The sequence below is a fragment of the Mycoplasmopsis pulmonis genome (genome assembly GCF_900660575.1).
GTDB lineage: Bacteria > Bacillota_I > Bacilli_A > Mycoplasmatales > Metamycoplasmataceae > Mycoplasmopsis_B > Mycoplasmopsis_B pulmonis.
Window position 1 is genome coordinate 57,672 of record NZ_LR215008.1, and the last position, 57,671, is coordinate 115,342.

The 57,671-nt window shown below is 25.8% G+C and carries 48 protein-coding genes, 1 tRNA gene and 1 pseudogene (2 of these 50 cut by a window edge); 28 read left to right on the plus strand and 22 right to left on the minus strand.

Going from position 1 to position 57,671, the window contains the following annotated elements:
* Positions 1-1,942, minus strand: partial view of a bifunctional metallophosphatase/5'-nucleotidase gene (locus EXC36_RS00265; protein WP_129689964.1) — the 5' portion only. Its footprint begins 185 nt before the window's first position; 1,942 of the gene's 2,127 nt are visible here — the first part of the coding sequence; it begins with the start codon at positions 1,940-1,942; its stop codon lies off the left edge, out of view.
* Between the two features lie 198 nt (positions 1,943-2,140).
* On the opposite strand from EXC36_RS00265, the gene EXC36_RS00270 reads away from it, so the two are divergent.
* From EXC36_RS00270 to EXC36_RS00280, 3 genes are all read left to right on the plus strand, one after another.
* A complete protein-coding gene (locus EXC36_RS00270) occupies positions 2,141-3,325 on the plus strand; it encodes a hypothetical protein (protein WP_010924861.1) in 1,185 nt (394 codons plus the stop codon).
* A 790-nt stretch (positions 3,326-4,115) separates the two neighbouring features.
* Positions 4,116-5,309 carry a hypothetical protein gene (locus EXC36_RS00275; protein ID WP_041363892.1) on the plus strand — a complete coding sequence of 398 codons (1,194 nt, stop codon included), beginning with the start codon at positions 4,116-4,118 and terminating at the stop codon, positions 5,307-5,309.
* Positions 5,310-5,566: 257 nt separating this feature from the next.
* Positions 5,567-6,466, plus strand: coding sequence for a hypothetical protein (locus EXC36_RS00280; RefSeq protein ID WP_010924863.1), 900 nt, complete (start codon positions 5,567-5,569; stop codon positions 6,464-6,466).
* Between the two features lie 239 nt (positions 6,467-6,705).
* Here EXC36_RS00280 and EXC36_RS00285 read toward each other — a convergent pair whose 3' ends face one another.
* Positions 6,706-7,908, minus strand: a complete 1,203-nt coding sequence (locus EXC36_RS00285) for an IS3-like element IS1138B family transposase (protein WP_041363864.1) — start codon at positions 7,906-7,908, stop codon at positions 6,706-6,708.
* Between the two features lie 1,923 nt (positions 7,909-9,831).
* On the opposite strand from EXC36_RS00285, the gene EXC36_RS04005 reads away from it, so the two are divergent.
* From EXC36_RS04005 to EXC36_RS04115, 3 genes and pseudogenes are all read left to right on the plus strand, one after another.
* The gene (locus EXC36_RS04005; RefSeq protein ID WP_010924876.1) at positions 9,832-9,999 is read left to right on the plus strand and encodes a hypothetical protein; all 168 of its coding nucleotides are present in this window, start codon (positions 9,832-9,834) and stop codon (positions 9,997-9,999) included.
* 214 nt (positions 10,000-10,213) lie between these two features.
* Positions 10,214-11,416, plus strand: a complete 1,203-nt coding sequence (locus EXC36_RS00290; RefSeq protein ID WP_041363864.1) for an IS3-like element IS1138B family transposase — start codon at positions 10,214-10,216, stop codon at positions 11,414-11,416.
* Positions 11,417-11,453: 37 nt separating this feature from the next.
* Positions 11,454-11,636: pseudogene (locus EXC36_RS04115) on the plus strand (Holliday junction resolvase RecU); the annotation flags it as partial.
* On the opposite strand, the gene EXC36_RS00300 reads toward EXC36_RS04115, so the two are convergent.
* From EXC36_RS00300 to EXC36_RS00315, 4 genes are read right to left on the minus strand one after another with little or no spacing between them, the layout of a single operon-like run.
* Complete coding sequence (locus EXC36_RS00300; RefSeq protein WP_010924891.1) at positions 11,626-12,006, minus strand: HU family DNA-binding protein; 381 nt, start codon at positions 12,004-12,006, stop codon at positions 11,626-11,628. The pseudogene EXC36_RS04115 and the gene EXC36_RS00300 sit on opposite strands and share 11 nt — an antisense overlap.
* The gene (der, locus tag EXC36_RS00305) at positions 11,970-13,277 is read right to left on the minus strand and encodes a ribosome biogenesis GTPase Der (protein ID WP_010924892.1); all 1,308 of its coding nucleotides are present in this window, start codon (positions 13,275-13,277) and stop codon (positions 11,970-11,972) included. Before der ends, EXC36_RS00300 begins: the two co-directional genes overlap by 37 nt.
* A complete protein-coding gene (cmk, locus tag EXC36_RS00310; protein ID WP_041363906.1) occupies positions 13,255-13,920 on the minus strand; it encodes a (d)CMP kinase in 666 nt (221 codons plus the stop codon). The genes der and cmk overlap by 23 nt, the downstream gene beginning before the upstream one ends.
* Positions 13,921-13,932: 12 nt before the next feature.
* A complete protein-coding gene (locus EXC36_RS00315; RefSeq protein WP_010924894.1) occupies positions 13,933-14,364 on the minus strand; it encodes a hypothetical protein in 432 nt (143 codons plus the stop codon).
* A gap of 264 nt (positions 14,365-14,628) precedes the next feature.
* Between EXC36_RS00315 and EXC36_RS00320 the strand changes: the two genes are divergently transcribed.
* Positions 14,629-16,443, plus strand: coding sequence for a hypothetical protein (locus EXC36_RS00320; RefSeq protein WP_129689966.1), 1,815 nt, complete (start codon positions 14,629-14,631; stop codon positions 16,441-16,443).
* A gap of 168 nt (positions 16,444-16,611) precedes the next feature.
* Here the strand turns inward: EXC36_RS00320 and leuS are convergent, their stop codons facing one another.
* Positions 16,612-19,035, minus strand: coding sequence for a leucine--tRNA ligase (leuS, locus tag EXC36_RS00325; RefSeq protein WP_010924897.1), 2,424 nt, complete (start codon positions 19,033-19,035; stop codon positions 16,612-16,614).
* Between the two features lie 208 nt (positions 19,036-19,243).
* On the opposite strand from leuS, the gene EXC36_RS00330 reads away from it, so the two are divergent.
* Together EXC36_RS00330 and EXC36_RS03995 are read left to right on the plus strand one after the other, a co-directional pair.
* Positions 19,244-20,329: a S66 family peptidase gene (locus tag EXC36_RS00330; RefSeq protein WP_129689968.1), complete on the plus strand. Its 1,086-nt coding sequence runs from the start codon at positions 19,244-19,246 to the stop codon at positions 20,327-20,329.
* Between the two features lie 10 nt (positions 20,330-20,339).
* Positions 20,340-21,476 (plus strand): methylated-DNA--[protein]-cysteine S-methyltransferase, encoded by a 1,137-nt coding sequence (locus EXC36_RS03995; protein ID WP_010924899.1) that lies wholly within the window; start codon positions 20,340-20,342, stop codon positions 21,474-21,476.
* On the opposite strand, the gene uvrB is transcribed toward EXC36_RS03995, so the two are convergent.
* Positions 21,471-23,444, minus strand: a complete 1,974-nt coding sequence (gene uvrB / locus EXC36_RS00340; RefSeq protein ID WP_010924900.1) for an excinuclease ABC subunit UvrB — start codon at positions 23,442-23,444, stop codon at positions 21,471-21,473. The genes EXC36_RS03995 and uvrB overlap by 6 nt on opposite strands.
* A 56-nt stretch (positions 23,445-23,500) precedes the next feature.
* Here uvrB and coaD point away from each other — a divergent pair, with 56 nt between their 5' ends.
* Positions 23,501-23,950 carry a pantetheine-phosphate adenylyltransferase gene (gene coaD, locus EXC36_RS00345; protein WP_010924901.1) on the plus strand — a complete coding sequence of 150 codons (450 nt, stop codon included), beginning with the start codon at positions 23,501-23,503 and terminating at the stop codon, positions 23,948-23,950.
* Positions 23,951-23,966: 16 nt separating this feature from the next.
* On the opposite strand, the gene EXC36_RS00350 is transcribed toward coaD, so the two are convergent.
* The 5 genes from EXC36_RS00350 to EXC36_RS00370 form a co-directional block, all read right to left on the minus strand.
* A complete protein-coding gene (locus EXC36_RS00350; RefSeq protein WP_129689970.1) occupies positions 23,967-25,421 on the minus strand; it encodes an ABC transporter substrate-binding protein in 1,455 nt (484 codons plus the stop codon).
* A gap of 1 nt (position 25,422) precedes the next feature.
* Positions 25,423-27,162, minus strand: coding sequence for an ABC transporter ATP-binding protein (locus tag EXC36_RS00355; RefSeq protein ID WP_197722591.1), 1,740 nt, complete (start codon positions 27,160-27,162; stop codon positions 25,423-25,425).
* Positions 27,163-27,912, minus strand: coding sequence for a carbohydrate ABC transporter permease (locus tag EXC36_RS00360; RefSeq protein ID WP_223212137.1), 750 nt, complete (start codon positions 27,910-27,912; stop codon positions 27,163-27,165). It abuts the gene before it with no gap.
* Between the two features lie 116 nt (positions 27,913-28,028).
* Positions 28,029-28,880 (minus strand): carbohydrate ABC transporter permease, encoded by an 852-nt coding sequence (locus EXC36_RS00365; protein WP_010924905.1) that lies wholly within the window; start codon positions 28,878-28,880, stop codon positions 28,029-28,031.
* Position 28,881: 1 nt separating this feature from the next.
* Entirely contained in the window at positions 28,882-30,516 is a 1,635-nt protein-coding gene (locus EXC36_RS00370) for a glycoside hydrolase family 13 protein (protein WP_010924907.1), read from the minus strand.
* 520 nt (positions 30,517-31,036) lie between these two features.
* Between EXC36_RS00370 and EXC36_RS00375 the strand changes: the two genes are divergently transcribed.
* Positions 31,037-31,120: transfer RNA gene (locus tag EXC36_RS00375), tRNA-Leu, on the plus strand.
* A 91-nt stretch (positions 31,121-31,211) separates the two neighbouring features.
* On the opposite strand, the gene secA is transcribed toward EXC36_RS00375, so the two are convergent.
* Positions 31,212-33,815: a preprotein translocase subunit SecA gene (gene secA, locus EXC36_RS00380; RefSeq protein ID WP_129689974.1), complete on the minus strand. Its 2,604-nt coding sequence runs from the start codon at positions 33,813-33,815 to the stop codon at positions 31,212-31,214.
* Positions 33,816-33,965: 150 nt separating this feature from the next.
* On the opposite strand from secA, the gene prfA reads away from it, so the two are divergent.
* From prfA to EXC36_RS00405, 5 genes are all read left to right on the plus strand, one after another.
* The gene (gene prfA, locus EXC36_RS00385; protein ID WP_129689976.1) at positions 33,966-35,045 is read left to right on the plus strand and encodes a peptide chain release factor 1; all 1,080 of its coding nucleotides are present in this window, start codon (positions 33,966-33,968) and stop codon (positions 35,043-35,045) included.
* Entirely contained in the window at positions 35,045-35,737 is a 693-nt protein-coding gene (gene prmC, locus EXC36_RS00390; RefSeq protein ID WP_010924910.1) for a peptide chain release factor N(5)-glutamine methyltransferase, read from the plus strand. Before prfA ends, prmC begins: the two co-directional genes overlap by 1 nt.
* A gap of 81 nt (positions 35,738-35,818) precedes the next feature.
* A complete protein-coding gene (locus tag EXC36_RS00395) occupies positions 35,819-36,469 on the plus strand; it encodes an ATP-binding cassette domain-containing protein (protein ID WP_129689978.1) in 651 nt (216 codons plus the stop codon).
* A gap of 2 nt (positions 36,470-36,471) precedes the next feature.
* Positions 36,472-38,178 (plus strand): ABC transporter permease, encoded by a 1,707-nt coding sequence (locus EXC36_RS00400; protein ID WP_010924912.1) that lies wholly within the window; start codon positions 36,472-36,474, stop codon positions 38,176-38,178.
* A gap of 36 nt (positions 38,179-38,214) precedes the next feature.
* The gene (locus EXC36_RS00405; RefSeq protein ID WP_129689980.1) at positions 38,215-39,315 is read left to right on the plus strand and encodes a YitT family protein; all 1,101 of its coding nucleotides are present in this window, start codon (positions 38,215-38,217) and stop codon (positions 39,313-39,315) included.
* Positions 39,316-39,508: 193 nt separating this feature from the next.
* On the opposite strand, the gene fba is transcribed toward EXC36_RS00405, so the two are convergent.
* On the minus strand, positions 39,509-40,372 hold the full coding sequence (fba, locus tag EXC36_RS00410) for a class II fructose-1,6-bisphosphate aldolase (RefSeq protein ID WP_041363916.1): 864 nt from the start codon (positions 40,370-40,372) through the stop codon (positions 39,509-39,511).
* 101 nt (positions 40,373-40,473) lie between these two features.
* On the opposite strand from fba, the gene EXC36_RS00415 reads away from it, so the two are divergent.
* The 6 genes from EXC36_RS00415 to EXC36_RS00440 all read left to right on the plus strand — a co-directional run bounded on the left by EXC36_RS00415 (position 40,474) and on the right by EXC36_RS00440 (position 45,428).
* Positions 40,474-42,114 (plus strand): P68 family surface lipoprotein, encoded by a 1,641-nt coding sequence (locus EXC36_RS00415; protein WP_129689982.1) that lies wholly within the window; start codon positions 40,474-40,476, stop codon positions 42,112-42,114.
* A gap of 69 nt (positions 42,115-42,183) precedes the next feature.
* Positions 42,184-42,498 carry a holo-ACP synthase gene (locus tag EXC36_RS00420; RefSeq protein WP_041363920.1) on the plus strand — a complete coding sequence of 105 codons (315 nt, stop codon included), beginning with the start codon at positions 42,184-42,186 and terminating at the stop codon, positions 42,496-42,498.
* Positions 42,483-43,250 (plus strand): lysophospholipid acyltransferase family protein, encoded by a 768-nt coding sequence (locus tag EXC36_RS00425; RefSeq protein WP_010924918.1) that lies wholly within the window; start codon positions 42,483-42,485, stop codon positions 43,248-43,250. The genes EXC36_RS00420 and EXC36_RS00425 overlap by 16 nt, the downstream gene beginning before the upstream one ends.
* Entirely contained in the window at positions 43,250-43,999 is a 750-nt protein-coding gene (locus EXC36_RS00430; protein WP_010924919.1) for a segregation/condensation protein A, read from the plus strand. The genes EXC36_RS00425 and EXC36_RS00430 overlap by 1 nt, the downstream gene beginning before the upstream one ends.
* Positions 43,989-44,579: an SMC-Scp complex subunit ScpB gene (gene scpB, locus EXC36_RS00435; protein ID WP_041363922.1), complete on the plus strand. Its 591-nt coding sequence runs from the start codon at positions 43,989-43,991 to the stop codon at positions 44,577-44,579. Before EXC36_RS00430 ends, scpB begins: the two co-directional genes overlap by 11 nt.
* Positions 44,580-45,428 carry an RluA family pseudouridine synthase gene (locus tag EXC36_RS00440; protein WP_010924921.1) on the plus strand — a complete coding sequence of 283 codons (849 nt, stop codon included), beginning with the start codon at positions 44,580-44,582 and terminating at the stop codon, positions 45,426-45,428.
* A gap of 4 nt (positions 45,429-45,432) precedes the next feature.
* On the opposite strand, the gene tsaD is transcribed toward EXC36_RS00440, so the two are convergent.
* From tsaD to tsaE, 3 genes are read right to left on the minus strand one after another with little or no spacing between them, the layout of a single operon-like run.
* Complete coding sequence (tsaD, locus tag EXC36_RS00445; RefSeq protein ID WP_010924922.1) at positions 45,433-46,341, minus strand: tRNA (adenosine(37)-N6)-threonylcarbamoyltransferase complex transferase subunit TsaD; 909 nt, start codon at positions 46,339-46,341, stop codon at positions 45,433-45,435.
* Positions 46,335-46,871 (minus strand): tRNA (adenosine(37)-N6)-threonylcarbamoyltransferase complex dimerization subunit type 1 TsaB, encoded by a 537-nt coding sequence (gene tsaB, locus EXC36_RS00450; protein WP_041363925.1) that lies wholly within the window; start codon positions 46,869-46,871, stop codon positions 46,335-46,337. Before tsaB ends, tsaD begins: the two co-directional genes overlap by 7 nt.
* Positions 46,871-47,263, minus strand: coding sequence for a tRNA (adenosine(37)-N6)-threonylcarbamoyltransferase complex ATPase subunit type 1 TsaE (gene tsaE / locus EXC36_RS00455; protein WP_010924924.1), 393 nt, complete (start codon positions 47,261-47,263; stop codon positions 46,871-46,873). Before tsaE ends, tsaB begins: the two co-directional genes overlap by 1 nt.
* Positions 47,264-47,345: 82 nt before the next feature.
* Here tsaE and EXC36_RS00460 point away from each other — a divergent pair, with 82 nt between their 5' ends.
* Positions 47,346-48,083 carry a hypothetical protein gene (locus EXC36_RS00460; RefSeq protein ID WP_010924925.1) on the plus strand — a complete coding sequence of 246 codons (738 nt, stop codon included), beginning with the start codon at positions 47,346-47,348 and terminating at the stop codon, positions 48,081-48,083.
* Here EXC36_RS00460 and EXC36_RS00465 read toward each other — a convergent pair.
* The 4 genes from EXC36_RS00465 to EXC36_RS00480 all read right to left on the minus strand — a co-directional run bounded on the left by EXC36_RS00465 (position 48,072) and on the right by EXC36_RS00480 (position 54,221).
* Positions 48,072-51,155 (minus strand): AAA domain-containing protein, encoded by a 3,084-nt coding sequence (locus EXC36_RS00465; protein ID WP_010924926.1) that lies wholly within the window; start codon positions 51,153-51,155, stop codon positions 48,072-48,074. The two genes, EXC36_RS00460 and EXC36_RS00465, sit on opposite strands and share 12 nt — an antisense overlap.
* 2 nt (positions 51,156-51,157) lie before the next feature.
* Positions 51,158-51,520: a hypothetical protein gene (locus EXC36_RS00470; protein ID WP_041363927.1), complete on the minus strand. Its 363-nt coding sequence runs from the start codon at positions 51,518-51,520 to the stop codon at positions 51,158-51,160.
* A 76-nt stretch (positions 51,521-51,596) separates the two neighbouring features.
* Complete coding sequence (locus EXC36_RS00475) at positions 51,597-52,568, minus strand: NAD(P)H-dependent glycerol-3-phosphate dehydrogenase (RefSeq protein ID WP_010924928.1); 972 nt, start codon at positions 52,566-52,568, stop codon at positions 51,597-51,599.
* A gap of 9 nt (positions 52,569-52,577) precedes the next feature.
* Positions 52,578-54,221 (minus strand): hypothetical protein, encoded by a 1,644-nt coding sequence (locus EXC36_RS00480; protein WP_010924929.1) that lies wholly within the window; start codon positions 54,219-54,221, stop codon positions 52,578-52,580.
* A 112-nt stretch (positions 54,222-54,333) separates the two neighbouring features.
* Between EXC36_RS00480 and EXC36_RS00485 the strand changes: the two genes are divergently transcribed.
* The 5 genes from EXC36_RS00485 to rsmG all read left to right on the plus strand — a co-directional run.
* Positions 54,334-54,534 (plus strand): hypothetical protein, encoded by a 201-nt coding sequence (locus EXC36_RS00485; RefSeq protein ID WP_129689984.1) that lies wholly within the window; start codon positions 54,334-54,336, stop codon positions 54,532-54,534.
* Between the two features lie 56 nt (positions 54,535-54,590).
* Positions 54,591-55,793: an IS3-like element IS1138B family transposase gene (locus tag EXC36_RS00490; RefSeq protein ID WP_041363864.1), complete on the plus strand. Its 1,203-nt coding sequence runs from the start codon at positions 54,591-54,593 to the stop codon at positions 55,791-55,793.
* Positions 55,794-55,837: 44 nt separating this feature from the next.
* The gene (locus EXC36_RS00495) at positions 55,838-56,263 is read left to right on the plus strand and encodes a hypothetical protein (RefSeq protein WP_129689986.1); all 426 of its coding nucleotides are present in this window, start codon (positions 55,838-55,840) and stop codon (positions 56,261-56,263) included.
* Positions 56,264-56,356: 93 nt separating this feature from the next.
* Positions 56,357-57,322 (plus strand): ribose-phosphate pyrophosphokinase, encoded by a 966-nt coding sequence (locus tag EXC36_RS00500; protein WP_010924931.1) that lies wholly within the window; start codon positions 56,357-56,359, stop codon positions 57,320-57,322.
* An 8-nt stretch (positions 57,323-57,330) separates the two neighbouring features.
* Positions 57,331-57,671: the 5' end (the start) of a 16S rRNA (guanine(527)-N(7))-methyltransferase RsmG gene (gene rsmG, locus EXC36_RS00505; RefSeq protein WP_129689988.1), read on the plus strand. Its footprint extends 343 nt past the window's final position; the window shows 341 of its 684 coding nt (coding positions 1-341); its start codon is at positions 57,331-57,333; its stop codon lies beyond the right edge, outside the window.

Genomic DNA, 57,671 nt, shown 5'->3' on the forward strand with positions numbered 1-57,671 from the left:
CTGGATCATCAAGATTTAGCATTGTATAACCATCTCCACCAATAGAAATAAAGTCATTAGTTGTAATGTAATAGATTTGATTTTCATCTATGTCTTTTCCATTAATTTGAATTTTCTTAACTTTGTATTGGTATTTTTTGCTTCCTTGTACTAGAGTTTTTTCAACTATAGCTTCATAACTCACATTTGAAGAAAGCTGAGAAAATCCTCCTGTTTGTCCCTTTTGAAGTCCATGAGTAATGGCTTGTTTTAGAACTGTTCCATTAACTTTTAAAGTAACAGAGTTATTACCAAAAGGAGCAATGGCAACTAGATCACCTTTTTTAATTTTTCCAGTTTTTAAATCAACTCTTAATCCACCACCATTTACTAAGGCAATGTGATTGTCTAAAGTTGCAGCAGCTAAATTTTCATTAGTTGAATTTGCCTCTCAGAACTTAGCTAAAGTAGCTGCATGAGCTAAGGAATTAGCTCATAAAACTCCTAAAGGAGTAGCTTTTGTTCTTCCTGAAATATAAGTATTTCCACCAATGACTACATCTTCGGTGTGTCTAAAACTTTGCTCAGTTGTAAATAATTCAATATTGTTTTCAACGTTATATAAATCCTCTAGTAACCTAATTACTTCAGAGGTATAGTTTGCATTTGCAACTAAAACTTCATTGACATTTCTTAGAGACTGTTCAACTCTTGAAATTGTTTTAGTTTTAGTATCAAAAACAATATCAATTTCACCAATATATTTACTATAAGCTTCAGTTTGAGTTAAATATCTTTTATCATAAACATACTTTTGATTTTTAATTGGAATATAAGTATGAGAGTGGCCATCTATTAATAAGTCAATATCTTTAACTTTTGATATTAAAGTTGAAGAGTCTCACTCGACTCTATCTCTTCCAATTCCTAGGTGAGTTGTGGCAATAATTAAATCAACATTTTCTTTTTGCTTAATTTCAGCTATAACTTTTTTAGCTTCAGTTACTGGATCTCTAAATTCTACTAAAACTGAATTTTTTGGGCTTGAAGTATAAGCTGTATCTGGAGTTGTTATTGCAATAATTGCTACTTTTAAACCATTTTCCAAATTTTTAATTAAATATGGTTTAAAAACTCTTTGGCCTACTTTTGATTGATCATAATTTGCTGGAGCAACTTTACCTTCATAGTCTTTATAATAAATATTTGCAGAAAGAAAAGGACTAGCTTTTCCATTATCTAATTTAGAGTTATATTCATTTAATTTTTTAATATGTTCTAAACCAAAATCAAATTCATGATTTCCAATTGTTAGTGAATCATATTTCAAATGTTTAGCAATTTTTGAAATTGTTTCACCCTTGTCAAAATCTGACAATGGAAGTCCTTGTATTAAATCACCAGCTGAGATTAGTAAATCACGATTTTTATCACTTAAAAATTCTGAAATTGCTTCAAAACCTACATAATTACTAAATCTTCCAGTATCTGTTTTTAATCTTCCATGTTCATCATTTGTATGAAAAATTTTCACTGATTTTAAGTGAGATTTTTTTTCACTATCTCTAATTTGTTTATTAAGTGAATTTAAATTTTGCACTAAGGGCTTAAGATTGTTTTGGTATTCAGCATAAATTGAAAACAATAAATCTTTTTGTGCACTTAAAGCTGATCTATATTCAAGAGATTTTTTATCATGCTTTTTGTCTAATCCATTAATTTCCTTATAAATGTCTTGATGTTTTTTAGCTAAAGAGGACAATTTTTCATTGTAATTTTTTAAAATTTTGAAATATTCTTCTCTTAATTCTGTGTCAGTTTTAGTTTTATTAACTTGAGTGGTTTTTTCTTCGGTTTTTGGTTTTTCTATCTTACTAACATTGCAACTAGTTGCTACTGTAAAAATTGTTGGAATGGCTAAAAAAGAAGACATTACCAAGAATAATTTTTTTCTTAATTTCATAAAATTTAACTCCTTTTTTTTGTAAAAATGTAATCAATAAAATTTAATTATACAATTGAGTTTTTTAAAATTTCACTTAATTTAAAAAAGTCTAAAAAAATAGTGAAATTCTAAGAATAATTGCTAGAGCCCATTTATAATTTAACTACCTTAAAAATTATAATTTTTAAGTTTGTCCAAAAATAGAAAAGGAAACAAATGCATAAAAAATTTTTATTAACTTTTGGCTTGCCTTTTTTGATTGGTGTGCCAGCCTTAGCTACAATCGCTTGTAAAATCAATGACAATGGAAAAAATCAAATCCAAAGACAAGTTCTATCTTTTATTTCAAAAGACAAACAAACTGATCACGAAAAGTATTTATCAGCTAAAGCAGTTTTTGATTTTAGTACTGAAAATGTAACAACAAGAGCAGGACTTCCTGTTAGAAAAAGTGTGATGATTTTAGGAATTTACAAAAACTTAGGAATCAAAGCAAATAATTCCCTTTCAAGTCAAAGTAAATTTGTAGAGCATGTTAATAATCTATTAGATTCAAAAGATCAGCTAAAAATAAAATCTGAAGATATTGACAAAGTTTATATTTCAACAAATGTTGATACAAATAAAAATATTGACAATGACTTTGTAAAAAGTACATACAAAAATCCAATAGTCACTGAAAATTTAAAATTTGTAATTATTAAAAAAGATAAAAATGTTATTGAAATCAGTGGTGAATTAAAAATCAAATTAGATGATTATCGAAAAGTTGATTCAAGCACACTTCAAGCAACAACAAAAAATCCAGTCATTGATTTAACTAAATTAACAGTTAGCAATGATTCAATTGTAAATAATAAAATTGAAGCTTCAAAAGTAATAAATTATTTAAATCAATATTTTAAAGTTGCTCAACATGGTCACCAAAGTCCAAACTGGCCTTTAAAAGGCAACATCGATGAAAATGAAAAATTCATTTTTAAAAATGTTTCTGGTGAAAATCAAAAAATTGAATTAACTGATACTGAAAAAAATGATCCTAAAATCATTGGAATTAAATATACACTTCCTGAATCAAAAATTCATCAGTTAATAAAACTTTATGAAACAAATGCAAAATTAAATGATGCCTCTAAAACTCACGGTGATTTTCCAAAAGCTAGAGTTGGTAGAGCTGTTGAAGAATTAAAATTTGAATTAACTGATAAAACCAAAGAAAAAGAGAGCTTAACACTAAATGATCAAGGTGAAGTTGAAATTGAAGCTGATTTAACTATTTCATTTATTAGTCACTGAGGTTGAATTAAAAAACCAGAAGATAGAACAAAATACTTAGACAGAATTAGAGAGTGAAAACTTACAAATATTAAATTCAAAGTAAAATTTAATAAAACAAGCTAAGTTTTAAAATAGAAAAAAATATGAATGATACTCTTAAATTTTTTTAAGAGTGTTTTTATTGTTTTTGATGATGTTTTTATTTTAGAAACATATTATTTCAATCCATTATTAAAATCCAATTTTAATTATCAATATTAAACATTTAAACAAATTAAAAAAGAATAAAATAATCTCCTTTAATATAGGGGTGATTCTCAAGTAACTAAATATAAGAGCAAGAAAGAAATGATTTCATTTTTTAAGACATTTTATGATGCAAAACTAAGATAAAAAAATGCATGTTTTAGTACAAAATTAAATTCTTTAAAAAACAAAAAAAATCTTTAATTTTACAAACCAAAAAATTTCTTATCATAAAGAAAAAAATAATACTCAAGATCAAAAAAATAAAAAATCATTTCATAAAAACAAAAACATATTTAGTTTAAAAATTTGAAATGTATATTCATTAATAGAATAATGAAAAATTGTGATCGATACTGGAATGAAAAATAAGTCAAAAAGTTGAGATGTTATAAGTATTTTAAATATTATTTTTTTGTTTTAATTTATAAACTTCTTTAATTACATTTAAGTTCTTTTTGTGTTAATGAAATAATGAATTTTTAGAATAACAAAACAACTAATCATTTTATAAATTCAAAAGCATTTTTTAATTATTAATTAAACCATAATTAAAACTAAAAATTTTGATTTAATAAAGGTTAAAAATTAATATGTAATTTTTTATATAAAATTTTTATATAACTTCAATATTAAAATTGATAATTAAGTTTTGCAAAGGATTGGGATGGTTAGTGAAAATGTTATTAAAAATTTATTAGAATATTTAGACTTACAAGATTTCAATTTTAAATTGGTAATTCAAGGTAGTTTTGTTTTAAAGAAAGAAAAAGTGATTTCAAGAAATCCAAATGATTTAGATTTGATATTGATCTCAGATGAAATTGATTCAATTACAAAAAATAAAAATTGAAATATTTTAAAAAGCAAGTTAAAGATAATTTCTACTTATGTTGATAATCCAATTTTCAAAAAGGTATTGATAGAATTTGATAATAAAAAAATCTTTCTAGAAATTCACCTTATGAAAAAACTAGATGAAAAGTTTTATTATAAATTACTTAATAAAAATATTTATGCAGTTACTATTGAATTTGCAAAAATAGCTAAGATATTTCAAATTTATGATTTGAAAGATACAAAAAATTGAAAATTTGTTAATAAAGAGAAAAAAATAAAACAAACAATAGAAGATCTAGGAAACATTTTCATTTCCGAAAATGAAGTAGATAAATTAATAAAAAATGAAAATAATATTACCTATTTAACAATTCTTAGCAATAGCTCAATATTATTTTTTCTTAGAAATTGAAATTATTGCACATTTTTTAGTGAAGACTTTACATTAATTAAATCTATAGATAAGGTATTTGCTGATCGAAGATTGATAAAATGGATGACAAAGTTTTTTTATAGTCTAGATTTTCAAAAGATAAAAATAATAAATAAAATTGTAGATATTTTTATAAGAAACAAAATTGTTTTTTTGGATATTTTGTTTGAAAAAAATAATTTTAAAAATTTTGAATTAAAAGAACAAAAGCAAAATTTTGTTTCAAAAAATAAATCCAATTTCTTTTATGGAAATGTTATTTTTTTAAATAATTTTGAATTAATAGTTGATGCAATAAAATTTTTCCTATTCAAGATATTTATAAATGAAACAAAAGTTAATTTTATTGATGAAATTCAAATTCTTTTCAGAGATTCAAAATTATGAAACCATGAAAACATCCTAATTTCAAAAAAGTTTAAGTATAAAAATATATTAGAAAAATGAAATATTAAATATATTTATAGCAATGATATTGATGAAAATCAAATATTTTTACCAATTCAAAATCAAAAGATATTATTAGAAAACATAATCATTCTTTATGTTTTTTTAAATGGTTTAATTTTGGAAAAACAACTTGATTAAAAATAATCTGATAAATGATCAAATTTTAAAAATTTTCATTTTTCATTTTGCTTAATTTTATATAGACATTTTTTAAAATTAATAGACATTGATTTAACAAATAAATAAAATTTTTTCATGGTAAAAATTTTTATCTATAAAAACTTATAAAATGAAAATTTTTTATTGAATTAAGTATATTTTTCATGTATTTTTTTATAATTTTTTTATATGTAGAATCTCTACATATAAATTAAATATAAACCGAGGTAACAACAATGAAAAGTATTCTATTTTTAAATTTATTAGGCTTAGTATCACCTGTTAGCCCAATACAAGAAAGCTCACAAGTAGCCATTCATGAAAATAATGTGAATTCTCCTCAACTAAACCAAGAAGTAAGAGAAGAATTTGCAAAAAATTTAAATGAAAAAAATTATCTTTTTGAATTGATAAATTATTTAACTATTGAAGAGCAAAAAAAATTCAAAATTGATTATGTTATCAATTCTCAAAAATTAAAAAATTTTTCTTTTGATGATTTTAATTCATTTTTTGAAACTAAAATTTTTGAAAATGAAGAAGAAAAAAATATTTATTTTGATGAATATTTAAAAAATGATTTTATTTATCAAAAATTTTATAATGAAGTAAAAGATCAACTACCAAAGAAAAGAGGTAGAAGAGCTATTTTATCTTCAAGACAAAGAGAAACTCTAAGTGATTGAATAAAAACCTTGATTGAAAAACTTGAGTCGTATAAAACATCACTAGATAATGCAACTTTTGGAACACAAATTGCAAAAAATGTTGGAACAGTGGTATCAACTATTTCTGAATTTACTTCAGTGCCAATTTGAAGTTTGGTTTTTTTGGCAATTGGTTCTTTAACTGAATTTATTTCAACTATTGTTCATATAGGATATGAATCCTATTATAGTGAATCCATTGAAGAATTACCATCAATAATTAATGAATTATCAAATTATTTTAGAACTATCTCTTCAATAGATGATGACTCTTATGAAGATTTTTATTTATCAAAAATAAAAGAATTGATTACTAAAGCGAATAAACTTGTAGGTGGAATTTTAAAAATTGAGGAAATTGATAAAAACAGATTAGATATAGAAGAAAAAGGACAAAGATATTTTTCAAGATATTGATATGGTTATTAAAAAAACAAAATTTATTCATGATGTTTAAAAAAAATCATTTTATCAACAACAATATTCAATACATATATAAAAAAACATTTAATAAATGACTTTTTGCCTTTTATTATCTTTCATTAATCACTTTTTTAATTTTAATTTGTATTTTAGGAATAATAATTACAGTATCTTTTCCATTTGATAAGTTTAAATTTTATATATATGGCCTTATAATTGTAAACTAGGACAAAAAAAGTGACTATTTAAAAAACACTTAGAACATCTCAGCTTTGTTGAGGTGTTTTTCATTCTAAGATTGATTGTAATCTTTCATTATTGTATCAGTCAATATAATTTTGAATAATTTCTTGCAATTCTTTGAATGATAATTTTGAAATTTTTAGATCATTTAAGCACTCACTTTTGATATTTGAAAAGAAATATTCTGCTTCTCGATTATCAAGTGAATTTGCGATTCTACTCATTGAAATTATCCCATTGTTTTCTTTAATAATTTCACTATACTGATTTGATGAATATTGACTTCCATGATCTGAGTGAATTATTCACTCTTTATCAAATTTGATTTTAGAAATATGATCTAAAACTAACTTAACATCATTTCTTTTACTTAGATTTCAATTAATTATTTTCTTGCTTTGATGATGAATTGCAATCGATAAATAAACATGATTGTTAATTGCATCTTTGGGGCTTGGAATATAAGTTACATCAGTGGCAACTATGTTGTTAAATTTGCCATTGTAGTCTCTTTGAATTAGATTTTGATATTTAGTATTAAGATTTTTAATTTCATTTTTTCTTTTTGCTCTTCTAATTTTGCAAAAAAGATTTAATTTAAGCAAAATTCTACCTATTTTTCGATAGTTTATATACCTTTTATATTTATTTTGAATATAAATTTCTAATCTTTTTCTACCAAATATACCTTTGTTTTCATGAAATGATTTTCTAATAATTTCTTCAATTTCTTGATCTTTTTTCGGCTCTGCAAGTTTAGGTTTTTTTCAAGAATAATATGTTGATTTTGAAAAGAGAAATTCTTTTCATGAAATTTTAGTTAATATTTTTTCTTTATCTTTATGTTCTTTAATTTTTTTTCGAATTTCTTTTTCACTAATGTCATCAAAAATTATTCTATAAATTTTAACAATCTCTTCTAATTCTTCTCTTGTATATTCATTAACTTCTTTTCTTTTTGGTGGTCTACCGTTATTTTTTTTGTTAGCTGTAGATTTGCCAGTTTGTGAAATTAAAGATTGTTCATCTTTTTGAAAAGCAGAATATTTTTTGAAAAATCAAGATTTTACATATGTATTTTTTCAATCTTTACCAATATTTTTGTTTACTAAAAATATATATTTTTTTATATTAATTTTTCCATCATAAAATTCTTCATATAATGAAAATCATTTCTTTCATTGTTCTGGTTTTAGTTGTTTCATAAACACTCCTATTTAAAGTATATTTTAAAAAGTGTTTTTTATTTTTTTGTCCCAGTTTAAAATTAAATTCATAAATGTGTACAAAAAAAACCATATTACTAGTGATATGAATTTATGGAAAACTTGTATGCATTAATACATCAAAAATGCATTTTGTCAACAAAATATAAAAAAAATATATTAGCTTTAGACAAAGTGATAATTTAAGTTGTTGTATCTATTAAATTGAAGTAATTTAACAATGGTTTTTAGTTTAAAAATTTTGAATTTTTGTCTAATTATTGACTTCAAATTATGACTAACTCAACTTTCAGCATTGCCTCTAATATAACCTTTTTCTTTGTCATAATTTTCATCAATTACATTATTTTTTTAAGTATTTTTTAAGTTGAAAAATTTCTTTAATTTTGGATCTTGAAATTTCCTTTTTAAAGCTTTGAATTAGCTAATCTAGAAACTTGTAAATTTTTTTAAAATGAAAAATCTTTATTAAATCGCAAAATATTCGATAGAGCCTTGCACTATTTTTTCTTTTCAAAAAAACAAAAATTTTAGTATTTGTGAAGATCAATTTTTTTGTTGTAGCTCAAAATTTTTCATAGCTTTTGTTTAATGTGAAAAAGGTCTAAATTATATTTTTCACCAAATTCTTTAGCAAGAGTTTTTACTCATTTTGCATCATCTCATGCAATCCTTATTTCTAAGTGCTCGCCATAATTTTCGCTAATCTGTTTATTAATTTCATTGGCTAATTAACTAGCTTTTAAAAGACTTTTGTTTCCTTTGTTTATATTGAAAATTGTTGTTTTTCCAATTATTTTTAGTCTTTTTTTATTATCTTTATAATCTTCTTTGCCAAGATGTAAAGTTATCATTCTAAAGCATATTTTGATAGTTTTTTTCTTATCATTTTTAATCTTTAAATAAGCATCATCTGCATCAATATAAAGGTATTTTTTACTCTTGGCTATATCCTTAAAATCCTAATTATTTACCTTATCCCTATATTTTTGAATTCAATTAAAAATAGAACTTTTAGAGAATCTATTTTATATCTCATGAGCAATTCTTGCGAAGACATAGTTTTCAAAAACAAAATAACACAAAGTTTTTTTATATTGATCATCAATTCTTTGGTTTTTTTCTAAAAATTTATTAGTAAAATGCTTAGTAATTTGCTTTTTTGTTGTACTGTAGAATTTGGAATAACTTAGTTACTTTTGGTTATAAAAAACCATTTATGAGTTATATCTTTCTAATAAAATTTTTGAATGAATATGTCAATCCTTTGCCTTTTTTCCAAGAGAGTTTTTATATATTAAATTATTTCTTTCTTAAGATCATTTAATGATTTTATTGAGTTTATTATGTATGAAATCACCATTATAAAAAATAACAAAAAACATTCATAAAAAAGAAATTTAATTATGGAAAAACTCTAGATAAAATAAAACCTATTTTCACAAAAGATAAACAAAGTATAGATTTTAATAATTTAAAAGTTGATTTATATCATTTCTTAATAATCATTTTATGATGAATATGATGAAGAATATTATTATGTAAAAGACAAAATCTGCATATGTAAATGAAAAAGATAACTTGATAAAAAAACCATCTTTTAGAGGTGAAGAAAAAGTGTTTTACTCAAAAAAAGCTTCATATATTAATATAACTAAAATTTATTATATTAAAGAAGGGGAGTTGGAAAAGTATGTAGATTTTGATAATGTTCATTACACGCATTACTTAGATTCATATTTAGTTATGATTATCTTGAAAATATAGCAAAAAATGTAAAAGAGATACCACTATATCTTTCTGCAATGAAAATTTTTATAATGAAATTAAAAATGAATTTCAATCACATGCAGAATATACAAATGGAGAACTAATAATATAGAAATAGAATAGAAAACAAGTATGAAAAAATATAAAAAATGAAATATTAACAAAAAGAAATTAAAAAAACATGGACTAAACAAACCATTTAAAAATAATATGAATGGTGAATCATATTATCTTTATCAAGAAAATTGAAATTTATTCAACCAAAAAGATAAAAAAAGTTGAAAATCAAGATGATGATAAAAAAAGAATCTGAAGAAGAGCCTTTTAGTATGGGGATTAAAAATTCTACAACTCAAAGTTTTTATTGTATAGAATTTAAATTTTCTAAATAAACATTATTTTTTTAAATTTCTAAATAGCCTTTTATTTAATTTAAAAATTAAAAAAGCAACCTTTAAACTGGGACAAAAAAATAAAAAACACTTTTTAAAATATACTTTAAATAGGAGTGTTTATGAAACAACTAAAACCAGAACAATGAAAGAAATGATTTTCATTATATGAAGAATTTTATGATGGAAAAATTAATATAAAAAAATATATATTTTTAGTAAACAAAAATATTGGTAAAGATTGAAAAAATACATATGTAAAATCTTGATTTTTCAAAAAATATTCTGCTTTTCAAAAAGATGAACAATCTTTAATTTCACAAACTGGCAAATCTACAGCTAACAAAAAAAATAACGGTAGACCACCAAAAAGAAAAGAAGTTAATGAATATACAAGAGAAGAATTAGAAGAGATTGTTAAAATTTATAGAATAATTTTTGATGACATTAGTGAAAAAGAAATTCGAAAAAAAATTAAAGAACATAAAGATAAAGAAAAAATATTAACTAAAATTTCATGAAAAGAATTTCTCTTTTCAAAATCAACATATTATTCTTGAAAAAAACCTAAACTTGCAGAGCCGAAAAAAGATCAAGAAATTGAAGAAATTATTAGAAAATCATTTCATGAAAACAAAGGTATATTTGGTAGAAAAAGATTAGAAATTTATATTCAAAATAAATATAAAAGGTATATAAACTATCGAAAAATAGGTAGAATTTTGCTTAAATTAAATCTTTTTTGCAAAATTAGAAGAGCAAAAAGAAAAAATGAAATTAAAAATCTTAATACTAAATATCAAAATCTAATTCAAAGAGACTACAATGGCAAATTTAACAACATAGTTGCCACTGATGTAACTTATATTCCAAGCCCCAAAGATGCAATTAACAATCATGTTTATTTATCGATTGCAATTCATCATCAAAGCAAGAAAATAATTAATTGAAATCTAAGTAAAAGAAATGATGTTAAGTTAGTTTTAGATCATATTTCTAAAATCAAATTTGATAAAGAGTGAATAATTCACTCAGATCATGGAAGTCAATATTCATCAAATCAGTATAGTGAAATTATTAAAGAAAACAATGGGATAATTTCAATGAGTAGAATCGCAAATTCACTTGATAATCGAGAAGCAGAATATTTCTTTTCAAATATCAAAAGTGAGTGCTTAAATGATCTAAAAATTTCAAAATTATCATTCAAAGAATTGCAAGAAATTATTCAAAATTATATCGACTGATACAATAATGAAAGATTACAATCAATCTTAGAATGAAAAACACCTCAACAAAGCTGAGATGTTCTAAGTGTTTTTTAAATAGTCACTTTTTTTGTCCTAGTTTAAAGGCCTTGGCTTTTATTTTTTCTTTCATGAAGATGAAGAAAAGTTTTATTTAATGGAATCTAAAAAATTAAACAATCTCACAAAAAAATCTATATCTATTGAGCAAATTAAAAAAAATGCATTGCAAATAGAGCTAAGCTTTCCTGGAATAGTTGATTTTTTACCTTGAGTAAAATCGCTTATTAATAATTAACAACTTCTTTTATGTATTTAGTAGGTTTAAATTTAACAACTCTTTTTTCTGGAATTAGGATTTTTTCTCCAGTTGTGAATTTAATTCCTTCTCTAGCTGCTTTAATTTTAGTTTCAAAAGTTCCTAGCATTGGAATAGTAACTTTTTCCTCTGAGATTAGAGATTCTTTGATTACAAAGACCATAGAGTTTATAATAGCTTCAACATCACGTTGTGAAATGAAGCTATGTTCTGAAATTTTTTGCATAAATTCTTTTTTAGTCATTGTCTTAACCTTTCGATTTTGAATAATTCTAATTTTAGTATTTATATATTTTAATAGATAAACAAACATTATTTGTTTTTCTTTAAAACCAAATTTATTGGACATCCAGTAAAATCAAAATAGTCTCTAATTTGGTTTTCAATATACCTTAAATAGCTAAAGTGAACAATATTTGGATTGTTTACAAAAAGCAAAAATGTCGGCACTGGATCATTTGTTTTTTTGATGTGTTTTATCTCTAGTTTTTTACCTTTAAAAGTTAAAGGATTCATAGTTTGCATATCAACTAGTAAATCATTTAATAAGTTTTGCTTAATTTCTCTAGAGAGATTGTTTTTAACTTGAATAATAACTTTCTCTAGTTTATTTAATCTTTGCGATTTTAAAGCTGAGATAAAAACAATTGGCATTCATGAAATAAAGGGCATTTTTTCCCTTAATTTTTTTTCATATTCAATCATTGTGTTAGTTTCTTTTTTAATTAAATCTCATTTATTAATTACAATGATTGTTGGTTTTTTCTTATCACTTGCATAGCCAATTATTCTAGCATTAAAATGAGAAAGTTCCTCAGTTGCATCGATTATAATAATGGACAAATCAGATTCATCAAGAGAACCCATCGCTCTCATTAGAGCATAGTGATCAACTGATTCAACTAGCTTAGATTTTCTATTTATTCCAGCTGTGTCAATTATGAAAAATTTTTGATCTTCAATTTCAATTGTTGATTTAATTGAATCACGAGTTGTACCAGCAATTTCTGAGACTATTGATCTTTCTTGCTTGGTTAAGGCATTTAAAAGTGATGATTTTCCAGCATTGGGTTTACCCAAAATAGCAATTTTAAAAAGATCTTCATCTTGATCATTTTCAAAATTCATTAAGTTAATAACTTTGTCAAGAACTTCACCAATTCCTTCTCCATGAACTGAAGAAATTTTATAGTAATCTTCAAAGCCTAGTGAATAAATTGAATAATCCTCATTTTTGTTGTTATCTAGCTTGTTGGCAAGGACTAAAACTTTCTTTTTAGAATTTCTCAAAATTGAGGCTATGTATAAATCATCAGAGGTAATTTCCTCAGAGCCATCTATTACAAAAAGAATTATTTCTGACTCTTCAATTGCAATTTGAGCTTGAATTCGAATTTGTTCAACAAAAGGCTGATCAGAAACAACAATTCCACCTGTGTCAATTATTCTAAAGTTTTTACCAGATCAGTTTATATTTTCATAAATTCTATCTCTAGTTACTCCAGGCTGATCATAGACAATAGAGACTCTCTTTCCAACCAGACGGTTGAAAAGAGTTGATTTTCCAACATTGGGTTTTCCAACTATTGCTACTAAATTATTTTTTGTCAATGGCTTCATTTACTAGTCCTAAAATTTTTTCAAAAGTTTCTTCAATATTCATATGATCATTTACAATGGCAATAACCCCTTGAGCTACATGTAAAGGATCAACTTCTCGATTTCTATCACTATAGTCTCTTTTGTTGATGTTATCAAGAATTTTCTCATAGTTTGATTCAGTATTTAACTGTGAATTTTGTAAAACTCTTCGTCTTGCCCTTATAGGAGAGCTTGCATCTAAGAAAATTCTCACCTCAGCATCGGGGGCTAATTTAAAGGTGGTATCTCTTCCTTCAATTACATAACCTTTTTTAACTTTCATGGTGTCAATAATTATTTGGTTAATAAAATTTCTAATATCTAAAATAGTAGAAATTTCACTAGCTTGTTCAGAGATTTTTTCATCTCTTAAATAAGGAGCAATATCTTGGTTATTTAAGAATATTTGATCTTCATTTACATAATTGATTTTGATGTTTTTAAGTTCTTTTACAAGCAAGTCTTGAGTTAAATTAAATTTATCTTTATAAAAAGCAATGGCACGATAAAAAAGACCAGTATTGATAAAAACATAGTTAAGATGATCTGCTAGTTTTTTTGCAATTGTACTTTTACCTACTCCACTAGGACCATCTATTGCAATATTGATATTTTTAGTCATGTTCATTTCCTTTTATTTTATAGTTGAAAATTTCTTTTTAGTTATTTTTTTATGTGTTTGTAAATCTGGCTCATTTAAGATTTCTGAAAAAGCAGGTGATTCAAAAAATTCATCATCAAAGATATCTTCAACTTTGACATCAGCTCTTTTATATGAAAGAGAATCATAACTTTTTTTTAAATCATATAAAAGATTTTTATTGAATTTTTCATAAGACAACTTTTTTAAATCATTTTTTTCTTCATAGTAATTATTGATGTTAGTTTTTTTAACATCAAAAAGATAAATATCTAAGTTTGGAATAAAACTTTTTGCTTTTACATAAATAGATTTTAAATTTGGATTTGATTGATAAAAACTAATTCTCATCTCTTTTTCATTAAAAAGATTTTTTCTTAAATCTTTGAAATTATCCATTCTTTTAGCTATTTTTTCATCACTCATAAGCTATTTACCTTTCATAATAATTTAATCTTTATACATAAGATTTAAAAAAATAATGTTCTAATTTTAGCAATTTAATGAAAAAGTCCTTTGAAATTAATGTGACTTTGACTAGTGACCAAGACAAAAAGCGACAATGATGAGCTTTTTCCATTATAATTTATATGTGCAACATTTTTTCTTTTAATGTACAAAAAGTATTATTTTTAATTTTTTTGCACTCAATTTATAAATTCATAAAGATTTTTTATACGAAAGGAAATTATGAAAACTAAAAAAATTGTAAGTTTAATAGCCTTATCAGGATTAATTTTAACTCCAACTGTTTTTGTCTCATGTAGTGCTCAATCTATAGAAAAAAGAAATCAAAATTCTAATCCAAGTGATCAAACAATCCAAGCACTCCAGATTAATCAAAATAATCAACAAGAAAGTCCAAAACCTCCAGCAAAACCTGAAGGTGATAACAAGCAACCAGAAACTCCTAAAACCCCTGAATCTGAAAAACCTCCTGCAAAACCTGAAGGAGATAGCAAACAGCCAGAAGAACCTAAAACTCCTGAAAAACAAGATATGGATAAAAATCCTGAGCAACCAAAAGAACCTGAAGTTCCAAAAGCTCCAGAACCTGAAAAACCTAAGCCAAATTGGTGAGAAGTTGAAGGTGAAGCTCAAGTTGAACTTCTAAGTCTAAGTTCTGATGGTATAAGTCTATCTTTAAAATTTAAAGATGATCTTCCAGAAAATTCAAATTCAAAATTAACTCTTAAAAAAGAGGGCAGTGGTCCAAGTGAAGAAAAAACATTTGAATTTAAAACTACAAAATCTAAAGATTACAAAATTAACTTAGGTGATTTAAAATCAGCTAAATGATCAGTTTCAAAAATTCAATTTGGTCCTTCAACATACACACCAAAATCAACTAAGAGTTTTGATCATAAATCAGATCTTGAAGAATACAACAAAATAAAAGAAATCTTGTCAAAACTTAACTTTAATATTAAAGAAGACAAGAAAAATACTGTAAACTTTTTTGGACTAGAATCAAGTGATTTTAATTTAGGACTTGTAACTAAGGATAGAAGTGACATTTTTGGTTTTTCTGAAGAAACACTAAAAAACAATGGAATTAGCAATGTTGATATGAAAATTACTTTTTCACCAACAACTGATAAAGGTGTTGAAAGAAAAAGATTAGGAACATTTTCAATTCAATTTTTAAATAAATCTTCTGTATTTAAAAATATTGAAAAATCTATAGAATGAAGTTACAAAAACAGCCAAGACATTCTTGGAGAGTTTGTAAAAGATAATCCACGTTACAAAGAATTTGAAGATTATGTTTTAAATAATTACTTTAAAAATAAAAAAGATCTTCATCCATTTATGCTGCAAGAATTAACTGTTTTAGAAAATAATAAAGAAGTTAAAATAGCAGATAAAAAAATAAATCTAAAAGAAGGTGTTGTAGTAAGCCTTAAAAAATTCAAAAATCTAGATGACTACAAAGGAGAAGCTAGTTTAGTCTTTGAAGTTAATAGAGATGGTAATAAAAAAGAGTTAGAAATAACTGTTAAAGACTTAGCTAAAGTTAATTTCCACGAGCAAGACTATGGTGGAAGTAGAAGAGCTCAAGACTTTGATGTAAAAGCTAGTTCAAGTTGATCAAGTGGATATCCTCCTGTAAGAGTTTGATCACCTTATACTTGAAAAAATTATTACTGATCAGCTGGTAAAGGTGATAAAAATCCTTGATTTGAATTTAGTTGAAAAAATGGTAAAAGAGGAACTATTTATGGATTTGAGCTTCTTTTCTGAAAAGGAGACCATAGATACTATATAAAAGATGCCTACAGAGTTGAATATAGAGAAACAAAAGATGGACCATGAAAGAATGTAAACATCTATCCTAAAAAAGCTCAAAATGTATTTTTTGTTCCATCAAAAAGCTACCATTACTACAGAGATGTAGTTGAAATTAAAAAAGCAAATATTCACTCAGTTAGAATTGTCTTTGAAAATAGACTAAAACCACTTTGACCTTCTATTTTTGCTCTAATGCCAATTACTAAAGTTTAATAAAAAATTAATAACCAAAAAATTTAAAAAAGTTTTGTCTTTAAATAAGGCAAAACTTTTTTGTATAAAAAAACTACCATGACTAAGTGAGCATAAACCATGGTAGTTATAATTAAGTAAAACTAAAATATTAAGTTTGTTAGATTATTAATTAACTTTTATAAAAAACTATTTAACAATTAAGTTTAAAACTTTGTTAGCTACAAAAATAACTTTTATAATATTTTTGTTTTCTAATAAAGTTTTTATTTTCTCAATTTGCATTGCTTTTGCTAAAACTTCCTCTTGAGTTTTGTCTAGTTCAAAATCAACTATAGCTCTAACTTTTCCGTTAATTTGAATTACATATTTTGTGAGATTGCTTTCTAAATAAGTTGGATCATAAGTAGGTCATATTTGATCTTTAACTTGCTTTTGATTCATTTTTTCTAAAAGCTCTTCTGCAATATGAGGGGCAAAAAGAGACAAAATAAGGGCAAAGTTTTTTAAAATTTCTCAAGAAGGAATTTTTTCTACTTTATAAAGCAAGTTAACAAAAACCATTAATTTTGAAATGGCTGTATTAAATTTTAAAAGTTCAACTTCGTTTTCTATTTCTTTAATCAACTTATTGTATTGACTTAAAATTAAATGATCCTCGTTTGATTTTTCAATAGTTTTTTGTCCATCAAAAAACATTTCAAAGAGTCTATAAACTCTTTCAAGTCATTTTCTTATTCCTTTAATAGACTCAACTTGTCAATCTTTGTCATCTGTTAGTGGACCCATAAACATTTCATAGACTCTAAGAGTGTCAGCTCCTAATTCATCAACTATTTCACTTGGGTTAATAATGTTACCTCTAGATTTTGACATTTTTTGGCCGTCAGTTCCTAAAATCATTCCTTGATTTACAACTTTTTGAAAAGGTTCTTTAGTAGGAACTACTCCTATGTCATATAAAAATCGATGTCAAAATCTTGAATATAAAAGATGTAAAACAGCATGTTCTTGGCCACCTATATATAAATCAACTGGAAGCCATTTTTTAAATCTCTTTTTTGCCTCTTCTGAGTCAAGTTTTTCATATGAGCCATCAGCATTTTTTAAAATATAAGCTAGGTAATATCAATTTGAACCAGCTCATTGAGGCATGGTGTTTGTCTCACGAGTTAGTTTTTTCCCATCTTTTTCAAAATAAAGCCATTTTTTATTATTAAAAAGAGGAGACTGACCATTTTTTGAAGGCTTAATGTTTTCCATAAAAGGAAGCTCAACTAAGCCATCAATTAAATAAACATTATTTTCATCATCAAAGGCAACTGGAAAAGGCTCTCCTCAATATCTTTGTCTTGAAAAAATTCAATCTCTTAATTTGTAAAAAGTCTCAACTTGTCCAAGATTGTTTTTCTCAACATATTGATTTAATTTTTCAATGGCCTCTTTTGAGCTAAGACCATTAAACTCAGAGGAATTAATTAAATGACCGCTTTCAAGATAAGGCAGCTCTACATTTTCTTTTGAAACAATAACTTGTTTAATTTCTAAGCCATATTTATTTGCAAATTCATAATCTCTTTTATCATGAGCTGGAACTGACATAATAGCTCCAGTTCCATAAGAAAGTAGTACAAAATCACCAATTCAAATTGGGATTTTTTTTTGGTTAAAAGGATTAATGGCATAAGAACCTGTGAAGATTCCATTTTTTTCATTTTTATCAGCTTTTTGTCTATCATCAAGTTTTTCAAATTCTTTTATAAAGTCTTTAACTTTTTCTTTATTTTCGCTAGTAACAATTTTTTCTACAAGAGGATGTTCAGGAGAAATAGTTAAAAAAGTAGCTCCAAAAATTGTTTCAATTCTTGTTGTAAAAACTTCAATACTTTCATCAAGAAGCTCTAGAGCAAATTTGACTTTAGTTCCAGTTGATTTTCCTATTCAATTTTTTTGAAGAAGCTTTAGAGAATTTTCTCAATCTAAATCTTCAAGACCTTCTAAAAGTTTATCTGCATAATTAGTTATTTTTAAAACTCACTGTCTCATCTTTTTTTTGACAACGGGGAAAGAGCCTCTTTCAGAGACTTTGTTTCCATCTTTGTCAATTAAAACTTCTTCATTTGCAAGAACAGTACCAAGCTCTTCACACCAGTTTACATCTATGTCTGCTAAAACTGCCAATCCTTTTTTATAAAGCTCTTTAAAAATTCATTGGGTTTGTTCATAAAACTTTGGATCAGTAGTATTAACTTCTTTGTCAAAGTCATATGAAAGTCCAAGTGATTTAATTTGCTTTTTAAAAGTTGCAATATTTTTTTGAGTAAACTCATTGGGATTGTTTCCTGTGCTAATGGCATATTGTTCAGCTGGAAGACCAAAGGCATCTCAACCCATTGGATGTAAAACATCAAAGCCTTTTAATCTTTTAAATCTAGCGATAATATCAGTTGCTGTGTATCCTTCAGGATGACCCACGTGAAGCCCTGATCCTGAAGGATAAGGGAACATATCTAAAACATAATATTTTTTATCGCTTTTATTTCCTGTTTTAAAAGCTTTGCTTTGATCTCAAATTTTTTGTCACTTTTTTTCTATTTCTTTATGGTTATACATATTTTTTTATTTTAAATTAAAAAAACAAAATTAGCCTTAATAATTTACTAATCTCACTTTTAAATCTTATAAAAACAAAGCTAAAAACTTATTTGCATTTTTGCTTTTAAAATAAAGATTTTTAATTATTTTAAAAACTTTAAATTTGGCTCTAGAGACTTATAATTTTTATAAGTTTAAAAATTTTAAAAAAGAGAAAAGAGGAAATATGATTAAACCTAAGAAATTAAATGCTGGAGACAAAATTGCTATTGTAAGTTTGTCAAGTGGTGTACTTGGAGAGGCTTTTTGTAAACATCAATTAGACCTTGGTATTGAGAGACTAAAAAAATTTGGATTAGAAGCTGTTTTTATGGAAAATTCTTTAAAAGGACTTGAATTTATCAAGAACAATCCACAAGCAAGGGCAAACGATTTAAAAAGTGCATTTTATAACCCTGAAATAAAAGCAATTCTTTGTGCAATAGGTGGCCTTGATACACATAGAATTTTTGAGTATTTATTTAATGATGAAGAATTCATGAGCTATGTAAAAAATAATCCCAAAATTTTTATTGGCTATTCTGATTCAACAAACAATCATTTATTTTTTAATAAACTAAATGTTGTTAGTTATTATGGAATGAATTTTTTAAGTGACTTTGCAGAGTTAGACAAAAATATGCTCTCTTACACAGAGCAAAATTTTAAAATGTTTTTTGAAAATAAGCCTAGCAGACAAATTCTTTTATCACCAGAGTGATATGAAGAAAGAAAAGATTTTTCTCAATCACAATTAGGAACTGCTAGAGTAAAACATGATGAAAAAAGAGGCTTTCAAGTTATTAGAGGAAAAGGCAAAATTAAAGGAGAGCTTTTTGGTGGATCACTTGAAGTTTTTTATAATGGTTTAAACAAAGATCAACAAGGAAAAAGCACTTTTAAAACTTTTGATTTAATACCATCAAAAGACGTCTTGAAAAAAACTATTTTATTTTTAGAAACAAGTGAGTATAAACCAGAGCCAAAATTATTTGAAAAAATGATTGACTTGTTAATAGAAAATGAAATTTTACAAAACGTAAAAGCTCTAATTTTTGGAAAACCTCAAGATGAAGTTTTCTTTGATGAATACAAAAAAATTTTAAAAGATAAAAGCGAAAAATTTGATTTACCTATTTTTTATAACATCAATTTTGGACATGCTCTTCCTCACAACATAATTCCATATGGAATTGAATTAGAAATAGATTTTGATCATAAAACTTTAACACTAACAGAGCCTTTATTTGATGAAAAAATAAAGAGAATTTAAGTAGGTAAAATTGTATTTTGAATATAGTGAAAATGAAGTCAACTATCTAAAAAGAAAAGATAAAAAATTAGCAAAAGCAATTGAAAAAATTGGCTTTATAAAAAGAGAGATAAAGCCTAATTTATTTGTTGCAATTGTGCATAGCATTATAGGTCAACAAATATCAACTAAAGCACACAAAACTTTGTGAAAAAGATTTGAAGAAAAAGTCAAAAACATTGATGCTAAAACCTTAGCATCTTTTGATCTTTTTGATTTTGATGGAATAGGAATTGCAAATAGAAAACTCACTTACATTTTAGACTTTGCTAAAAAAGTTTATAACAAAGAATTTGATATAGATGCTCTTTATTCAATGTCTGATAATGAGGCTATAAAATCACTAAGTTCTTTAAAAGGAATAGGTCAATGAACAGCTGAGATGGCAATGATTTTTTCAATGCAAAGAAAAAACATCTTAAGCTATAAAGATCTTGCAATTATTAGAGCAATAAAGATGCTTTATGGATATAAAGATGTTGATAAAATTACTTTTGAAAAACTTGAAAAAAGATATTCACCTTTTGCTAGTATAGCTAGTTTATATTTATGAGAAATAGCCTCTGGAAAATGGGATTTTTCTAATGATAAAAACACTAAAAAACAAAGCTTAAATTCAAATCATCTTTACAGTAAAAATGATGAAAAATTTGCTGTTTATAAATTTGATTTTGGATATATAAAAATAGCCCATGAAGATGAAAAAATAAAACTAATAAAAAGAGTTTTTGATCCATTAGATTTTGGAACAAAAACTGATCTTACAAACTTGGTTTATTTTCAACTTTTAGACTACTTTGATGGTAAAAAAATTGAATTTAATTTTCCTTATTTTTTGAAGGGAACTAACTTTCAAAAAAGAGTTTGAAATGAACTTTTAAAAATTCCTTATGGCAAGACAAAAACATATAAAGAAATTGCTATAGCAATAGGAGATCCAAGAGCATCAAGAGCTGTTGGAATGGCAAATAATAAAAATCCAATTTCTATATTTGTCCCTTGCCATAGAGTCGTTGGTTCAAATGGAAAATTAGTAGGTTATGCCACTGGAGTTGACATGAAAGAAATGCTTTTAAAAATTGAAAAAAAAGCTAATGAAAAATTATAATTTTTCTCCAAGTTCAATAAGCAAATCTCGAAGATGAATGGCTCTTTCATAATTCATTTTTTGAGATGCTTCAAGCATTTGTTTTTTTAGATCTAAAATCAGCTTTTCTTTTTCTTTTAATTGAGCTTTTGATTTTTTTTCATTTGATAAAAAATACTCAATTGAATGTTCAAATCCATGGCCTTCAATTGGCTCTGGAATATCTTTAATTATGGTTTGAGGAACAATTCCGTGTTCTTTGTTATATTGGATTTGAATTTGTCTTTTTTCAAAGTTATCTTCAATTGTTTCTCTCATACTTTTTGAAACAAAATCAGCATAAAAAATAACCTTACCAGAGCTATTTCTTGAAGCTCTTCCAACTATCTGAATTAAGCTTTTTGTATTTCTTAAAAATGATTCTTTGTCAGCGTCTAAAATGATAACCAAAGAAACTTCAGGAAGGTCAATACCTTCTCTAAGTAAATTAATACCAATTACTAAATCATAAACACCTTTTCTAAGCTTTCTTAGAATTTCATTACGTTCAAAAGTTTTATGATCTGAGTGAATGTATGCAACTTTTTCACCTTTTTCTTGGAAGTATCTAGTTAGCTCTTCACTAAATCTTTTTGTAGTTGTAAGAATTAGAGTTCTTTCATTTTTAGCTTTTTGTTTTTGTAATTCATCATAGATATCTTCAACTTGATTTGTCTTAGATCTTGTTTCAATAATAGGATCTAAAAGTCCAGTTGGTCTAATTATCATCTTTGTTATTTTTTGATCAGCTTTTTCAATTTCATATTCAGAAGGAGTAGCTGAGATATAGATTTTTGGGAATTTGTACTCTTCAAATTCACTAAATGTTAAAGGTCTATTATCAAGAGCCGAAGGAAGACGAAAGCCATAGTCAACAAGGTTTTGTTTTCTTGAGCGATCTCCATTAAACATAGCATTTAATTGTGGTACCATCATGTGAGATTCATCAATGAAAACAAGTGCTTCTTCAGGAAGATAATCTAAAAGAGTATAAGGCTTTTCTCCTTGCTCTCTTCCATCAATATAACGAGCGTAATTTTCAATTCCGCTACATATACCAAATTCTTCTAAAGAGTCCATATCTGATTTAACTCTTTGCTCTAAACGTTGCATTTCAAGAAGCTTATTATTTTTTTCAAAATAATCTAGTCGATCAATTAACTCTTCTTTTACTTGAAGAACAACTCTAGAGACTATATCTTTATTTGTTGAGTATGCATTAGCTGGAAAAATTAAATAGTTTTTGTGTCTTTTTTTAAGAGTTTTATTTAAAGGATCTATTGTAGCAATTGCTTCAATTTCATCTCCAAAAAATTCTACTCTAATGGCAAAATCACTAGTTCAAGCAGGGGCTATTTCAACTACATCTCCTTTTGCACTAAAACTTCCAGGAACTAGATTTACATCATTTCTTTTATAGTGTCTTTTGACAAGATCAAGAAAAAAATCTTTTCTTTTTAACTCTTGACCTACTTCTATTGAAAAAAAGTTTTTTTGATACTCTTGAGGATTAAAAGCCCCATAAATAGCAGCCACTGATGAAACAACTATTGTGTCTTTTCTAGTTAAAAGTGCATTTAAACTTGACATTCGCATAGCATCTAATTCATTATTAGTTTTGCTAGTTTTATCAATGTAAGTATCAGTTGAAGGAAGATAAGCCTCTGGACGATAAAAATCAAAATATGAAACAAAATACTCAACTCTATTTTCAGGAAAAAATTCTTTTAATTCTGAATAGAGTTGAGAAGCTAAAGTTTTGTTGTGAGAAAGCACTAAAGTTGTACGATTAAACTTTGCAATTAAATTAGCAATGGTAAAAGTTTTACCACTTCCAGTTACTCCTTGAAGAACAAGATGTTTTTTGTTTTTTTCAATATCTTCAGCTAGCTCTTGAATGGCTCTTGGTTGATCTCCTGAAGGAGAATAATTTGAATGGAGTTTAAACATAATTCAATTTATAATTTTACATTCAAAATGTTTTTAAAATTAGTAAAATTATCTTTATGTCTATGAATAAAAAAATTGCTATATTTCCAGGTTCTTTTGATCCATTTCACAACGGTCACAAACATATTTTAAACAAAGCACTTGCTCTTTTTGATTTAGTCTATTTAGTCATTACAATTAATCCAGATAAAATTACAAAAACAAGTTTTGATCAAAGGAAAACTTTGCTTGAAAACGAGATCTTAGATTTTGATAAATCTCGTGTTCAAGTTTTAGTAAATAAAGATAGCCTGACAGCTGAAATAGCCAAAAAACTAGGAGCAAAATTTATTATTCGTAGTGCTAGAAATGACATTGACTATCAATATGAATTAGTGCTAGCTGCTGGAAACAAAAAAATTAATAATGAAGTTGAAACAATTTTGATCTTTCCTGATTATGACAAAATTGAAATTAACTCAACTTTAATTCGTCATCAAAAATTTATTGAAAATCTTAAAAAATAATTTTTTAGCTTAAAAGTTATTTTTTAGTTTTTAAATCACTTCATGCTTTTTGAACTCTTTCAAGAGCATCACTTTGAGTGTAGCCTTTGTTTGCCATTTCTTTTAAAACTGCATTATCAGTGTTAAAACCTTCAGGGAAATTATCGTGGACTCAATGTCCTACATTAGTGGCTCCTTGATAGTTAGTAGCTGATTTTAAAAGTCCTTTAGGATCAAGAGCTTGTTCAACTCCGTCAGGGGCTCCATATGGGCTAATAAATTGAAACTCTTTTGAAAAGAAGTTATAACCACTTTTTGTTTTGTACAAAAATTGTAAAAACATTTTTGCAGTTTTTAACTTAGCTGGATCATTTGCAAGTGTTGTAATTGCTCATTTTTGAGCAGCTCCACGATAGACCATGGCTGTTCCATCAACTTTGTTGAAAATAGGTAAAGGAAAAATTCCTATTTCAGTAGTTGGATTAACTCTTTTAATATCGGGCTCTGTAAAAGTTCCTCCTTGTATTAGAGCACTTTGATTAGCTGCTAAAGAAGCATTACCACTATTGACATTGTTGGTTTGACTTCCATCATTTTCTGGAGTGTATCCCATTATTTCTAAGGCATTTTTCATTGCTTTAATTACCTCATCAGTAATAACTTTTGTTGAGTCATTTCAATCCTCTTTGCTAGGATTTGATAAAGTTGAAACAGCAGCTGCCATTAAGTGTGTTGAGATTGGTCAAAGTGTTCCACTATCACCTTTGGCAAAAGAATAAAAAGGCTTTGCAACTCCTTTGTCTTTAAGAAGCTGAACTACTTTTCTATAACCCGTTTCTTTAAGATCACTTGTGTAAACATGAGTTTTACCATCTTTTTCAACTAGCCCATCATAGTTAGCTGGTTTTGTAGCACTAGCATCAATTGATTTACCTTCATGGACAATAATGTCTTTTTGATTAAAAAGACTTTTATTGTAAATTACTCCATAGTATTCATAGACTTGTGGCATAAAACTTTTGTCTTTTACGCTTATTGTTCCAGGAACTTCTCCTTCATGTTCTATGATGTTTTTAGCAGAGGTGTCAATTAAACTATTGTATCTTGACTCAAAAGCTTCTCTAGGTTCACTATTAAACATTAGTAAATTTCCAACTCCTCCAGCTGCGTTAAATTTACTTGAAAGAATAGTTCCGGGATTGACACTTCCTCCATATTGTTTAAAACTTAGATTTGTTCCAAAATATTCATTAAAAGCTTTAATCAATTTATCAGATTGAAGATCAACTTCAACTTTTGTTCCAATGATTTCCATCGAATCTTTAGAGTAGCCTTCAAATTTAGTTTTTAAATTACTAAGGCTTTGATCTTGTTTAAACTCTTCTACAAGCTTTTTAACTTGTTCATCTTCTTTTGCACATGAAACAAAAGTTATAACAGGGGCTATGGTAAGTAAAGATAGAGATAAAAATCTAAAAATTTTTCTTTTCATTTTATTTTCCTTTTTGGTTTTTTTGTATTTGTTTTTTAATAGCTAAATAAGCTGTTTTAATTAGTGATTTTTTAGTATTTTTATTTTTTGATTTTTCTAATATAAGCCTTCTTAGAAAAATTTTTGAACTTGAATTTAATCAGTTTTCTAAAGCTTCAATTGTTTCGATGTTGAGCTTTGAAGTTAGAGCAATACTTGAAAAAGTATCAAAAATATGAATCCTAGATAAAATCATGAAAATTTCAATTTCTTGGTCAACTTGAAAATCATCATAAGATGATGTAATAAAACTTATTTGTTCATTACTTGGAACAATTGATGCTTTATATTGAATTTCATTACCAAGCAATTCTTTGGAAGTAATTTTGACTTTTTGTTTATTTTGATAACTATGAAAAACATTTTCATCAGTTGAAAAATCAGTTGGTCTAATACCGATTGTAATTTTTTGATTTTCTTCAAGATGATTACATTTATATTTGGGCAAATTTATCTCAAGTCCATTTTGTGAGATAAATTTTTGATTTTTGTAAATTCCTTCAATTAAGTTCATAGCAGGACTGCCAACAAATTTAGCAACAAACAAACAAGAAGGATTTGTAAAAACTTCTTTTGGTGAGCCAATTTGAAGTATAAAACCATCATTCATAACTGCTAATTTATCACTCATAGTCATAGCCTCAACTTGATCATGAGTTACATAAATTGTTCCTGAATTAATTCTTTCATGAAGCTTTCTAATTTCTTGGCGCATAGTAGCTCTTAGCTGAGCATCTAGATTTGAAAGAGGCTCATCCATTAAAAACAAGATGGGACTATTTACTATCGATCTTCCAAGGGCAACTCTTTGTCTTTGACCTCCTGAAAGCTCTGATGGTTTGTGATTTAGATAAAATTCAAGACCTAATAAATTAGCTGCTTGTTCAACTTTTTTGTTGATGATTTTTTTGATTTGATTTTTATTAAGTTTTTCTTTATCTTGTTTGAATTTTTTGATATTTGATTTAATTAATTTTCTTTTTTGTTTTAGTGACTCAACAAGATCTTTTAGTGATTCAAAATTTTTGATGATATCTTTTTTAAATTCAATTTTTGATTCTAAAAATGTGATTTTAGCAAGCAAATTATTTAGCTTATCTTTTGAGTTTTCTTGCTTTGAAATTTCTTTATATTTTTGAATTAATTTTTCTCTTTTAAGCTTATTTTTTTCAAGTTCTTTTTTATGTTTGTCAATTAAATTTGTGTTGGTGATTTTTCAATTTATTTCATTTATTTCATTTTTCAAAAAATTAAGTTTTTGTCAATATTGACCATCTTGAATTACTTTATTTTTGTCTGCATCAAGACCATAAGAAATATTTTTTCTTACACTTAAATGAGGAAAAAGTGCATAGTTTTGAAAAACCATTGTTAAGTTTCTTAAAGCAGGCTCTGAATAAGTTACATTTAGATCATTGATAAAGACTTCACCTTGATTTGGACTTTCAAGTCCTGCTATGATTCTTAGTGTTGTGCTTTTACCACATCCTGAAGGACCAAGCAATGATAAAAATTCACCTTTTTTAACTTTTAGGTTTGTTTTAAAAATAGCTTGAAATCCATTTGGATAAATTTTATTTACATTTTTCAATTCCAAAATATAGCTTTGATTTTCTTGTTGATTTTGCTCATTTACAATGTCATTTTTCATTGAAGATAAAAAGCTAGGAATAATAGTTTTTTGTTTATTTAATTGTTTCATTTATTTAATTGCTCCGTTAGTAATTCCTGAAATAATATTTTTTTGCATAACTATAAAAAAGATGACAATTGGGATTATTAAAATTGTAAGTCCTGCCATAATAGCTGTAAAGTCTGTTCCATAGGTTCCTACAAGTCCTCCTTGAAGACGAATAATAGTAGTTGTAGGTGAGTGTGAATTTGAAAGATAAACTAAATATGGAAGTAAAAAATCATTTCAAATTCAAATTGTATTAATAATTGCAACTGTTGCAATTATTGGCTTTAATAGAGGCAAAATTATTTTAAAATAAACTCTTATTGGCCTATATCCTTCAACTTTAGAAACTTCCTCTAAAGAAAGTGGGATGTTACTTAAAAATCCATGCATCATGAAAATTGAAATTGGCATTCCAAAACCTGTATACATAAAAATTAAACCAAATAAATTAAGAAATCTCATTTTTCCCATTAGATAAATTAAAGGAAGCATTATTGCTTGAAATGGAACTATCATTGTGATTAAAAACATGTAAAAAATAATTTTTGAAATTAACCTTTTTGATCGAGCTAGTTGTCATGCTGTAATTGAAGAAAAAAAGATAATTGAAATATTTGAAACTATAGTAACTAAAAGTGAAACACTAAAAGATTCAGCAAAGTTTAAAGCTTGAAAAGCTCTTTGATAGTTTGGACCTTCATATTTTGAAGGAAGAGCAAAAATGTTTTTGGTAATTAACTCTGTGATATTTTTAAATGAAGTGTTGGTCATTAAAAAATATGGAAAAAGCCACATTATACTAATCAAGGTTAAAAGTAAAATTAAACTTATTTTTAAAGCTTTTTTCTTTGAGAAATAAAACTTTATATTACTTATCATTTTTGACATTAAACTTGTACCTCGAATTTCTTAGTTATATAAACTTGAGTTACTGAAATAGCAGCTACTATAACTACAAAAATAAAGCTTTTAGCCTGAGCTATTCCAAAGCTCTCTTGATAGGCACTTACAAAAGCAGAGGCATAAATGTTATAGGCAATTAAGCCAGTTTGTCCATCACCTTTTGTAAGGGCTAAGTTTTGATCAAACATTTGAAAAGACCTTGAAACAAGTAAAAACAAAACAATTGTAATAGCTGGCATTATTGAAGGTAAAATAACACTAAAAAAATGTTTAAAAACTCCACATCCTTCAATCTTTGCACTTTCAGATAAACTCTTATTAACATTTTGTAAAGCAGCTATGTAAATAACCATAATGTATCCTGCCATTTGTCAAGTGTAGACCATGGACATTGCTAGCATTGCTTCTCATTTATTACCAAATCTTAATGAATGAGAAAAAATAGAACTAAGGGCATTGTCAAAGATTAATTGTCATAGATAACCTAGAATTAATCCACCAATCATATTAGGTAAAAAAAACACTCCTCTAAAGATGTTTGTACCAGCGATTTTTTTACTTAAAGCATAGGCAAAACCAAAGCCAAAACTATTGGTCAAAATTAAACTCAAAAGTGTAAAAACACTTGTATATCAAATTGAGTGAATAAATCTAGGATCGGTAATTGCAATTTTGTAATTATTGAAACCAATTCATTTTCCCTCGAAAATTAATTGCTCTTTAAACCAATCAGTAAAAGAGAGTAAAAATCCTAAAATAATTGGAATTATCAAAACAATAGAAAAAATTATTATTGCTGGTAAAACCATTACTCAAAAAGTTTTTCTGCTATACATACTAGCTCTTTCTTATTAAAATCAAAGCTTGTCATGGAAGTAATTTTGAACTTTGATAAGTTGGATAATTATTTAAAAATACTTCATAATTTTTTAAATTTAAATTATTGTCAATTAACTTTTGAGATCAGTTAATTACAAAGACAAGTTCCTGAAAATCATCTTTTCTTTTGTATGCAAAAATGTTAGGATCTTCATCGGCAATTAATTCAAAATCACCTTGAATAATTGTTGATCTTATTTTTGGATTATTTCTAAGATCAATAACTTTTTTATATCAACTTAAAACTGAATTTTCTTGATCAATTTGATCTTCAACATTTATTGTTTTAAAGCTTTTGTTATATGGAAGTCAAGACTTGCCTGAGTCATTAAAGCCTCCTTTTGAATTTCAAGGAATTGGAGTTCTTGCATTGTCTCTTGAAAAGATGGAACTAAGCTTCATAAAATCATTATGAGTCATTATTTTTTGCTTAAGAACATGATACTCATAAGTTCTAAGATCATTGACATCATTGATTTTAGAAATGTCATTTGTATGATCTGAATTATCCATTCCTATTTCTTCACCTTGATAGATAAAAGGAGTGCCTTTTAGTCCATGTAATGTAAGGGCAAAAGCTTTGGCTTTTTGATCAAGAAAATCAACTTGATCATGTAAAAATCTTGAAATAGCTCTTGGTTGATCATGGTTATTAAAATAAAGACTATTTCAACCATTGCTTACATCTTTTTGTCATTGTGCGATGATTTTTTTGAACTTAATAAAATCAAAGCCTTTTCATGTTTTTTTACCATCGACATATTCAAATTCACTAATCATATGATCAAAATTAAAAGTTAAACTATAAGCTTTGTTTTCTAAGTTTGTATTTTCATTTACATCTTTGGAATTCATCGCCCATGATTCAGAAACACTCATAATTTCATTATCATCTTTTCATGTTTTTTGACGAAGCTCTTTAAACTTTTCTATAACAAATTTTTTGTCATGTTCATAGAAGTTTTCTCTTGTAAAAAGATCAGTGGGCTTACCTATTTCATCAAAGGCATCAAAACGAAAACCATCTACTCCTTTATCTAATCAAAAGTTAATTATTTCAACAAATTCATCAACTACATCTTGATTAAATCAATTTAGACATGGTTGCTCTTTTGCAAAAACATGAGCATAGTAATAACCATTTGAAGTCTTTGTTCAAAAAGATCCACCAAAAACAGAATCTCTATTTAATTTGTATGTTTTTGTAAAATAATAATATTTTAAATATTTTGGATTTCCTTTAAGAGCTTGTTTAAATCAAGGGTGTTCACTTGATGTGTGATTTAATGGAAAATCTCAAATTATTTTGATATTTTTACTATGAGCTTTTTCAATTAAATTTTCAAAATCACTCATAGTCCCAAACAAAGGATCAATGTCTTTGTAATCTGAGACATCATAGCCATTGTCTACCATTGGTGATTTTGCTATTGGGTTAATTCATATTGCTTTTATACCTAATCAATGAAGATAATCTAGCTTAGAAATTAATCCATTAATGTCACCATTTCCATCATTGTTTGAATCTTTAAATGAACGCACATAAACTTGATAAATCGAGCCTGTTCTTCATCATAATTCTTTATTTTTCAATTCTCACCTACTTTCTTTTTTTTGATAACTTTATTAAATTACTAAAATGATTTTAATAAGCTTTTAAAGTGCTTGAAATTTAGGTTTTAATTTAATAAAATTACCATATAAAAAATTATAAAACGGAAGATTAAAGGGCTTTTAAAGTGAAAATAAACATGAAAAAAAGAGCTTATTTTTGATTATGTATGTTTTTTTTTTTTTTTTTTTTTTTTTTTTTTTGATAGAATTATTTCTAAGCAAGAAAAATGAGATAAATTTTTATTTAATTTAATTGGATGCATCAATCAATGGATTGATGCATTTTTATTAACTTTTATTTACATAAAATTTATGTTTTAGAAAGATTAAAAAAATCTAGTAAAATTTTTGACAAATCTTAAAAAAGACATTAAAAAAATCTAGTAATTTTTTGCATATGATAAAGCCATGCTTTTTTAAAAAAGTTAGTGATTTTTTAAAATAAAATAAAAACAAAAAAGATTTAAAAAAAATTATTTGTTTTATAATTGAAAGAGTTGCCCGAGTGGTGAAATGGCAGACACAGTTGACTCAAAATCAACCGCTTCACGGCGTGCTGGTTCAAGTCCAGTCTCGGGCACCATATCAATAAAATTGACCATTAAAAAAAGCCGACTAATTTTTTCAAGTTATGAAATTTAGTTGGCTTTTTATTTTTCTAAAATTAGCTAATTTTATTTAGCTTCATCAGAGGAGTTATTTAAATTTTGATCAGGTAAAATGTCGATTGTTATAGATTGTAGATCTTGACTTTGATCATTTGATTCAACCATAGCAATGCTTTGTTCAAGTTGAATTAAATTTTTAACTATTTTAGACTTTAAATCTTGAGGAAGAGTTTTGAAATATTCTCTTTCACTTTCAGGAATTTTATCAATGAATTCTTGAGTGTAGCCTTCAATCATAACTTCTTCCATTTGATCTTGTCTATAAGCACTTGGATTATTAAAGAGTTGCACACTTGATTGAAGAGCTATTTCCACTATTAATCTTTCAAATTTTTTAGATCCTTTTTGAGTATAAACTTGATAAGGATTTTTTTGTGCATATTGAACCATATTTGAATTTGATCTTAGTTTGTCCATTGAGTTAATGTGGTTTTGTCAGTAACTATCAATTGTAGAAATTAAAATTGATCTTTCATGGTATAAAATTGAATCTTCACCAAAGCTATCTATTAATCTTTGTCTTACAATCATGTATTGTTCCATCAAGTTTTGGAAAATATATTCAGCTAGATCTTTTTCATGCAAGTGACTAAGCTTTGACTCTTCAAATTTAAAATCAAAAGGTTTAAGTCATTGATCATTAATATACTCAGTTAGTTTTGTATAATCAAAACCACCATTTTTTAAAAGAAACATACTATTTTTTAAAACATCATCAACGCTTCTAAAAACCATTCTTTCAATTACAAAAAATAGATCTTCACTAACTAAAATAAGATCTCTTTGAGAATACATTAATTCTCTTTGTTGTCTAATAACATCATCATAGTTTAAAACGGTTTTTCTACTATCATAGTTAAAACCTTCAATCTTTTTCTGAGCATTACTAAAGTGTCTTTTTAATTGTTTAGAATTAAGTGCTTCTTCACTTTTTGGAAAGATCTCTTTTAATTTATCAGCTCCTGCAAATCTTAAAATAAGTTGATCATCAAGAGAGAGGAAAAATTTAGAATAACCAATGTCACCTTGACGTCCTGAACGACCTCGAAGTTGATTGTCAATTCTTCTACTTTCGGATTTGTCAGTTCCTAAAACATATAAACCACCAACTGCAAGGGCTTCTTTTGAAGGTTTAATATCAGTTCCACGTCCTGCCATGTTTGTTGCTATGGTAATAGCATTTAGTTGACCAGCTTGAGAGATAATGTTTGCTTCTTGTTCATTTTGTTTTGCATTAAGAACAGTATGGACAATTCCATTTTGATCAAAAAGCTGGTGAAGTTGTTCAGATTGCTCAATTTGGCTTGTTCCAATTAGAATTGGTTGACCTGTTTTTGAAACTTGTTTTACTTCTTTTAAGATAGCATTTAATTTTTGACGAGTACCTCAATAAATTGAATCTTCATCATCAACTCTAATGTTTGGTAAGTTGGTTGGAATGGGATTAACTCTCATGTTATAAATGTCAATAAATTCTTGCTCTTCAGTTTTGGCAGTTCCGGTCATACCTGAGAGTTTTTTGAACATCCTAAAAAAGTTTTGGTAAGTAATTGTTGCAAGTGTTTTAGTTTCACTTTCAATTTCTAAAAACTCTTTTGCTTGAATAGCTTGCTGAAGACCCTCTGAATAAGCTCTTCCTTCCATGATTCTTCCGGTAAAAGCATCAATTAATTCAATCTTTTCATCTTTGACAATATATTCAACATCTTTTTTCATGATGAAATTAGCTCTAAGAGCATTTTGGATTCTATGAACTAATTCAGAGTTTTTAATGTCATAGAGATTTGAAAGAGTAAAAAATTTATTGGCTTTGTCAATTCCAGAGTCAACTAGCTTTATGGTTTTAGACTCTTCATCAATTTCATAGTCACCTGGCTGAAGAGTTCTTGCAAATTGATTGGCAACTTCATACATATATGAAGAAGAACTCTCTCCTCCAGAGATAATTAAAGGAGTTCTAGCCTCATCAATTAAAATTGAATCAACCTCATCAAGCAAAATGTAATTTAGACCTCTTTGAACTTTATCATTAATGTTTGTAACCATATTATCTCTAAGATAGTCAAAACCTAGCTCCGAGTGAATTGAATAGGTGATATCACACTGATAAATTTGTTTTTTTTCCTCAGGGCTCATTGAAGGTTTATTAACACCTACTGTCATTTTCAAAAAACTAAAAACCTCACCCATCTCCGCTGCATCACGCTCTGCTAAATACTCATTAACAGTAGAGACAATTACTCCCTTTTTTTCCAAAGCATTTAAATAAACTGGAGCTATTGAAGTAATGGTTTTTCCCTCTCCAGTTCTCATCTCTGCAACTGAACCTAAATCCAAAATAATTCCACCAAGCATTTGAACATCATAAGGACGCTTTTTCAAAACCCTTTTTGTAGCCTCTCGAGAAACTGCAAAAACTTCAGGACGAATGTGTTCAAGAGTTTCTCCCTCTTGAATTCTTCTTACAAATTCATCAGTTTTGTTTTGAAGCTCTTCATCAGTTAAATTTACTACAGAAGGCTCAAGGTCATTAATTTGTTGGAGAGTTTTTTCAGCAATTTTCATTTCAGTTGATTTAAAAAATGGTATTTCTTTTAGTTTTTTGATCATATCTTTTACTATTTTACAAAATATCCCATAAAAAGGCCTTAAATAATTAAGGCAAAACTAGCTTTAAAACTTAAAAACAACTATTTTTTAGAATATAGAAAAACTTTTAATTTCATATTTTAAAAAATAAATATAATGTAAAAGATAACTATGGAAAAATCAATGTATAACTCGCTAAAAAGTATTTTAGATAAATATCAAGAGTTAAATCAAGAACTTTTAAAACCAGAGGTTCTTTCAGATATAAAACTATATAAAAAGTTTTCTAGAGAATTAAACTCAATAAAATCAATTTCAGAAGAGTTTAGTAAATATTTGAATTATGAAAAAACTATTGAAAGTTCAAAAATAATTTTAGCCCAAGAAAAAGACGAAGAATTAATATCACTTGCCAAAAAAGAAATCTTAGAGTGTGAGGAAAAAATGAGCTCATTAGTTGAGGAGCTTAAAATTTTACTTTTACCAAAAGATAAAAATGATGAACTTGATGTAATCATGGAAATTAGAGGAGCAGCTGGAGGAGATGAGGCCAATATTTTTGCTGGTGATCTTTTCGAGATGTATTCAAAATGAGCTAATAATAACAACATGAAAGTTAGTGTTTTAGATAGAAACTATGCAACTACTGGAGGATTTACATTAATAGTTTTTACAATTAGTGGTGAAAAAGCTTATTCAAAATTGAAATTTGAATCAGGTGTTCATAGAGTTCAAAGAATACCAGTAACTGAATCTAAAGGAAGAGTTCACACCTCAACAGCAACTGTTACAGCTATGCCAGAAATTGATGATGACATTGAAGTAGAAATTAATCCAAGTGATCTCAAAATTGATACTTTTAGATCATCAGGAGCAGGTGGTCAATCAGTTAATACAACAGATTCAGCTGTTAGAATTACTCACATACCAACTGGAATCATTTCATCATCTCAAGAAGGAAGAAGTCAAATTTCAAATAGAGAACTTGCTCTAAAAATTTTAAAAGCAAAACTTTATGATCATGAAAATCAAAAAAAACTTGAAAAAGTTGGTCAGTATCGTAAATTAGCTGGCTCAGGAGCTAGAAGCGAAAAAATCAGAACTTATAACTATCCTCAAGATCGAGTAACTGATCATCGAATTAATTTTTCGTCTTCATTAAAACAAATCATGGAAGGAAAACTTCAAATCATAATTGACTCACTTTTAGCAGAAGAGCAAGCTGAGAAAATAAAAGAAGTTGGAATTTAATGGCTAGCATTGATGATTTGATTTTAGAAAAAAGACGCTACAACTTAAATAATAAAATTAGTCAAAAAGAAAAAAGACTTTTAAAGAAAAATATGCCAGTTCAAAAAATCATTGGTTACATTGAAATGGCTAATGTAAAAATTGATATTTGCCACAAGGTTTTAATACCAAGATATGAAACAGAAGAGCTCATTTTTTTGGTAAAAGATTTTTTAAAAGATGACATGAAAGTTTTGGATCTTTGTGCGGGTTCAGGCTTTATTGGAATAGCCCTTTCTAAGATGAAAAAAATTGATCTAACTTTAAGTGATATTTCACTTGAGGCAATTAAACAAATTGAAAAAAATGTAAAAATAAATAATGTAAAAAATTACAAAATAATTCAAAGTGATTTATTTGAAAATATCCAAGGAGATTTTGACATAATTGTCTCAAATCCTCCTTATCTTTCTTATGAGCAAAAAATAGATAAATCAGTAAAATTTTTTGAACCTTTAAAGGCTTTATATGCTCCAAAAAATGGTTGATATTTTTACGAAAAAATCATAGAAAAAGCATCATCATTTTTAAAAAAAGATGGAATGCTTTTTTTTGAAATAAATCCTTTGCACAAAGAGCTTTTTTTAGAAAAAAATTTTAAAGTTATAAAAGACATTAATGGAAAAAATCGCTTTGCATTTAAAAAATTTTAATTTATTGGTAAAATAATAATCATTATTATTGAATTTAAAAATGTACACTTAAAATACAAAGATGCTGTTCAGAATATTTTGATGGGAATTAACTTAGTTATCCCTGATAAATCACATATTGCAATTGTTGGTGATGAATTTTCTGGAAAAACAGCAATTTTAAAATCCTTAGCTTTCGCCCTTGATATTACTTATGGCGAAATTTTGTTTAATGGCAAAGACATTATGAAAATGAACAAAAAAGAGAAAAAAAATTATCTCTTGCAAATGGGTTTTATAAGTACTTATCCTGCTTTAATTCAAGATATTAGTCCTTATGAAAATTTAAAAAATTATTTAAGAGGATATAAAAGTAAATTCCATAGTTTTTTTGGACTTTTATCCAAAAAACAAGAGCAACAAATCATTGATGCTTTTACTGAATTGGATATTTTAAAATACAGTTTTGCCAAAACAGAAACTCTCTCTCCTACATCACAAAAAAGAGTTGAAATTGCTAAGTTTTTGGTATCAGATATTAAGATTATTTTAGCTGATGATCCAACAAATTATTTGGATAATAGATACTCAGAGAAAATAGTTGAAATTATTATTAAAGAAGCCAAAAAACAAGGGGCAACTTTACTTTTTGTCTCTCATGATATGAAGCTTGTTAAAAAGTATTTTAAAAATGTTTACAAAATTGATCAACAAAGTAAAACTGTTGAATTAAAAATAAAACCTAAGACCTAAATATGAAAAAAAGAAACTTACTATTTTTCTGATATGAAAAAGATAATCAAATAAGTATTAAAAAAATTTTGCCTTTTTGAAAATATACATTTTTGTTAATCTTATTTGTTTTTTTAGCTTATGCAATTTGATATAACGCTTTATTTGTTGAAGAGGTAAATGTTTTTAACTTTTTTTCTAATTTAACGAAGCTATTTTTATTACAAAATACTAACTCAAAATCTAATTCACTTTTTGTTGATAGTTTTAGAAATTTGAGCATTGTTTTTATATATTGTATTAGCGGAACAACTATTGGTTTTTTCCTTGGTTTTTGAAGTGCTTTTTTTACAACAAATAGTTGAAATAAAAAATGACTTTCAAAAATAATGAATATTTTTTTTATCATTTTGAGATCACTTCCTTTTATCTTTTTTGCTCATTTTTTTACAATCAACTTTGATGGTTTTTTAGCAACACTAATTTTTGTAACTTGAGTTAGTTTTATTCAGTTTCATAAAACTTTAGCTTATGAGTTTGATTCAATGAATTTGACTATTTATAACAACTTTAAAAAGAATAATGAATCAAAAATTTTTCTTTTAAGAAAAGGAGTAATTCCTTTATTAAGAACTAGCTTTTTTAAAATATTTTTACAAAGACTTGATTCAAATATTAGATTTACAGGTTTTCTAGCTAGCTTTTCAATTATTCATATTACAACTTTAATTTCACAAGATATAAAACTTAATAAATTTGAATCAATTGGAATACCCTTTTTTATCTTTTTAATTTCAATGATTTTATTTGATCGTTTAATAGTTAATTTAATTAGAAAAATGAGATATGACTCAAAGGGAGTAACTTGAGAAAATATCAATAAAACTTTACTTAAAATTAAGCTTATTCAAAAATCAATTATGCTAGTTTCACTTTTAATTACTTTTATATCTTTGATTTATGTTTTTAGTGATTTAAATTCCACATTTATAGGTAGCGATGAAAAAATTTTTAATATCTTTAAAACTGAAACAGATAAGTTTTTTCTTAACTTTAATTTTGTAACTTTGTTTCAAATTTTTTCACAAATTTACATTATTTTATTTTTCTCCATTTTTCTTGGATTAATTTTTGGTATTTTACAAAACAGAACAATTTTTAAACAAAGAAAATTTGTTTTTATTACCAAGACTTTAATATATTTTGTCAAAATCATGCCAACAATTTTGATGTTTTATTTATGACTGGCAGCATTTCCAAAAAATCCAATTGCAGCTACAACAGTTGCTATGATTTTGATTTCAACTTCAACAATTGCAGCTTTTGTAAATTCATCAATTTATAAAATCAAAAAAAATCTTTGAGAAGAAATTGACTTAAAAGTTTCATATAATTTATTTTTAAAAATAAGCAAAATTATTGTTCCTCATATTTGAAAAGATTTAAAAGTTTCTATTACATGACTTGTTGAAGATATTGCTCAAGCAATTATCATTTTAGGTTTTTTTAGATATGTAAGTTTAACAGAACTAAGTGCTCCTGGAAATGTTTACTTAGACGTAAAAAATGGAGATTCAATTTTTATTTTAGTTATTCCTTTTTGAATATTTAATTTTGTTTTATTTAGCTTTGCACATTTAATTAGAATTAAACAAAACAGTCTAAGATCTAAAAGTATTTTTGATAAAATGTGACTTAAAATAGTTACTGTAAATAAAGTAAAAAAATAAATAAAAAAAATTACAAAAGGAATAAAATAAATAAACATGAATGAAAACGAAAAAAGCAGTCGGTTTTTTTGAAGAAAAAAAAATACATTTATTTCTGGTGAGCAATTTCTAAACTGAAAAATTGAAAAACTTCCTTGATATCAAATTCTCTTTCTATATAAAAAGAAAAGCATACTTCAAATTTTTATTGGAGCACTTATTTTTAACTTTGCGATTGTGCTCTTTTTATCAAGAGCAGCTACTATTCCTTCAGGAGTAACCGGTATACCTACAACACTAATGTTGATTTATCCATTTTTAGCAAAGTATTTTTCACTTTTTTATTTTGGTCTAAATTTACCTTTAATCATTTTTTATTTTAAAAAAGTCAAAAAATCCTTTATGTTATTAACCATAGTGTTTATGTTATTTAACTTTGTCATAAACTCTATAATCAACATTGATTTAATAAATAACTTTTTGAAAAAATATATTGACTTAGCAGATGGTTGAACTATTGAAAAATTAACAAATGAAAAAACATCAACAGTCATTAATAACGCTGAAGTTCAATTCACTAAATCATATGCTACTTGACCAATTATTATCTACTCAATCATAGGTTCAATTTTTATGGGTGTTTCAAATGCCTTTATTTGAAGAGCAGGTGGTTCAAGTGGCGGAACTGATATTGTTGTTTATTATGTTTCAATCAAAAAGAAAAAAAGCATAGGAAATATAACTTTAATATTTGCAATAGCAACGTCATCTATTTATACAATAATTTACATACCTCTTGTTAAACCAAAGTATTATGTAATGCAAATGATTGGAAGCTTTTCTTACATTGTAATTGTTTCATTAGTTGTTAATATTTTGTATCCTAAATATAAAAAAGTTAAACTTTCAATATCAACTACAAACCTTGCAAAAATACAAGAGTACTTCAAAGAAGTTAAATACTGACATCCTTACAAAATAATTGTTGGAATAAGTGGTTATACAGGTAGAAAGATTTACAAAATAGAAACTGTTGTTTTATTTATAGAATCAAAAATTCTGGTTAATGATATTAAACACTACGAGCCTCATGCGTGAATAGAACAAGTTGGACCAGTTAATGTATTTGGACGATTTAACACCAATATGGTTGACTAAAAAAAGAGCACTAGTAAAGTTGCTCTTTTTTTAATATTGCTTAATTTTTGTTTTGACTTTAGAGTGCTTGTTTTAGAAATTTGCAACACAAAAAACAATCATTTGATTTTTTAAAAACATATTAAAAAATCAAATAAAAAACAAAAGAGCTTTTGTAATGTGTGCTCTTTTGTTTGAATGTTTTTAATTATGATTAAGCTTTGTTTGTAGAACCAAATTCATCCATTTTGTTTGCAACAGTTTGCATCATGGCTTTAGTTCCATTTGCATAAAGTTTTCTTGGATCAAAGTTTTTACCTTTTTTAACTTCTCCAGAAAGAACAAACTCACAAATTGCATCTGAATTAGCTATTTGTAATTCAGTGTTTACATTAATTTTGGATATTCCCAAAGATATTGCTTTTTTAACTTGTTCACTTGGAATTCCACTTCCACCATGAAGAACAATTCCTATTCCTGTAGCTTGAGCTATTTCATTTAGCTTATCAAAATTTAGAGATTTTCATGAACTTGGATATGGACCATGAATATTTCCAATTCCAGCTGCTAGAAAATCTATTCCAAGAGCTGTAATTTTTTTAGCCTCTTCTACATTTGCAAGCTCTCCATCACCTACAACTCCATCTTCTTCTCCACCAAGGGTTCCAACTTCAGCTTCCACTGAAACATTATGTTTTTTGGCAGCTTCAATAACTTTTTTTGTGTTTTCATAATTTTGCTTAAATGGAACATGTGAGCCATCATACATTACTGAAGTATAACCAAGCTCAATAGCTTTTAAAGCCCCTTCAAATGAACCATGATCAAGATGAAGAGCCACTGGCACTGTAATATTTAAATCTTTAACTAAAGCTTTTACTAAAGAAACAACAGTTAACATTCCTCCCATGTATTTTATTGCCCCTTCACTTGTTGCCAAGATGATAGGTGAGTTTTTTTCTTGAGCAGTTAGTAAAGCTGCTTTAGTTCACTCCAAATTGTTTATGTTAATGTGTGGTACAGCATATTTTTCTTTTTTTGCTTTTTGTACCATTTCTCTAGCATTTGTTAGCATTATTTCTCCTAAAAAAATCTATAATAAAAGTAATTTGTTTTTAATTATAGATTAAATCTATTATTTATATAATTTAAAATAATTTTTTGTGTTTTAGGGGAAAAATGAAACAAAGAAAACAAATAATTTTTGCAAGCTCTCAGCCAAAGTGATTTCATCTAATGTATGCTTTAAAAGATTTAATTGAAATTTATAATAATGACTATAAAAATGATGAAGATTTTTTACCAGTTAAACTAATGAGCCATGAGCAAACATTGGCTAAATCAGAGCATCAATTAGCTTTGGAGACAATTGATAAAATAGAGCAAAATAATCCTGAAAGTCCAAATATAATTTTGTCAGATAAATATGGAGCACTTTTTTTAAAAAGAAAAAATAAAATACTTGATATAAATAGTGATTTAAAAGAGTTAATAAATCAAGAAATTTTAGACTTTCACAATAGTGAATTTTGCCAAGATTATCAAAACAAAAAAGTTTATGATTTGCCTTTTAATATAACTAATTTAGACACTATTATTTTTAATTTAAATATTATGAATAGACTTTTTGAATTAATAAAAGAAGGTGGAGGATTTGTTGATGAACAATCTAGTATTTTTGTTAAATCTAAAAATTCTATTGACAAAGAAAATTCCCTTGCTAAAAAAAGTTTTTTTAATTTAATAAAAGTAAAAGATAAAGACATTTTTAAAGGTTGAAAAGTTGATGATTCAACCTTTAGATCTATTGAAAATGCCCTTGAATTTTCATCTAAATTTTGAGATGGTGTTTTTGTTGATTCTGACTTAGTTGATCAAAGCACATTAAATGCAACTATTTTTTCAATGGATTATCACTTACAACTATTTTTAAAATCCTTTGATAACTATGAGCAAAATTTGTCTAATTATCAAGATATTAAACTATGAAATTTATCAAAAACAAAAGATGAAATCATCTTTAATTTTAAAGATCCACAAGTTAAGTTATCACTAGAAAAAATTTACAATACATACAAACAAAATTTAAGAAATGTTGAAATTAAAAATAAAAATTTTAGTTCAATAAAATACTTAGGTTTTGATGATGGATGAACAAATACAATTATTAGATCTTATCAATGTGCTTTTGCTTTTGGTCCTTCAGTTGGTAAGAGAAATCTTTCATGAAAAAAAGAAGAAAACTTAGCTTTAAAAAAAGATGTTTTACATGAAAGACAAGTTCGTTTTTTCTCGGATAAAAACAAAGAAAAAACAACTTATTTTAAAGGCGGATCATCTTTGGTTTTAATTGATACAAATCAAAGAGAAAATAGAGCAACTTTAAAATTTGTCAATTGACTCTACAATGGAAAAATTGAAAGTTTGAATATGAATGTAAGTGATTTTATAATTGAAAATTCTGGATATTTTTTACCCTTAAAAACAATAATAAATAAACAATTTTTAAAAGAGCTTGAACAAAAATTAAAAGATAAAAAAATACTAATAGAAAAAACAAGTGATGAAAAATTAAAAGATAAACTTTTTATCCAAGCAAACTATTTAGAATCATCAATTCTTTCACTAGCTGATTTGCTTGATTATTTAAACTTAGAAAAATCTAAAATTGACATTTTATACTACCCGGCAAATCAAAAAACTTTTGAGGTAATTTCATACATTAAAAATGCCCTTGAAAAGTGAAGTAAAAACATTGAAAAAAGCCAAGATGAGAGCTTTGAAAAATTCTATGAACATTTATTAAAATTGACAAATTAATGTTCATTTTTTATTATCTCAAAGCATTTAATATAAACTTATTTTATAATAGTATAATTGACATTAATTATGATAGGTGTTGATTTAGTAAAGATAGAAAGACTAGAAAATAAAAGTGATCATTTTGTAAGAAAAATTCTTTCTTTAGACGAGTATGAGCTTTATCAAAAAACTAAAGCAAAAGCAATTTTTCTAGCAACAAGATGAGCTATCAAGGAGGCTTTATTTAAAGCTGATAATCAACATTTTTGTTTTAAAAAAATTAACATTACAAAAAAAGATAATGTTTATAAATTTGATGGATTTGCAATAAGTGTTAGTAGTGAAAAAGAATACGTTATTGCATTTGTTCAAAAGATAGGAGTTGCATGTCACCGCGATTAAAGTTAATTCTCTTAAGTCCTATTTGAGGATTTAGAATTCTAGGGCTGTTAAAAAAAGCTAGAAAGTTCAGAAAAAAACCTGAAAGTCTAAAAAAATATGACAGATATGGATATGTTAACAAACTATCAAATAAGGTCCTAAAACTTATGAATATTGAAGTTGAAGTTAAAGGATATGAAAATATAATTAAAGCTCCTGCTATAGTTGTTTCAAATCATGCAAACAACATTGATTCACTAGCTTTAATGAGTGCTTTTGAAAACAAAAGTGATGATATTGATAAAGTTGAAAAAGAAATGAGCTTTGTTGCAAAAATTGAGCTTAAAAAAAACAAAGTTTATAGTGCAGCAATGGAGTTAATAGAATGCCTTTTTATCGACAGAACTAAAATTAGACAATCTTGAGATAAGATGAAAGTTTTTGGCGATTTTTTAAAGGAAAATAAAAAATATGGAGTAATTTACGCTGAAGGAACAAGAACTACAACAGGAGAGCTTGGTGAGTTTAAATCGGGGGCTTTTAAAGTCGCTCAAAAATTTTGACTTCCAATTATTCCAGTTACAATTAATAACTCCTTTGATGCAGTTAATTTTAAAGATAAAACTAAGAGAAAAATTACTGTAATAATTCATCCTGCTCTTAAGCCTGTTAACTTTGGAAATCTTGATTCAACTAAGTTAGCTCAGCTTGTAAAAAATAAAATTGAAAGTGCTTATATAAAACCTGAAGCTAAAAAATTAGGAGAAAAATAATGCAAACATCTTTACATGAAAATGGCCCAGTTTTTAATATCAAAAACTTTTCAGGACCTTTAGATTTACTTCTTTCTCTTGTTAAAGATAAAAACATAGACATCTTTGAAATTAATCTTGTAGAGTTAGCAACTCAATATTTAGAGATAATAAAAAAACTTCAAGATGACAAAATTGATCTTGCTTCAGATTATTTGGTTATGGCAGCTACTTTGCTTCAAATTAAAGCATCAATGGCCCTTCAAGGAGAAAAAGTTGATGAAGAAGTTGAACTAGACAAAGAAAGACTTTTGATGAAATTAGCTGAATATAAACAATTCAAAGAGATTTCGCAAATTTTAAGATACCAAGAAGAAAAAAGAAAAGAAATCTTTTTGAAAAAAAGTTCACCAGCTGAAGAGTTTATCAGACCAATTGATGAAAAAATTTTAGATGGGCGCTCATCCATGGTTCAACTTGTTTTAACACTAAGACAAATGTTTGAAAGAACTTTTGCAGAGAAGTTAAGAAGAACTAAAATTGACAATTTTAATCTAACTCCAAGTGATCAAGTTTTGTATATTAAAAAACTTTTTAATGAAAATGAAATTGTGACTTTTGAAATGATTTTTTCGCTTCCATCACTTAGCCATTTTGTTATTACTTTAATTGCGCTTTTAGACTTATCAAGACGGCAAGAATTGTTGATCTATCAAGACCAGCAATTTGGTACAATTAGAATTGAAAAAGGACCAAATTATGAAGAATAAAATTATCGAAGCACTTATGTATTTTCAAGGAGATCAAGGACTAAGCCCTGAACAAGTAAAGGAAGTTTTTGACCTTGAAAAAGATCAAGAAGGAAAAAAACTTTTAAATGATTTTATGGAATTTTATAATGCTAGAGAAGGCGGAACAAAAGTTTTTGTTTTTGGAGAAATTTATAAAATTGCAACAATTGAACCTCTTAAAGATTATGTTTCTAAATTAGTAAGCATTGTAAGGTATCAAAAACTTTCAAAAGCAGCAATTGAAGTAGCTGGAATTGTAGCTTATAAACAACCTATTACAAAATCAATGATTAATGAAATTAGAGGAGTTGCAAGTGATCAAGTTGTTAACACTCTTTTGGTTAAAAACTTGATTGAAGAAGTGGGAATTTCTCCAACTCCAGGAAAACCTGTTTTATATGGAATAACTAACAAGTTTTATGATTATTTCAAAATCAAATCACTTCAGGAATTACCTAACCTAAGTGAATTTGATTTTGTTCAAAGTATTGATGAAGAACAAGAAGAAGAACAATCCTATGAAGGCTTTAATTTGTTTTCTTCTCAAAGAGAAAATTAAATGTTTGAATTTATAGCAACTAATAACGATCATGGCAGAATTATTTTTAAAGTTTTGCTTAGTTATTTAAACAATGTTCCTGTTTCAAGAATTCAAAAACTTTTTAGAGAAAAAGATATAAAAGTCAATGGTAAAAGAAACATTGACAAAAACTTTATTGTATCCAAAGATGATCTAATTCAAATTTATGGTCTAACCAATGTAAAACAAAAGCTAGTTTTTAAAAAAATTGAACAAAAATTTAATGTAATTTTTGAAGATCAAAATATTTTGGTTATTAACAAACAAGCTGGTGTTTCAATGCATAGTGATGAAAATTCTTTAGACAAACAAGTCTTAAGTTATTTAAATTTTAAACAAGTTGATTCTTTTGTTCCTTCAAGCATTGGCCGCCTTGACAAAGTTACTTCTGGAGTTGTTGTTTATGCTAAAAATTACTCGATTTTAAAGACTTTAAAATCAAATGAACACCTAAGAAAAACTTATGTTTTTATGTCAAACATTACTTTAGAGCCAAATCAAAAAATTGAACATGTTTTTTATCATAAATACAATCCAATTAAGAAAAAAGCAGAACTTTTTAAAGAAAATGTTGAAGAGAGTAAAATTACAAAAACTCTTTTATATAAAGTAAAAAATAATAACTATGCTGAATTAATTACTGGAAGAAAACATCAAATCAGAGCAACTCTTTCTAAGCTTGGTTTTCCGATTTTTGGTGATGTAAAATATGGTGGAAAAAAAGATAAAAGAGTTTATCTACATTCATACAAAATTAAATTCCATTCATTAAAAGGTGAATTTGAATATTTAAATAATCAAGAATTTATCGCTCCAATTAGGTGATAAATTTTTATTTTAATTTTTCATATAAAACTTTTGCAATCATCGCAGCATTGTCAGTTGCTAGTTCTTTAGAAGGAATATAAACATTTTCATGTAGCTTTTTAAAACCTTCTCTTAAAAGAAAATTAGCAGCAACTCCTCCTCCTAAAATAAGAGAGTTAATTTTGTATTTTTCCAAACATTTTTTAGTTTTTTCTAGTAGATAATCAACTGCCTCTTTTTGAAATGAACAAGCTAAATTTTTGCTAGAGTGTTTTTTTTGATTTGCTAAATTAATTACTTGACTTTTCATACCACTAAATGAAAAGTCAAATTCTCCTTGAGTTTTTGGCTTAGTTAATTTAACTAGATCAAAATCATTATCCTTACATAAAGCTTCAATTTTAGGTCCCCCTGGAAAGCCTAAATTTAACTTAGTTGCAACTTTGTCAAAAACCTCACCAATAGCATCATCAAGAGTTGAACCTATAACTTCAATATTGTCTTTATCTTTTGCAAGCATAAGTTGACTATGTCCTCCTGAGACAATTAAAGCTAGTGCTGGAAAAAGATAATTTTTTTCAAAAGAAGCTGAAAAAAAATGTCCTTCAATATGATCAATTGGATAGGCCTTTATTTTTAAAACTCTTGAGAGTGCTTGAGCTACTAAAAAACCAATTTGCAAAGTACCAATAAGTCCTGGTTTTTCTGTGTAGGCTATGGCATCAATTTTTGAAAAATCAAATTCACTTTTTAACTTATCTATTATTCTAATAATATTTTGACTATGTTGTCTTGAAGAAAGCTCTGGAATTGTTCCTCCATATTGAGCAAAAAAATCACTTTGACTTCAAGTTATCATTTTCAAAATTTTGCCTTTTTCAATTATTGCAATTGATGTATCATCATGGCTTGTTTCTATACCTAAAATTATCATTTTTTAATTCCTATTTGTGGTTTTTTGATATATAGAGGTTGAATTTCAAAAATATTTTTTTCTAGTTTGAAATTATCCTTGATATTTTCAAAATTATCTATTAAATCTTGATAGTCAAAATCAACTATTTGATCCTCAAAGCACTCTTGGACACTTAAGCTTTTATTTTGTTGATTTTCAACATAACAAAGATTTCCTCTTGCATCAATATATTTGTAATTATTTTGAGCTTTTACCAAAGCAAAACTAGAGATACTAAAGATTTGAAAATTTAAAAAAAGAGCTAGAGTTTTTATATAAGTTAGTGAAGTTCTTATTCCTGTAAAAAAACCTGGACCCAATGTTATGTAAAAAGCTTTTATATCAAAAACACTTTTATTTTGACTTGCTAAAATTGCATCAATTTCAACAGGAATAAGCTCAGTTTTTTTCTGAACTTTTTTGATGTGTTTAAAGGAGATGATTTTGAAATTTTCATCATATAAACTCAAGAAAAAATCACTTCCAGTTGTGTCTATAAAAACTTTCATTAGCACTCCTTAATTTCATAGATTCTTTGGTTATTTTTTTGATCATATTTTATTTCAATGTGAACAAAATTTTTCGGTTTTTTTGCTAGCTTTTTAGATCATTCAATGACTACAATGTTGTCTTCAAAAAAATCTTCAAATTCATCTAAATCACCTTGATAATTATAAAGATCAAGATGAACTAGATTTGGGTAGATTTTCATTATATTAAACGAAGGGGAAGTGATTGTTTCTTTTATATTTAATTTTTTTGCTATGTGTTGAACTAGAGTGGTTTTTCCTGATCCTACTTCGCCATCTAAAAGCAAAATTTTATTTTTTATAATTGGCATAATCAAATCTACTACTTGCTCTATTTGATCCAAATTTTTAATGATTATTTTTTTGTTCATAAAAGTTTATCTTCCCTTTATTTAATAATTTTTAATTTTATTTTATCTATTAAAAAGCTACTTTGATTTAAAATTTAATGTTATGAATCAAGAAACTTTGAAAGAAATGTCAGATAAAAAATATAAAAATATTATAAGGGCAGAAAAAATCAAAACTACGATTTATCTAATAATTTTAGCTAGCATAAGTTTTGCTTTAATTGCAATTTTATTTTTGAATGTTTATGTATATCCATCTGATCCATTTTATGAAGATGCAACAAAACTAAATAGATTTATTTCATTTATGATTGCAGGTGCTATAGCACTAGTTTTATCTAGATTTTTTTATTTAGCTTATATTTTTCAAAAATTTAAAAGTAATGACAAATACTATAATCTAAAAAATATTTATATCAAGTTGTATACAAACAAAGTAAGCTACACACTCACTTTTATATCACTTTTATGAATTTCAATTTTATCTTCATTATTATTTTATTTTTTAAGAGATAAAAAATGAACTGTTGGTTCTATAGAGTTAATAAATTTTAAAAATGTTTTTGATCAAAACTCACTTGTTTTTAGTTTAATGGGTGTTGCTACAATTTTATTAATTGCCGCTTATATTTTGTTGATTATTTGAACAAGTTTTAAAATCAAAAAAATTAAAAAAATTTATGAACTCGATAATGTCTCAATGAAGGATATAAAACCAAAAACTAAAAAGAAAATTATTAGTTGACTAGTGATCTTTATTTTGATAAATACTCTTATAGTTTTAATTATTTATTTTTACTCAAGATTTACACCTGTTTTAACACAAATATTAGGTGCTTAAATAATTATGTAGATATGTTAGAGGTGAAATAATTTCAACTTTATATTCTTTAGATTCTAAAAACTTTATCTTGTCTTTAAAAATCACAAAATCTTCATAACTTGATGAATATGAAAAATCATCAATCATAATAATTTTTTTAAGTTTCTTATCTTCGAAAATTGCTATATCAACATTAATTGTTCCTATTGGATAGTTTTCTTGAATATCGATATTTTCACTTTTCTTTAATTTGAAAAATTCCATAATTTTGTTTTTGAAATCACTTGAGTCATCAAGTGATTTTTCACTTTTTCCAGATGAGTATTTTTTTTGTTCTTCAGGATTTAACTCTAAAAATTGAAGTCATTTTTTGAACATGTATAAATCCTCATTATTTTGAACATTTACTAAATCAGATGATTTAATTGATTTAACAACAATCATTTTGTCTTTAGCTCTTGAAATAGCAACATTTAGTGCATTTGCCCCACCAGGACGACCAATATATGTTGAGTGAATTTTTGAGTGTTTGTCATAGGCTAAAGTTGCAATAATTATATCCGCTTCATCACCTTGAATGTTTTCAATGTTTCTAAGTAAAAGTGATTCATTATTTATTTTTTCTTCTAAATTAGGATGATTTGTAAAAATCTCTTTTTCTAACAATTCTTGTTGCTTACTATTAAATGAAAGAATGATTATTTTTTTGTATTTATCAATGTTTTTTTGTGTCAAATCTAAAACAACAGCTGCCTCTTCAATGTTTGCATTGTTTTCTCATTTACCATTTATTTCAATAACTTCTAAAGGCTTTGTAATTTTGTTATTAAATCTATCTACAACATCAAGAGATGAATCATAAAAATGTCGTGAAGAAAAACTCATAAGTGAAGCAAAATTAGATCGATAATTTTTGTCTAATAAAATTGTATAAACACCCATGGAAATTGAATAATCTAAAAGCGAATCTACACTACCAAAAATGGAATCATCATTTGACCTTGTTGAAAATCATCTTGTTGGTTTCATTTGTTTGTTATCACCTGCTAAAATTTTTCTTTTTGCAAGGTATAAAACTGGAAGACCTTTTTCAATAAAAATCTGTGAAGACTCATCTAAAAGTGCATAATCAAATTCATCTTTTTTTCATTTTGATAAATCACACTCAGGAGTTGTGATTATAATTGGAAAAATCATTTTGATAATATCAACATATTCATTTATAAACTTTTGTGGTTCTATATTTCCTAATCGAGCTGAAGCTGCAAATTTAATATAAAGTTTTTTTTGCTCATCAGTTAACTTTTCTAACTTCTTAAAAATTTCTTTAGTTACTATTTTTGAAATTTCATCTGGTTTGTATGTTTGTTTTTGCTCTCTTGCAAAATTAGCTAAATCAAGTCTTAAAATAAGCTTTAAATCTTCAATATTAAAGTTACTTATTTCTTGAATTATTTCATTTAAATTTACATCATAAACTGAAAAAGCATTAATGAAAAAAAAGTAATTTTTTTCAAAGAATTTATCACTTGCATTTGATCTAATTTTTGATAGAAACTTTGATTTAGAGTTGAGTTTATAAAACTCTTTTTTACTAATGCTTTTTTGATTAATTGGAAAAGGATATTTTACATCTCTTGAGATTGTATATAGATTGTTAATTATTTGCTCATCTAAATAGATAAATTTGCTTTTTAAAAAATTATAAAAAGCTAAGGTTTCTTCTCAATTTTCAATAGATAAAACTAAACGCAAATCTTTTACATATTTTTTTGACTCTTCAGAAAAAATTTTAATTGGCTCAAGTTCAATGTCTTTATCAAAATTTTCTAAATAGTTTAGATATTCCACTATTGGCTCATAAAATTTTTTCTTATTCATATTTCTATCGTTTAATATGAATAAACAAAAGATTTTTAAATCTTTCATCCTATTTTTTATAACTTCTAAAGCTGCCTTTTTTTGTGAAACAACCAAAGCTGTTTTTGAATAAACTAAAATGTTAGTTAATATATTAACAATTGTCTGGCTTTTTCCTGTTCCTGGAGGACCTCAAATAATAGTGTCTTGATTTAAAGCTGAGACTATGGCATAGTCTTGAGAATAGTTGGTAGGAACTATTTTATAAAAACCAAAATTCTTTTTATAAATTGAATCTTTGACAATATTTTTGTGGACATTTTTATTAAATTGAATATCAAAAATATTGTCAATATCATTGTTATCAATAATTTCTAACATTCTATTTCTAAGATAGCCACCCAGAGGTTGAAAAAGACCAAGTACAATTCCTCCAAAAAATTTTAATTTTGAATTTTGTACATCTTCAATTTCATTTTCAACACACTCTTGATATAAATCAACTTGAAAGTCAAAAAGATTAGCTCATAAATTAGCTAAATAATCAACTAATTCTTGAAGAGAAAAATTAGAAAAGTCAAAATCAACTGACAAGGTAAAACCTTGAGAATTTAATAGATACATCAACTTTTCATTTATTTTAATTTCACCATTAGATGAAAGATAAGGAATTGAATTTTTAAACTCTAAATTTACTTCCTTTAAAAACAAAGGAGCATGTATTTTTTTATCATCAATTGTAAATGAAACAATCACAAAACCAAGATGCATGGATCAAATATTTGATTCTCTATTTATTGATGATGATTTATTTAAAAATAATTTCCATTTGACAATGCTTTTTTGTGATTTTAATTCAATTGAATCAATCATTTTTTTGACTGAGTTAGTAAAGTCTTTTTTTATTAAATCTATTTTTTGCTTTGAAAGTTCAATACTATTTTCATTAGCTATTTGAATTATCTCTTCAACACTAGAAGCATTTTTAATTTTTTCAACTAAAAGCTTATTTTCAATTTCAAAAAGAGGAATTGAAAATTTGTTTTTATTTGCAATTAATTTAACAAAAGAATCACCAAATTTTTTGTATACATCGAAAAAATATTTATCATTAATTTTGAAATTTATTGAAGAGTCATTAGGTGAAATATCTAATAAATTATCAAGAATAATTTGGTATTGAGATTTATTTTTTTTCTCTTCCAAATGTTTTTGCTTAGAAACATTCATAATTATTTTCCTTTAGAATCTTGAATATATTTTTCGATGTTTTTAGCTCCATTACCAACAATTAAGCTAATTGATTTTGGTGAGAAAAAAACTCCTGAAATTTCTTTAATTTTGTTCAATTTTTCAAGATTAATTTTATCTTTTTCAACAAAATCAATTTTTAATTTTGAAATAGTTGATGAACAATTTAAAATATTGTCAAGACCGCCTAAATTTGTAATTAAATCATCAATATTAAATGAAAATTTAATATTTTGTGAGTTATTTATAAGTAGTTTTTTAGCTTGTTTTTTTCAATGTAATTTAATAAGACCAAAAGTAATAATTTTTAAAAACAACATTTTGATTTTTGTTTTGTTTTTCATAGTTTTATTATATTACTAAAAAAGCAAGTTATCTTGCAATATAAAGAGGCTAAATTTTAAAATTGGTTAACTAAAACTAATCAAGAAAATCAAGTATTAATTCAGGTTTTTTCTTTTGTAATAAAACTTCTTGGATTGATTTTAAAAATGGGTATTCATTTAGTTGCTCTTTTAGAACTTTAACCATAATCTTAATGTTGTCATAGCCTTCTACTGTTTTTTTATTAATTTCAACAGCTTTATCTATTCCATTTTGACCAACTAAAAATCCAAAAGAAAAGTTTCTACTTTTATTACTTGTGCAAGTTAGCATAAAGTCACCTAGAGAAGCAATTTCAATCATCCCAGGATTTTGACCATATTTTGAAATTATGAATTGATTAATTTCTTGAAAAGCAATAACAAGAGCAGAACAAAGGGCGTTGTAATTTTTAAAAACAGCACTTAAAATACCACTAGCTATTGCATAGATATTTTTGAAGATCGAATAGTATTCAATTTCTCTTTGAAAAGGAGAGATAAAAACTTTAAAATTTTTTTGATCAAAGCTTGTTTTAACTTGTTCTAAAAATTTTAAGTCTTTTCCACTTACATTTACAATTGTAAAATCTCCATTGAAAACTTCATCTGCAAAAGAAGGTCCTATTAAAGAAGCATATGAGTTAATTTGTCCTTGATATTTTCTTTGAAAAAATTCAGAGAAAATTTCTTCACTTGAGGGATTTAGTCCCTTAGAAATATTTAAAATATTAAGATTTTTATTTGGTCAAATTTCAATTAATTTATCAACTACACTTTCAACAAATTTTGAAGGAGTAGATAAGATTAAAAAATCACAATCTTGAGTTGCTTGTTTTAAATCATTTGTTACTAAATAAGGCAATTTAAAAAGTTTTTTTTGACCAAAATATTTAGTGTTTAAACCCATTTTTAAATCATTGATTTCGCCTTCATCAATTCCATAAAAACTTACCTGATTATTATTTTTTAAAAGCACATTAGCAAGGGCGCTTCCATATGCACCTGTTCCAATTATTGCAATTTTCATATCTTACTCCTAGTTATTTTCCTGGTCATAAATAAGATTTCATTTACTTTTTTTGTAATATGTATTTCTAACAGGACTTTGAATTTCAAAATAGATTTTTTGTCCAATATAATGAATTTCATGAGCAAGCAAAGTAACTCAAACTTTTTGGTCAAAATTTTCTCAATTAAGAAGAGCTATTTTCTTATCACCTAAACTATCAATTTCAAGTATTTCACCTGTTTCATATGACTCAGAATATGTTTGCAAAGCATCAAGAGATGAAAATATCATATAACCTTCATTTTCTTTTAATCTTATGTTTTCAATTGTATGAAAAGCACGATTATTAAAACAGATATTTTGTTGGTTAAAAGTTGCTTTTAAAAAGTTTAATTTATCTAGTGATTTTAAAACAAGTGCTTCATCAACATTTTTAGGTAATTTATATGATTCATAACCATCTTCAATTAAACTTCATCCACGTTCTTCAATTAACAAAATTTTAGCTTTGTTTTCAATTGCTTTTCTAATATTGTTTGTGCGATAAATAATTAGTGATTTTTCAGAAATTGTCTTTATCAAATAATCATATATGTGTTGGTATTTTTGTGAAATTAAAACTTCTTGTTTTATTGAAACTATTGAAGGAACAAGAACAAGTTGAGCAAGCAAAAATAGAATTAATTTTTCTTCATCTTTTAAAAATAATCATGATTTTTTTAGAAGATGATTTAACTTAAATTTTTTAATTAATTTATCAAAAGCACCTTTAAATAAAACTGAAGGTTTTTGAGTTCTTAGATAATATTTATCAATATTTTCTTGATGAACAAGATTTGGTATACGCATCTTTGTTCCATATAGTTGTTTTAAATTTTTCTCAATTGATAAAAGATTAGTTTTTAATTTTTCATCTTTAATTTTGAATTCATTATCTGCTTTTTTTATTTCTGACATTAACTTCTTAAAATCATTTATAAATTTAATTTTTTCATTTTTAAATTTATCTTGAGCTTCTACAATTTTACTTTTATATTGATAGTTAAATTGTGAGAGAATTTTGTCTTTTTCACTTTGTTCAAATAGCAAGTTATCAGTGACTTTTTTTAACATTTTTTTTAATCATTTTAGTTGTTGATGATTTTGAAAAGCTGATTTTAAATTTTTCCTTTTTTCTACTTCAATATCATTAATTTGATTATTGTAATTTTTGAAATTATTTAATTGAAGTAAAAGAGCATTTTTGTATTCATCAACTTCTTCACTTGAAGCTCCATTTTGTAAAAAAATTATTGAATTCATATCAACTTCAGATTTTTTTTGTAAAGCATTATTTCTTTTTTTAACAACCTGATTTTTTATAAATTGGTATTTTAAAAAATTGTATGAACTCAATAATGTACAGGGATTTTTTTCTTCAAAATCAACAGCCCTCATGTATAAAAAGTTTTCAGCTTCTAAATAAAAATCATTAAAGTCATCAACTAAAATTTCTGCATTTGTGTGTTTTGGTTTTATAAAAACTTCTTGAAATTGTTGAACTAAAAAATCTTGAGTAGAAACCAAGGCTAACTTTCCCTTTAATTCCAGATCTAAGTTTATGTCATATTTATTTGATAAATCTTTGTCAAAAATAGTTAATTTTTTAATATTCAATTTAGCTTGTATCACTTAAATTCCTTTAACTTTCATCTTATTTTTTGTAAAAAAATTATACATTATCAAAATGTAAAATTGGTATAATTAAAAGACTAATTGAGTCAATCAAGTGAGAGGATCAATAATGGCCATAGTTAAAGATGTTAAAAAATCAAAAATTCTTAAGATAGGAAATACTCAAATTTACGTTGAAGATAGAGAAAATGTTGTATTAGACCCAAATGAAGAGATCATTCAGCTTAAAAAAAGACAAAAGGAAACTCAAGAATTTTATTCTTCACTAGTTAATGTAACTTTAAAAGAAAAAAAAGAACCAGATAAATAAACTGGGACAAAAAAATAAAAAACACTTTTTAAAATATACTTTAAATAGGAGTGTTTATGAAACAACTAAAACCAGAACAATGAAAGAAATGATTTTCATTATATGAAGAATTTTATGATGGAAAAATTAATATAAAAAAATATATATTTTTAGTAAACAAAAATATTGGTAAAGATTGAAAAAATACATATGTAAAATCTTGATTTTTCAAAAAATATTCTGCTTTTCAAAAAGATGAACAATCTTTAATTTCACAAACTGGCAAATCTACAGCTAACAAAAAAAATAACGGTAGACCACCAAAAAGAAAAGAAGTTAATGAATATACAAGAGAAGAATTAGAAGAGATTGTTAAAATTTATAGAATAATTTTTGATGACATTAGTGAAAAAGAAATTCGAAAAAAAATTAAAGAACATAAAGATAAAGAAAAAATATTAACTAAAATTTCATGAAAAGAATTTCTCTTTTCAAAATCAACATATTATTCTTGAAAAAAACCTAAACTTGCAGAGCCGAAAAAAGATCAAGAAATTGAAGAAATTATTAGAAAATCATTTCATGAAAACAAAGGTATATTTGGTAGAAAAAGATTAGAAATTTATATTCAAAATAAATATAAAAGGTATATAAACTATCGAAAAATAGGTAGAATTTTGCTTAAATTAAATCTTTTTTGCAAAATTAGAAGAGCAAAAAGAAAAAATGAAATTAAAAATCTTAATACTAAATATCAAAATCTAATTCAAAGAGACTACAATGGCAAATTTAACAACATAGTTGCCACTGATGTAACTTATATTCCAAGCCCCAAAGATGCAATTAACAATCATGTTTATTTATCGATTGCAATTCATCATCAAAGCAAGAAAATAATTAATTGAAATCTAAGTAAAAGAAATGATGTTAAGTTAGTTTTAGATCATATTTCTAAAATCAAATTTGATAAAGAGTGAATAATTCACTCAGATCATGGAAGTCAATATTCATCAAATCAGTATAGTGAAATTATTAAAGAAAACAATGGGATAATTTCAATGAGTAGAATCGCAAATTCACTTGATAATCGAGAAGCAGAATATTTCTTTTCAAATATCAAAAGTGAGTGCTTAAATGATCTAAAAATTTCAAAATTATCATTCAAAGAATTGCAAGAAATTATTCAAAATTATATTGACTGATACAATAATGAAAGATTACAATCAATCTTAGAATGAAAAACACCTCAACAAAGCTGAGATGTTCTAAGTGTTTTTTAAATAGTCACTTTTTTTGTCCTAGTTTAAAATTTGAATTATTTTTAATGACTTTAAAGGATAAAGAACTTCAATTATTTGAAGAAGCTAAAAAGCTTACAATTTCAAAATCATCTGATTTTATTGAATATTATGGAGAGTTGCTTAACAATCCAAAAAGCTTCCATTTTATTTTAATTAACAATCATGACTTTAGATCTTGGTACAAAAATATTGTTGAATTCAATTTTTTAAAAAATTCTTTAGATTTTTTCAAAATAACTATTGATTCACTTTCTACAACTTGAGAATTTGATGTAAGTGAAAAATGGTATCTTGAAGCAGAAGCATATTTATATAATTTTTTAAAAAATGATTTAGCAAATAAAACTCGCAAGGCTTTTCAAAAAGATTGAACAAAAGCTAAAGAAAAATATCATAGATTCATGAAGAATAATCCACCATTTTTCCCATTTGAATTTAAGGATGAATAAAGCCCAAAAAATCAAAGATAAACAAAATTTGCTATCTTTGATTTTTTTTATAATTTACTTTGTATAATTGATAATTTAGTTAAGAAAGGTTTTATGAATAAAGAAAAAACAATTATATTTTCAATGCCAAATACACATGTTTTAGCTCAAGAAATATGTGATGAGTTAAAGATGAAATTACATAGTGTTAATAAAACAATTTTTGCCGATGGTGAGGTTTTATTAAGTAGTAAAGAGACAGTAAGAAGTAAAGATGTTTTTATTGTTGCTTCAACTAGTCATCCAGCAAATAATAATATTATGGATCTTTTAATTTTTGTTGATTCTCTAAAAAGAGCCTCTGCCAAAACAATTAATGTTATATTGTCATATTATGGTTATGCTAGGCAAGATAGAAAAGCAGAAGGAAGACAACCAATTGCAGCAAAACTTTTAGCTGATTTACTTCAGGTTGCAGGGATTAGTCGAATTGTTGTAGTTGATTTACACAACCCTTCTATTCAAGGATTTTTTAACATCCCAGTTGATGATATAAAAGCTCAATATATTCTTTCAAAAGAATTTACTATCAAAGATGAAAAATTTACAATTGTCTCTCCTGATCATGGAGGAACAATTAGAGCTAGAATTATGGCTGAAATTATTTCAAATGATGTAAAAATTGCCATCATTGATAAAAGACGTGTAAGCACAAATAAAACTGAAGTTTTAGGTGTCATAGGTGATATTAATAATGAAAACGCAGTTATTGTTGATGACATAATTGACACTGGTGGAACCATTGTCAATGCAGCTGAAGTTCTTAAAAAAAATGGGGCCAAAAAAATTTCAATTGTGGCTTCTCATGGAATTTTTTCAAAAGGTTTTGATATATTCGAAGATGCAGATGTCATTGATGAAGTTATTGTTACAAATTCAATTGACAATTACGAGTTGGCTAAAAAATACAAAAAACTTAAAATCGTTTCACTTGCTCCATTTTTAAGTAAAGTTATTAGATCAATTATGGATAGCAAAAGTGTTTCAGATATTTATGCTAAGTATCTAGAATCTAAATAGTTTTTAATATGAATTGTTTGGAAAAAATAACTAATGAATATGGTCAAAAAACAGCTAGTAGACTAGAGCAATTTGTTAAGTTAATTGAAGAAGAAAACAAGAAAATTAATTTAACTTCTTTTGAAGGACAAAGACTTTGACAAGAGGGTATTTATGAGTCTATTAAATGTCTTGAGCCATTTGTAAAATCCAATGATTCACTTCTAGATATAGGAGCAGGAGTGGGTTTTCCTTCTGTTCCTTTTTTGATAGTAAATCCTGAAGTAAAACTAACAATAATTGAAAGTAATAAAAAGAGAGTTTTATTTTTAGAAAAAGTAAAAAAAGATTTAAATTTATCTTTTGAAAT